General features: G+C 29.4%; 74 protein-coding genes, 2 pseudogenes and 1 riboswitch (1 of these 77 running past the window's edge). Of the genes and pseudogenes, 9 read left to right on the forward strand and 67 right to left on the reverse strand.

From position 1 onward, the window contains the following. Positions 1-617: 617 nt before the first annotated feature. From JOC70_RS17560 to JOC70_RS17595, 9 genes and pseudogenes are all read right to left on the reverse strand, one after another. A complete protein-coding gene (locus JOC70_RS17560) occupies positions 618-995 on the reverse strand; it encodes an HIT family protein (protein ID WP_204600173.1) in 378 nt (125 codons plus the stop codon). Positions 996-1,010: 15 nt separating this feature from the next. Beyond that, a complete protein-coding gene (locus JOC70_RS17565; protein ID WP_341534919.1) occupies positions 1,011-3,086 on the reverse strand; it encodes a DEAD/DEAH box helicase in 2,076 nt (691 codons plus the stop codon). Then, entirely contained in the window at positions 3,071-3,265 is a 195-nt protein-coding gene (locus JOC70_RS19290) for a hypothetical protein (RefSeq protein WP_243429181.1), read from the reverse strand. Before JOC70_RS19290 ends, JOC70_RS17565 begins: the two co-directional genes overlap by 16 nt. A gap of 397 nt (positions 3,266-3,662) precedes the next feature. Beyond that, on the reverse strand, positions 3,663-4,388 hold the full coding sequence (locus tag JOC70_RS17570) for an adenylate/guanylate cyclase domain-containing protein (RefSeq protein ID WP_204600174.1): 726 nt from the start codon (positions 4,386-4,388) through the stop codon (positions 3,663-3,665). 302 nt (positions 4,389-4,690) lie between these two features. Continuing rightward, entirely contained in the window at positions 4,691-5,002 is a 312-nt protein-coding gene (locus tag JOC70_RS17575) for a nucleotidyl cyclase domain-containing protein (RefSeq protein WP_204600175.1), read from the reverse strand. Between the two features lie 375 nt (positions 5,003-5,377). After that, positions 5,378-5,965, reverse strand: a complete 588-nt coding sequence (locus JOC70_RS17580; protein ID WP_204600176.1) for a hypothetical protein — start codon at positions 5,963-5,965, stop codon at positions 5,378-5,380. Between the two features lie 137 nt (positions 5,966-6,102). Further along, the gene (locus JOC70_RS17585; RefSeq protein WP_204600177.1) at positions 6,103-6,822 is read right to left on the reverse strand and encodes an adenylate/guanylate cyclase domain-containing protein; all 720 of its coding nucleotides are present in this window, start codon (positions 6,820-6,822) and stop codon (positions 6,103-6,105) included. Positions 6,823-7,059: 237 nt separating this feature from the next. Then, a pseudogene (locus JOC70_RS17590) lies at positions 7,060-7,215 on the reverse strand (HNH endonuclease domain-containing protein); the annotation flags it as partial. 211 nt (positions 7,216-7,426) lie between these two features. After that, positions 7,427-9,100 (reverse strand): DUF262 domain-containing protein, encoded by a 1,674-nt coding sequence (locus JOC70_RS17595; RefSeq protein ID WP_204600178.1) that lies wholly within the window; start codon positions 9,098-9,100, stop codon positions 7,427-7,429. A 346-nt stretch (positions 9,101-9,446) separates the two neighbouring features. Between JOC70_RS17595 and JOC70_RS17600 the strand changes: the two genes are divergently transcribed. Both JOC70_RS17600 and JOC70_RS17605 read left to right on the forward strand, forming a co-directional pair. After that, the gene (locus JOC70_RS17600) at positions 9,447-10,856 is read left to right on the forward strand and encodes a radical SAM/SPASM domain-containing protein (protein WP_204600179.1); all 1,410 of its coding nucleotides are present in this window, start codon (positions 9,447-9,449) and stop codon (positions 10,854-10,856) included. Between the two features lie 42 nt (positions 10,857-10,898). Beyond that, a complete protein-coding gene (locus JOC70_RS17605) occupies positions 10,899-11,174 on the forward strand; it encodes a hypothetical protein (RefSeq protein WP_204600180.1) in 276 nt (91 codons plus the stop codon). 397 nt (positions 11,175-11,571) lie between these two features. Here JOC70_RS17605 and JOC70_RS17610 read toward each other — a convergent pair whose 3' ends face one another. The 10 genes from JOC70_RS17610 to JOC70_RS17655 form a co-directional block, all read right to left on the reverse strand. Beyond that, on the reverse strand, positions 11,572-11,787 hold the full coding sequence (locus JOC70_RS17610) for a hypothetical protein (RefSeq protein WP_204600181.1): 216 nt from the start codon (positions 11,785-11,787) through the stop codon (positions 11,572-11,574). Further along, on the reverse strand, positions 11,768-12,160 hold the full coding sequence (locus JOC70_RS17615) for a transposase-like zinc-binding domain-containing protein (protein WP_204600182.1): 393 nt from the start codon (positions 12,158-12,160) through the stop codon (positions 11,768-11,770). Before JOC70_RS17615 ends, JOC70_RS17610 begins: the two co-directional genes overlap by 20 nt. Positions 12,161-12,214: 54 nt before the next feature. Further along, positions 12,215-13,258, reverse strand: coding sequence for a PDDEXK nuclease domain-containing protein (locus JOC70_RS17620; RefSeq protein ID WP_204600183.1), 1,044 nt, complete (start codon positions 13,256-13,258; stop codon positions 12,215-12,217). Positions 13,259-13,425: 167 nt separating this feature from the next. Further along, on the reverse strand, positions 13,426-14,079 hold the full coding sequence (locus tag JOC70_RS17625) for a uracil-DNA glycosylase (protein WP_204600184.1): 654 nt from the start codon (positions 14,077-14,079) through the stop codon (positions 13,426-13,428). Positions 14,080-14,141: 62 nt separating this feature from the next. Further along, positions 14,142-14,594 carry a hypothetical protein gene (locus tag JOC70_RS17630; RefSeq protein ID WP_243429182.1) on the reverse strand — a complete coding sequence of 151 codons (453 nt, stop codon included), beginning with the start codon at positions 14,592-14,594 and terminating at the stop codon, positions 14,142-14,144. Next, positions 14,581-15,021 (reverse strand): nucleotidyltransferase domain-containing protein, encoded by a 441-nt coding sequence (locus JOC70_RS17635; RefSeq protein ID WP_204600185.1) that lies wholly within the window; start codon positions 15,019-15,021, stop codon positions 14,581-14,583. The genes JOC70_RS17630 and JOC70_RS17635 overlap by 14 nt, the downstream gene beginning before the upstream one ends. A gap of 135 nt (positions 15,022-15,156) precedes the next feature. Beyond that, complete coding sequence (pgeF, locus tag JOC70_RS17640; protein WP_204600186.1) at positions 15,157-15,864, reverse strand: peptidoglycan editing factor PgeF; 708 nt, start codon at positions 15,862-15,864, stop codon at positions 15,157-15,159. A gap of 309 nt (positions 15,865-16,173) precedes the next feature. Beyond that, positions 16,174-16,611, reverse strand: a complete 438-nt coding sequence (hepT, locus tag JOC70_RS17645) for a type VII toxin-antitoxin system HepT family RNase toxin (protein ID WP_204600187.1) — start codon at positions 16,609-16,611, stop codon at positions 16,174-16,176. Position 16,612: 1 nt separating this feature from the next. Next, complete coding sequence (gene mntA / locus JOC70_RS17650) at positions 16,613-17,047, reverse strand: type VII toxin-antitoxin system MntA family adenylyltransferase antitoxin (RefSeq protein ID WP_204600188.1); 435 nt, start codon at positions 17,045-17,047, stop codon at positions 16,613-16,615. A 198-nt stretch (positions 17,048-17,245) separates the two neighbouring features. After that, positions 17,246-17,479, reverse strand: a complete 234-nt coding sequence (locus tag JOC70_RS17655; protein WP_204600189.1) for an SHOCT domain-containing protein — start codon at positions 17,477-17,479, stop codon at positions 17,246-17,248. 107 nt (positions 17,480-17,586) lie between these two features. Here JOC70_RS17655 and JOC70_RS17660 point away from each other — a divergent pair, with 107 nt between their 5' ends. Beyond that, positions 17,587-18,120, forward strand: a complete 534-nt coding sequence (locus JOC70_RS17660) for a MaoC family dehydratase (RefSeq protein WP_204600190.1) — start codon at positions 17,587-17,589, stop codon at positions 18,118-18,120. A 182-nt stretch (positions 18,121-18,302) separates the two neighbouring features. Here JOC70_RS17660 and JOC70_RS17665 read toward each other — a convergent pair whose 3' ends face one another. From JOC70_RS17665 to JOC70_RS17685, 5 genes are all read right to left on the reverse strand, one after another. After that, a complete protein-coding gene (locus tag JOC70_RS17665) occupies positions 18,303-18,626 on the reverse strand; it encodes a rhodanese-like domain-containing protein (RefSeq protein ID WP_204600191.1) in 324 nt (107 codons plus the stop codon). A 150-nt stretch (positions 18,627-18,776) separates the two neighbouring features. Continuing rightward, positions 18,777-19,340, reverse strand: a complete 564-nt coding sequence (locus JOC70_RS17670; protein ID WP_204600192.1) for a dihydrofolate reductase family protein — start codon at positions 19,338-19,340, stop codon at positions 18,777-18,779. Positions 19,341-19,633: 293 nt separating this feature from the next. Then, positions 19,634-19,984 (reverse strand): DUF2200 domain-containing protein, encoded by a 351-nt coding sequence (locus JOC70_RS17675; protein ID WP_204600193.1) that lies wholly within the window; start codon positions 19,982-19,984, stop codon positions 19,634-19,636. Between the two features lie 202 nt (positions 19,985-20,186). Then, positions 20,187-22,526: an ATP-binding protein gene (locus JOC70_RS17680; RefSeq protein WP_204600194.1), complete on the reverse strand. Its 2,340-nt coding sequence runs from the start codon at positions 22,524-22,526 to the stop codon at positions 20,187-20,189. Between the two features lie 19 nt (positions 22,527-22,545). Then, a complete protein-coding gene (locus JOC70_RS17685; RefSeq protein ID WP_204600195.1) occupies positions 22,546-23,865 on the reverse strand; it encodes a sensor histidine kinase in 1,320 nt (439 codons plus the stop codon). A 319-nt stretch (positions 23,866-24,184) separates the two neighbouring features. Between JOC70_RS17685 and JOC70_RS17690 the strand changes: the two genes are divergently transcribed. Beyond that, a complete protein-coding gene (locus JOC70_RS17690; protein ID WP_204600196.1) occupies positions 24,185-24,550 on the forward strand; it encodes an SdpI family protein in 366 nt (121 codons plus the stop codon). 73 nt (positions 24,551-24,623) lie between these two features. On the opposite strand, the gene JOC70_RS17695 is transcribed toward JOC70_RS17690, so the two are convergent. Next, complete coding sequence (locus JOC70_RS17695; RefSeq protein ID WP_204600197.1) at positions 24,624-25,106, reverse strand: hypothetical protein; 483 nt, start codon at positions 25,104-25,106, stop codon at positions 24,624-24,626. A gap of 4 nt (positions 25,107-25,110) precedes the next feature. Between JOC70_RS17695 and JOC70_RS17700 the strand changes: the two genes are divergently transcribed. Both JOC70_RS17700 and JOC70_RS17705 read left to right on the forward strand, forming a co-directional pair. Next, positions 25,111-25,374: a response regulator transcription factor gene (locus JOC70_RS17700; protein WP_341534920.1), complete on the forward strand. Its 264-nt coding sequence runs from the start codon at positions 25,111-25,113 to the stop codon at positions 25,372-25,374. Between the two features lie 17 nt (positions 25,375-25,391). After that, positions 25,392-25,604: a hypothetical protein gene (locus tag JOC70_RS17705; protein WP_204600198.1), complete on the forward strand. Its 213-nt coding sequence runs from the start codon at positions 25,392-25,394 to the stop codon at positions 25,602-25,604. A 422-nt stretch (positions 25,605-26,026) separates the two neighbouring features. Here JOC70_RS17705 and lepB read toward each other — a convergent pair whose 3' ends face one another. The 34 genes and pseudogenes from lepB to JOC70_RS17870 form a co-directional block, all read right to left on the reverse strand. Next, positions 26,027-26,638 (reverse strand): signal peptidase I, encoded by a 612-nt coding sequence (gene lepB / locus JOC70_RS17710; protein ID WP_204600199.1) that lies wholly within the window; start codon positions 26,636-26,638, stop codon positions 26,027-26,029. Between the two features lie 181 nt (positions 26,639-26,819). Further along, entirely contained in the window at positions 26,820-27,398 is a 579-nt protein-coding gene (locus tag JOC70_RS17715; protein WP_204600200.1) for a TetR/AcrR family transcriptional regulator, read from the reverse strand. Then, positions 27,385-28,275 (reverse strand): serine aminopeptidase domain-containing protein, encoded by an 891-nt coding sequence (locus tag JOC70_RS17720; RefSeq protein WP_204600201.1) that lies wholly within the window; start codon positions 28,273-28,275, stop codon positions 27,385-27,387. The genes JOC70_RS17715 and JOC70_RS17720 overlap by 14 nt, the downstream gene beginning before the upstream one ends. Positions 28,276-28,535: 260 nt before the next feature. Continuing rightward, a complete protein-coding gene (locus JOC70_RS17725; protein WP_204600202.1) occupies positions 28,536-29,174 on the reverse strand; it encodes a hypothetical protein in 639 nt (212 codons plus the stop codon). A gap of 233 nt (positions 29,175-29,407) precedes the next feature. Beyond that, positions 29,408-29,668 (reverse strand): class I SAM-dependent methyltransferase, encoded by a 261-nt coding sequence (locus JOC70_RS19295; RefSeq protein WP_341534921.1) that lies wholly within the window; start codon positions 29,666-29,668, stop codon positions 29,408-29,410. Between the two features lie 164 nt (positions 29,669-29,832). Beyond that, on the reverse strand, positions 29,833-30,357 hold the full coding sequence (locus JOC70_RS17735; protein WP_204600203.1) for a hypothetical protein: 525 nt from the start codon (positions 30,355-30,357) through the stop codon (positions 29,833-29,835). Between the two features lie 164 nt (positions 30,358-30,521). Continuing rightward, positions 30,522-30,821, reverse strand: a complete 300-nt coding sequence (locus JOC70_RS17740) for a TIGR04104 family putative zinc finger protein (RefSeq protein WP_204600204.1) — start codon at positions 30,819-30,821, stop codon at positions 30,522-30,524. A gap of 689 nt (positions 30,822-31,510) precedes the next feature. Further along, the gene (locus tag JOC70_RS17745) at positions 31,511-31,750 is read right to left on the reverse strand and encodes a hypothetical protein (RefSeq protein WP_204600205.1); all 240 of its coding nucleotides are present in this window, start codon (positions 31,748-31,750) and stop codon (positions 31,511-31,513) included. A 191-nt stretch (positions 31,751-31,941) separates the two neighbouring features. Continuing rightward, the gene (locus tag JOC70_RS17750; protein ID WP_204600206.1) at positions 31,942-32,262 is read right to left on the reverse strand and encodes a TfoX/Sxy family protein; all 321 of its coding nucleotides are present in this window, start codon (positions 32,260-32,262) and stop codon (positions 31,942-31,944) included. A gap of 27 nt (positions 32,263-32,289) precedes the next feature. Further along, positions 32,290-32,691, reverse strand: a complete 402-nt coding sequence (locus JOC70_RS17755; RefSeq protein ID WP_204600207.1) for a polyketide cyclase — start codon at positions 32,689-32,691, stop codon at positions 32,290-32,292. A 61-nt stretch (positions 32,692-32,752) separates the two neighbouring features. Continuing rightward, on the reverse strand, positions 32,753-33,004 hold the full coding sequence (locus JOC70_RS19650) for a nucleotidyltransferase domain-containing protein (protein ID WP_423880689.1): 252 nt from the start codon (positions 33,002-33,004) through the stop codon (positions 32,753-32,755). Between the two features lie 101 nt (positions 33,005-33,105). Further along, positions 33,106-33,726, reverse strand: a complete 621-nt coding sequence (locus JOC70_RS17765) for an HD domain-containing protein (RefSeq protein WP_204600208.1) — start codon at positions 33,724-33,726, stop codon at positions 33,106-33,108. Positions 33,727-33,822: 96 nt separating this feature from the next. Then, complete coding sequence (locus tag JOC70_RS17770; protein ID WP_204600209.1) at positions 33,823-34,278, reverse strand: NUDIX hydrolase; 456 nt, start codon at positions 34,276-34,278, stop codon at positions 33,823-33,825. Between the two features lie 84 nt (positions 34,279-34,362). Continuing rightward, a complete protein-coding gene (locus JOC70_RS17775; protein ID WP_204600210.1) occupies positions 34,363-34,659 on the reverse strand; it encodes a hypothetical protein in 297 nt (98 codons plus the stop codon). A 33-nt stretch (positions 34,660-34,692) separates the two neighbouring features. Beyond that, positions 34,693-35,004 carry a hypothetical protein gene (locus JOC70_RS17780; protein WP_204600211.1) on the reverse strand — a complete coding sequence of 104 codons (312 nt, stop codon included), beginning with the start codon at positions 35,002-35,004 and terminating at the stop codon, positions 34,693-34,695. 94 nt (positions 35,005-35,098) lie between these two features. Continuing rightward, positions 35,099-35,341 (reverse strand): hypothetical protein, encoded by a 243-nt coding sequence (locus JOC70_RS17785; protein ID WP_204600212.1) that lies wholly within the window; start codon positions 35,339-35,341, stop codon positions 35,099-35,101. Positions 35,342-35,506: 165 nt separating this feature from the next. Then, positions 35,507-35,653, reverse strand: a pseudogene (locus JOC70_RS19300) (CPBP family glutamic-type intramembrane protease); the annotation flags it as partial. Positions 35,654-35,712: 59 nt separating this feature from the next. Then, positions 35,713-36,648: a CPBP family glutamic-type intramembrane protease gene (locus JOC70_RS19575; protein ID WP_204600213.1), complete on the reverse strand. Its 936-nt coding sequence runs from the start codon at positions 36,646-36,648 to the stop codon at positions 35,713-35,715. A gap of 43 nt (positions 36,649-36,691) precedes the next feature. Beyond that, positions 36,692-37,126 carry a DUF2785 domain-containing protein gene (locus JOC70_RS17795; protein ID WP_423880688.1) on the reverse strand — a complete coding sequence of 145 codons (435 nt, stop codon included), beginning with the start codon at positions 37,124-37,126 and terminating at the stop codon, positions 36,692-36,694. A gap of 49 nt (positions 37,127-37,175) precedes the next feature. Next, the gene (locus JOC70_RS17800; protein WP_204600214.1) at positions 37,176-37,529 is read right to left on the reverse strand and encodes a DUF2785 domain-containing protein; all 354 of its coding nucleotides are present in this window, start codon (positions 37,527-37,529) and stop codon (positions 37,176-37,178) included. 135 nt (positions 37,530-37,664) lie between these two features. Then, a complete protein-coding gene (locus JOC70_RS17805; protein ID WP_204600215.1) occupies positions 37,665-38,006 on the reverse strand; it encodes a hypothetical protein in 342 nt (113 codons plus the stop codon). A gap of 119 nt (positions 38,007-38,125) precedes the next feature. Continuing rightward, positions 38,126-38,356 (reverse strand): PF20097 family protein, encoded by a 231-nt coding sequence (locus JOC70_RS17810; protein ID WP_204600216.1) that lies wholly within the window; start codon positions 38,354-38,356, stop codon positions 38,126-38,128. Positions 38,357-38,368: 12 nt separating this feature from the next. After that, positions 38,369-38,572, reverse strand: coding sequence for a hypothetical protein (locus JOC70_RS17815; RefSeq protein WP_204600217.1), 204 nt, complete (start codon positions 38,570-38,572; stop codon positions 38,369-38,371). A 180-nt stretch (positions 38,573-38,752) separates the two neighbouring features. After that, on the reverse strand, positions 38,753-38,953 hold the full coding sequence (locus JOC70_RS17820) for a hypothetical protein (protein WP_204600218.1): 201 nt from the start codon (positions 38,951-38,953) through the stop codon (positions 38,753-38,755). Positions 38,954-39,040: 87 nt separating this feature from the next. Continuing rightward, on the reverse strand, positions 39,041-39,952 hold the full coding sequence (locus tag JOC70_RS17825; protein WP_204600219.1) for a CPBP family intramembrane glutamic endopeptidase: 912 nt from the start codon (positions 39,950-39,952) through the stop codon (positions 39,041-39,043). Between the two features lie 245 nt (positions 39,953-40,197). Further along, the gene (locus tag JOC70_RS17830; RefSeq protein ID WP_204600220.1) at positions 40,198-40,440 is read right to left on the reverse strand and encodes a hypothetical protein; all 243 of its coding nucleotides are present in this window, start codon (positions 40,438-40,440) and stop codon (positions 40,198-40,200) included. Between the two features lie 79 nt (positions 40,441-40,519). After that, positions 40,520-40,990 (reverse strand): hypothetical protein, encoded by a 471-nt coding sequence (locus tag JOC70_RS17835; RefSeq protein ID WP_204600221.1) that lies wholly within the window; start codon positions 40,988-40,990, stop codon positions 40,520-40,522. 25 nt (positions 40,991-41,015) lie between these two features. Beyond that, positions 41,016-41,390 (reverse strand): nuclear transport factor 2 family protein, encoded by a 375-nt coding sequence (locus JOC70_RS17840; protein WP_204600222.1) that lies wholly within the window; start codon positions 41,388-41,390, stop codon positions 41,016-41,018. 845 nt (positions 41,391-42,235) lie between these two features. Next, the gene (locus tag JOC70_RS17845) at positions 42,236-42,907 is read right to left on the reverse strand and encodes a hypothetical protein (RefSeq protein ID WP_204600223.1); all 672 of its coding nucleotides are present in this window, start codon (positions 42,905-42,907) and stop codon (positions 42,236-42,238) included. Between the two features lie 159 nt (positions 42,908-43,066). Beyond that, on the reverse strand, positions 43,067-43,339 hold the full coding sequence (locus JOC70_RS17850; RefSeq protein ID WP_204600224.1) for a hypothetical protein: 273 nt from the start codon (positions 43,337-43,339) through the stop codon (positions 43,067-43,069). Continuing rightward, positions 43,339-43,818 (reverse strand): hypothetical protein, encoded by a 480-nt coding sequence (locus JOC70_RS17855; RefSeq protein ID WP_204600225.1) that lies wholly within the window; start codon positions 43,816-43,818, stop codon positions 43,339-43,341. Before JOC70_RS17855 ends, JOC70_RS17850 begins: the two co-directional genes overlap by 1 nt. A 254-nt stretch (positions 43,819-44,072) precedes the next feature. Continuing rightward, on the reverse strand, positions 44,073-44,552 hold the full coding sequence (locus JOC70_RS17860; protein WP_243429183.1) for a hypothetical protein: 480 nt from the start codon (positions 44,550-44,552) through the stop codon (positions 44,073-44,075). A 376-nt stretch (positions 44,553-44,928) separates the two neighbouring features. Next, entirely contained in the window at positions 44,929-45,270 is a 342-nt protein-coding gene (locus tag JOC70_RS17865; protein ID WP_204600226.1) for a hypothetical protein, read from the reverse strand. A gap of 934 nt (positions 45,271-46,204) precedes the next feature. After that, on the reverse strand, positions 46,205-46,939 hold the full coding sequence (locus tag JOC70_RS17870) for a hypothetical protein (RefSeq protein WP_204600227.1): 735 nt from the start codon (positions 46,937-46,939) through the stop codon (positions 46,205-46,207). Positions 46,940-47,285: 346 nt separating this feature from the next. On the opposite strand from JOC70_RS17870, the gene JOC70_RS17875 reads away from it, so the two are divergent. Both JOC70_RS17875 and JOC70_RS17880 read left to right on the forward strand, forming a co-directional pair. Next, positions 47,286-47,849, forward strand: a complete 564-nt coding sequence (locus tag JOC70_RS17875) for an accessory gene regulator ArgB-like protein (RefSeq protein ID WP_204600228.1) — start codon at positions 47,286-47,288, stop codon at positions 47,847-47,849. A gap of 4 nt (positions 47,850-47,853) precedes the next feature. Beyond that, the gene (locus JOC70_RS17880) at positions 47,854-47,985 is read left to right on the forward strand and encodes a cyclic lactone autoinducer peptide (RefSeq protein WP_204600229.1); all 132 of its coding nucleotides are present in this window, start codon (positions 47,854-47,856) and stop codon (positions 47,983-47,985) included. On the opposite strand, the gene JOC70_RS17885 is transcribed toward JOC70_RS17880, so the two are convergent. The 8 genes from JOC70_RS17885 to JOC70_RS17920 all read right to left on the reverse strand — a co-directional run bounded on the left by JOC70_RS17885 (position 47,977) and on the right by JOC70_RS17920 (position 56,840). Next, positions 47,977-49,224, reverse strand: a complete 1,248-nt coding sequence (locus JOC70_RS17885; RefSeq protein WP_204600230.1) for a sensor histidine kinase — start codon at positions 49,222-49,224, stop codon at positions 47,977-47,979. The genes JOC70_RS17880 and JOC70_RS17885 overlap by 9 nt on opposite strands. Positions 49,225-49,268: 44 nt before the next feature. After that, positions 49,269-50,006 (reverse strand): LytR/AlgR family response regulator transcription factor, encoded by a 738-nt coding sequence (locus tag JOC70_RS17890; protein WP_204600231.1) that lies wholly within the window; start codon positions 50,004-50,006, stop codon positions 49,269-49,271. Positions 50,007-50,274: 268 nt separating this feature from the next. Next, entirely contained in the window at positions 50,275-51,267 is a 993-nt protein-coding gene (add, locus tag JOC70_RS17895) for an adenosine deaminase (RefSeq protein WP_204600232.1), read from the reverse strand. 61 nt (positions 51,268-51,328) lie between these two features. Continuing rightward, positions 51,329-51,428: riboswitch (purine riboswitch) on the reverse strand. Positions 51,429-51,596: 168 nt separating this feature from the next. Beyond that, positions 51,597-52,121: a DUF5662 family protein gene (locus JOC70_RS17900; protein ID WP_204600253.1), complete on the reverse strand. Its 525-nt coding sequence runs from the start codon at positions 52,119-52,121 to the stop codon at positions 51,597-51,599. Between the two features lie 7 nt (positions 52,122-52,128). Then, positions 52,129-52,503, reverse strand: coding sequence for a PH domain-containing protein (locus JOC70_RS17905; RefSeq protein ID WP_204600233.1), 375 nt, complete (start codon positions 52,501-52,503; stop codon positions 52,129-52,131). Between the two features lie 182 nt (positions 52,504-52,685). Continuing rightward, positions 52,686-53,399: a PD-(D/E)XK nuclease family protein gene (locus JOC70_RS17910; RefSeq protein WP_204600234.1), complete on the reverse strand. Its 714-nt coding sequence runs from the start codon at positions 53,397-53,399 to the stop codon at positions 52,686-52,688. 29 nt (positions 53,400-53,428) lie between these two features. Then, a complete protein-coding gene (locus JOC70_RS19580; protein ID WP_204600235.1) occupies positions 53,429-56,086 on the reverse strand; it encodes a UvrD-helicase domain-containing protein in 2,658 nt (885 codons plus the stop codon). 115 nt (positions 56,087-56,201) lie between these two features. Next, the gene (locus JOC70_RS17920) at positions 56,202-56,840 is read right to left on the reverse strand and encodes a DUF975 family protein (RefSeq protein WP_204600236.1); all 639 of its coding nucleotides are present in this window, start codon (positions 56,838-56,840) and stop codon (positions 56,202-56,204) included. Positions 56,841-57,187: 347 nt separating this feature from the next. On the opposite strand from JOC70_RS17920, the gene JOC70_RS17925 reads away from it, so the two are divergent. Then, positions 57,188-57,671, forward strand: the 5' portion of a protein-coding gene (locus JOC70_RS17925; RefSeq protein ID WP_243429184.1) for a cupin domain-containing protein. It continues 104 nt past the right edge of the window; only the first 484 of its 588 coding nucleotides appear in the window; the start codon lies at positions 57,188-57,190; the stop codon falls past the right edge of the window.

A 57,671-nucleotide genomic window follows, 5' to 3' on the forward strand; every position in this document is an offset into this window, starting at 1 on the left:
TGTTTTCACTCTTTTAATTTGTTTTCACTCTTTTAATTTGTTTTCACTCTTTTAATTTGTTTTCACTCTTTTAATTTGTTTTCACTCTTTTAATTTGATTTCACTCTTTTAATCTATTTTCATTCTTTTAACACTAACTTCATAAAAAAGATACTCTCAATCAAATATTCACGCTCTTAAGGTTTATTATAATATCTAAATTAATTTTTGTCTATATCTCCCAAAAAACCAAGGACATCTAATCTTTAAATTAGATGCAACCTTATATTAATTTTATTCTCAACGTAAATATATTAGAACTTAGTATTTTCAATGCTTCCATTTACGATATAGCCTTACACCACTGTCTCTATATACCAAGAAAAGGAACTAATATTATGTTCCCCTACATAACGATTTATATCTTGTACTGTATAGGGTAGCATATTTTAATTATCCATAAATCTATTATTTTTAGTATTTTACTTGAGCTAAAACAATATGCACGTCTCCACGTGCGAAATAAACAGAAACATCTTACTACAACCCTTTAATAAATATATCCATGCTATTCCATAACAATAATCTCTGTACATCATACAAAACCTTAGCCAACTCTAATTATACTTTTTTTCACTTTATCCATCATACTCCACCACTGCTCTCTTAAGTCTCCTAATCCCCCCTCTAGGATTCTCCACATCTCCCCTATACCTTGGTATTATATGCACATGAAGATGCATTACCGTTTGGCCTGCGTGGTATCCGTCGTTTACTCCTATGTTATAGCCTTGAGGCTCATATTGAATATCTAGCATTTCTTTTACTTCATGTAAAAGGCTGTAAATTGCTTTTATTTCTTCTTCTGAGGATTCAAAGAAGCTTTGAAAATGTCTTTTAGGTATTACTAAAGTGTGCCCTTCATTTACTGGAAACTTATCCATTATTGCAAAGGCATATTTATTTTCCGCTATTATAAGTTCTTTATCATAATTACAAAATAAACAATTTGTCATATTAATGTCCCTCTCTTATGCTTCTAGCTTCTTAAAGTATTCTTCCAGCTTTTTATCACATATTTCCTCAATATGTTTTTTATCTTCATTAGTGAGTTTCTTCCATATATTTGAGTTAAATTCTACATATTCCACATCCTTTGATTTTTTCATAGAATTCATTTGCTCGTATTTATCAAAGGGATTTGAAAATATGTTCTTTTCTATTTCTTTTCTTGTGTAGCTATCCTTACAGTAAGGACTTTTGGGCTTTTCTACTATAAGCCCTTTATTTTTTCTATCTTCATAGAAATCTATAAAGTAATCCACTATATCTTCTATAAGAACTTTTCCTTTATCATTTGCATATTCAAGCATTGCCTTTAAGAGTACTGGCTTGTAGGAATATGCCATGGTCATTTTGCTTACAAAGTCTATAAATTTATCCTTCATGTTTGCAGCAGTTATAAGTTCCCATTCAAATTCATTAGCGTATTTTTCAATGCTTTCTTCCTTAAAATAGTTAAAGGTTTTGTTTATCATAGGCACTTGAAAATCTGGAGTTATTAATCCCTTTTTTATTCTATCTGCAATGGCTCCTTCCTGCACATATACTCTTCTTACAAATTCCCTTTCAGAAATTAAGTCCTTAACTTCATTTTGCCAATTAAATAAGCCTATATATTCATAGTCATAGGCACTTACAGGAAAGTCCAAATATGCTGCTGGCTTTTCTCCTCTTCTTATAAGGTCATCTTCCATAAGCATGTCCTTTTTACTTCCAAGTACCAATGATCCTGGAACATATTTATCCATATTAAACAATCTATGAACTGAAAGAGGCATATTGAAAAGTCCTGCATTATCTATAAAGTCAAATACCATTAAACATTCCTTTCCTTCAGATTTTCTAGTTCCTCTGCCCAACTGCTGAAGATAAATGGTTTTTGACATAGTTGGCCTTGCCATAAAAAGCGCTTCAGTTCTTGGACTGTCCCATCCTTCATTTAAAAGATCACAGGCACAAAGTACATTTAAATCTCCATACTCATATTCTTTAAGTATATTTTCTCTATCCCTTTTCATAAGGTAGCCAGATACCGCTTCCGCTCTTACCCCTTTAGTCCTAAATATTCCCGCTACTTCCTCTGCATGTTTTACCGATGCACAAAACACCACAGTCTTCTTATTTTTAACGTATTCTAAATAAGTATCTACAATTAAATTATTTCTATCTGGCACATAAAGCTTGCTTTCTAAATCACTTGAATTATACTTAATTCCATTTATTCTAACACTTTGCAAATCCACATTAGTTTTAACTCTAATACATCTTATAGGCACAAGTTCTCCAATCTCCACAGCTGTTTTTAAATCAAGCTTATGAGCTACATTTTTAAACAGCTCTAATATACTTTCACCATCAGATCTCTCAGGAGTTGCAGTTAGCCCTAATGTAAATTCAGGTTTAAAATAACTTAGCAGCTTTCTATAGGTTTCCGCTGCTCCATGGTGAGCTTCATCAATTATTATATATTTAAAATCCTCAGGACTAAAATCCTTTAAATTTGCATTCATACTTTGAATTGTGGCACATAATATAAAGGATTCCTTTTCCTTTCTATCACCCTTAAACACTCCACAGCTTTTGTCTTTCCACAAACTTTTAAATGTATTTTCAGCTTGATTTATAAGTTCATCAGTGTGAGCTATAAAAAGAGTTCTTTTATTAAAAATCTTAGCATCCTCCACTGCAGTAACAGTCTTTCCCGTACCCGTTGCATGATAAAGTAAGGCTATGGATTCTCCATTTTCCCTCATAGCCTTTAAATTATCTAAAGCTTGTTTTTGATGTTCTTTAAGTTCTAAAATCTTCCCCTTTTGCTTAGGAAGAAAGTCTTCTATTTCTTTAAAAGTAGGAAATTCTCCTAAAAAGGTTACAAGCTGATCTTTAACTCTCTCCTTATGATCTTTTAGTTGCTTATACGTCCATCTATAAACCTTCCAGTTTTCATGGATTAAACTATTTTGCTTAAGCAAATCATCATAATACTTTTCATTGGAAACCTTGTTTGGATTATGATAAGTTTCCCCATCTATCTCCACTGCCACCTTTTCTCCATCACAGAGCAGTGCAAATCTATAAATCTATTTTTACCGTATATATCTACAAAGGGATGCTGAATTACTATGCTGTTTGCCTTTTCCGGCCCAAAGGTTTCACAAAACACCTCTATAAATAAATCCTCAGCAACGCTCCCAAGCTTAATATAATCCTCTTTAATTGTCATATGTATCACCCATTTCTCAAGGTTATTTCTATAATTATTTTAATAGTTTTGGATATAATCAGCAATCAATGAGAAATTAAAAGGGACGGTTAACAACTATTCATGTGAGTTTGATGAAAGTTGAGAAACGTCCCTAGTTGGAGTATTATATAATACTCCGTTGATAAAGTTTGTTCCGTTATATAATTATTTCATTTTATATTTTAATTAATGCATTTAGTTTTCTTCAATAGTATGGATATAGGAAAGTTTGTAATATGATAGAAACTTAACTAAAACTTAGTTTAAATCTTTTGTTCCAGCTTTATGTTAATTATGTTACAACTATCCGTATTAAACTATCGATGGCTTTTCAAATAAATAAAATGAGCTATCTGCTTATATATAAATTAACTTTTTATGTACAATTATTTTTATACCATTCATCCATATCACGATCGGCAATATCCCCATGGTAACATTGTCTTGTCGAATTCCAATTTAGTAGAGATTTATTATTGTCATTAAGGTTATTAAAGATAACATCTGACACCATTATCTTTTTATCAAAGTTACTTTTATTTCCATAGCTACAAAACTTTGAAGCTTTATTTACAACACTCCCCATCCACACAACATCATTAATACTACTACCACTGTATCCAGCTTTAATCATAAGTGCTCTACCATAATCCATCCCCATACCAATAGTAATCTGTTCAATACTTTTTTTTCTAAATTTATAATTCATAATATCCACCAAAGATGATATTTGAGCAGCAATTGAGAATACACTATCTATATCAACTTTTTTAGGAGTCTTAAAAACACCCCAAACACAGTCTCCTTCTATATTAACTTCTGTACAGTTAATATTTCCATTCATTATAGCTATAACTTCCGAAATATAGGAGCGATAAAGTTTAGCCAATTTAGGTCTATTATGCTTATCAAGCAACTTACTTGAGCCTCTAATATCAACATATAAAACAGTACAATATACATAGAAACCATTAGTAAAAGTTAATTTATCTCTACAGGGAATTTCATCAAATTCTTCAAATGAATTTTCACTCTCATTTATTATTGTATCAATTCTTTCAAAGCTTTTCACATAATCATATACCTTATAACTACTTTTCATAATAATTTCACCTTACCTTAGATTACTTTCGGACATATATATATCTAGAATAATCAAATTTAAAATTTTTCTTCAATAAATCTGGTAATTTCTTATATACATACTACTAATCTATATTTTACTGTAATCTTTTGATGATTTTGCTGCATTGCTTGTACAATCTGTAATAACTTTTGTATCAAACGTATTATTAGTTCCTGTTTTTGCAATTATAACACTTACTATATCTATTCTATAACAAGATCTATCCCTTATATAGGATTTGCCATTGTTTGAAAAGCATTAAGTACAACTTGTACAAATCAGACAGCTAAAGATTCAGGACTTAATTTTTCATCTGCTGAGTTCCACATTATATTATCGTTGCACTTAAATAATACCATAACTGCATCGCCAAGTATGGTAATTGTTTCTCCATTATATTTTTCAATAATGTATATCATCATGGAAATAATTGCATGTAAAGTTAGAAAAGGTTTTTTCATACCTACTTGTTTTGCTCTCTTGATTGACATTATCATATCTGCAAACATATCCATTAATGATTTGTTTATATTATGCGCTTCCTGTGCTTCATTACATCTCTTGTTTACACTTGTTTCAACCTCACTCATATTTGCTACTGCAATCTTAAATAATCCTTTCTTTATTTATTTTCTCCTTTACCAGTAATAATTAAATATAATTGTTCCATGTGTTAATATAAAGTAATAAAAAAAGATGCATTAACAATAATACTCTGTGCTGTACTATTCCTGCAAACAATTAAACTTTTTTGTCTAAATAAATATTAGTTTTCAATAAACATTACTGAACACAGGTTATATTTACATTGCGAAAATACTTCCTTATAGAAATAGACAATTATAAGCCCATGCTTTGGTAAACAATAGGAAAAGATCTAAGCGTCTCTTTTCTTAATTGTTTACATTTACAAAAATTTATTTTGTTAATATCCCCTATATATATGCATGGATTACATATATAAACTAGAATTTATATACTGAAAAAAAATACATTATATAAGATATTAATATTGTAAAGCTATATAAGGAAATTCCTAAAAATTTCATACTTTTGTTTGAATTTAAAATTTTTATATTTCTTATCCCGCTCACTTTCATTAACTCTAAAGTAATAATTTTTAAAAATTCTTCTTCAGTTATGCTGTTTATATCATTTTGGTAACTCCTTAATGATATAGTAATTTTGCCATCATTACCATTAACAAGATACCATAATTCCTTACAACCCTCTCCTTCCAAGCTTACATAATTCATTGGATTATGCTTTGCATGCAATGTCCTAAAACCATAGTATACAGAAATTGCTGCTGCCACTACTGTAATACATGTTATGACACCTATAATAACTGACTGAAAAGGAACACCACTATACAACTTATAGATTTGGTAGATTTTATCACTCAACGATGATAAAATTGTAAAATATATTCCGATTACAACAAATATAGCTGCAACCTTTGTATCAATAAACCTAAGGGTATTGGTAGCATCATCTAAAGCTTTATAAATAAACTCCTTCTTCTCATCAAAACTCAATTTATTATCATCCATTTATCTTCTCCTTTATATTTCATATTCTACCTTCATTATAACCTGTCTACTAAATAAGTGAACAGCTTCTCCATCTTATCACCTTAACTAATAATTAGCTAACCCATTCTCACGGTTTTATTCACTTCTGAAGACCATCAGATATTCTGAACATACCAATTATCAGCTCTATGAGTAAATTGATTTTTTAGATTTTCACAAACTTTATTATATGTATCACTTGATATAGTTATCTGTTTTATACCATTTGATTTTTTAGCTGCATTATTAATACATGTTCCAATTGCTTTTGTATCAAAGGTATTGTCTGTTCCTGTCTTCGTAACTATTACTGAACCAGTATCAATGCCAACACCAAAAGAAACAGGTGGGATATCATCATTGGCTAAGATTGGATTAACAACCTTATCAAATGCTCTCAGCATTTCTTGTCCACATCTAACAGCTAGTTCTTCAGGCTTTAGATAATTTGTTGTATTTTCTCCCCAGTATATAGAATTATTATTTTTAAATAATGCCATAACTCCATCACCTGGGAGATCAATAACATAACCCTTGTAACTTTCTACAATATAAATCATAGCTGGCATAATTGCATGTATAGTTAAGAATGTTTTTGCTGGACCGATTTCTACCGCTCTTTCTGTAGAAGATCTCATATCTGCAAAAAAAGCTACATATTTCTCTTTATTATAAGTTCCAAATTTCATTTTTTCTGCATCATAATTCGGAATATTATTAGAAAGTGCGGCATATTCTTTTAAAATAGCCCCCTTTTCTAATACACAATTAGCTCGAGCTATCGAATATTTTTCTTCTACTTTCTGTTTTACTTGATTCATATTTATAATACTCATAATAAACTCTCCTTACATAAAATAAAACTTGTGTGTTACAGTTTCCATTTCAATTATAATAAACAAACCTAAATATACCTTTAACAAAAAAACGTAAACTTAACCCTTTGATTCTACACTTCTCTAATAACGGATATTTTTCAATTCAAAAGATAGTATATATATTATATTATTTTTATCCAAATTGATAATGTTCTTTATAAATTTTCTTACAAAAATATCAAGTTTAAAATAACCCTTTTGAGCAAGGTATGTTACTGCCTTATACTGCATATCACAAAAGTCATCGATATATGTTTCATATTTAAGTATCTTATCATTTTTAGAACTATTTATATTCTTAAAAGTAGGTACAAGGTTCCACATTTCATCGTACAGCACAAAACTCCATGGCTCTCATAATTTTCTTCTATCACCTCTCTATTACTCTTAAGATTAAATTTCTAAGATAGCTTTTATACTTCCTGTTCTATTTTACCACAAATTATGGTTAAATGTGTCAATATTATGCAATTTATGCAGTGAATTTACAAAAAATGAAGCATGGCCTCTAAAAGCCATGCTTCATTGAAATATCACTTGCCACTTGTCATGTGGGTGGCACCTAATTTTCTATTAAAGTATTCACTAATTCCTTTTGTCTCTTTTCTAAAATATCAGGTGTCCATGCATCATTTTGTTGTAAAAATATTTTATTGGCATGGAAAACATCCACCCTTTGTTTTAAATACTTAGTCTTTTTATCTATAAAATCTAAGTTACTAAGCTTACTGTTTTTGATTTGGCTTATTAGGACTAAATTAGCAATTCTATGAGTCCACTTTTCTCTTTCTTCCTTAGAAAAATCTTTTATCCATTGGCTGTTATCACTTGGATTTTGAGGAAGTACATGTTCTACACTAATCCTTTTGTATCCAGATAAGTGGACAGTATTATCTCCCATTAAATATTCCAGCTTTAATAATAAATATTTAGCAAACCTAGTTTTGTATACCTCTCCTTTAATGTTATATCTAAAAAGATTTGTATCTATAGCAAATAAATCATCATTTTGTAAAAATTCATCTAAGTGATCCTCATCTGTTTGCTCAATAGCTTTTGTAATTCTATTCATAGCTTCAAGCCTTTTAGTAGAATTATATTTGCATATCCAATCCCCTGCAAATTTATATTCTAGCTTTCTTAAAAACTCTATAAGCTTTTTATCCTTGAATTTGCTATAGTAAAAAAGCAGTGAAGGTATCCAATCTTCTGATGGAAGACCTAGTTTCATTATGGTTATAAGATTTTTATATTCATTACTTAAATTAGCATCCTGCAGCTCTATAATATCATCATATATACCATCATACTGCATAATAAGGGCTAGAGTTTCCTTTCCCTTCTCTAATTTTCCACTATTGTATATGTTAGCTTCATATTCATCTAAAAGATTTGCCCTTGCTTTCCTTTTAACTAAAATAGCTCTTATGAATTCAAGAAATCTTTCAAAGTACTGTCCATATTTGCTCTCTAGTTCTTCCCAAGTCTTAGAATATTTCTTTATCTCTTTTTCTTCTTTCAAAGCCCCTATATTTATGGATTTTAATATATCTGAAGCTGTTAATGGTACACCTCTATCATTTAGTATTGTGAAGAGTCTAAAGGCATCTTCTGTGTTATCTGTTGAAACATATATGAATACTGCATTGTTTAATAAAAATCCTGCAAAGCCTTCTAAATCATCTTTACAATTTAAAAATTCTCTTATAACCATTACTGCATTAGACATATTTGATATAGATATATTATCTGTATTTTTTAATTCCTCTAGTTTATCGCTATTTAATGTACCTTGGTCTTTTACTATATAATCTGATATAAATTCTTCTACTTCATCCCTTATATAGTATACGATTCTTTGTCTTGAAGGAACTTTCTTCAATTTGTTTTCCTTTTGATATATCATAGCTTGAAGAGTATCTTTATATTCTTTATCATCTAATAAATCCCTTAAAACAGCTATTATCATAAAAAAGGTTGTAAGTCTCTGTTGTCCATCTAAAACTTCATATTCAGCGTATTCATTATTTTTTGTTCTCTTTAATACAAGTGAGCCTAAGAAATACTCTGTATCTGGTTTATTTGAATAAGCAAAGTATAAATCATCTAAAAGTTCACTTACATTATCGCTTTGCCAAACATAAGGTCTTTGATATTCCGGTACCACAAACCAAAAATCCTCTGAAAATATCTTTTGAAGTAATTCCTTATCTGCATCTATTTTTCCGTTAGCCATTGTCTTTCCTCCACGTTAGTTAATGTATTTTTTGCAGCTTCTATGCTAAATCCCCTGTATTGATAGTATGTCTGTAATAATTATATACTGGGGAGTAAAATTTTAAAACATATTATATTACTATTTAAAAGCTTATAAGTAATAACTCATATGGCTGCCACTATTTATGAACCTTATTTCTAAATAAAATAAAAATTGGATAAATTGAATTATTTTCTATATTTTTGGTTATTATATATTTTAATTAATAATTAAGTATAGAGTTTATAAATCTTAGCCATGAAGCAGAGTTCATAAATTTATTGCATTTGCTGTGGTTTATAAACCTTAAGTTTGGAGTGATTATGTGTATATTAGTCAAGAAAATACATTGGAAAATTATAGTAATATAATTGATAAACAAAATTTAAAACCTTCACTGTACAATTCTTTTGTATTAAGTGAAGATAAAGAAGACTTGATAGGATATAATTTTCTTTATAAAAGTATTATAAAGATTCCTATTGAGATTTTCTCAGATCATGAAGAACTTCTAATGTATTTAACAAAGAAATCTGGATATGAAAAAGTAAATTTATCATTAATTCCTCAGGAGTGGTTAGACTCTCTTTATTCAACAAAATTCATCATAGATTCAAATATTGATGAATTAAGCCTTATAAAGTATCATTACTTTAAAAATCTTTTTGATAGCCAGACCCTAAACCTTACTATATTACCTACATTATGGTGTAATTTAACATGCCCTTATTGTTTTGAATATAAAAAACCAATATCTATGTCACATAAAACTCAAGAAATGTTATTAGATTGGATGAGAATAAACTTTAGCCAAAAAAAACATATACATATATCATGGTTTGGGGGAGAACCTTTACTGGAAAAGGACACTATTATAAAACTTACTAAAGATATTAAGAGATTTTGTAATGAAATTAATGCAACATATTCATCTTCAATAACTACAAATGGATTTTATTTTGATAAAGAGTTTCAAAAACTTCTTCCTGAACTTTCTATAAATAATGTTCAAATAACCCTTGATGGGGATAAGGCAGCTCACGATAGTCTTAAAAAACAAATTTCGGAAGAAGGTAGTTTTGATGTAATATATAAAAACATAATTGATTATTGTGAACAAGATTTAGAATGTAAGCTTTCTTTAAGATTTAACTGCACTGACAGTAATTATAATAGCGTAAAAAATTTAATTGATAATTTTCCTGAAAGCGTTAAGAATAAAGTTTCTGTATTTTTTAGATGGGTATGGTCAAATGAAGCCAGTGGATTTAAAGAGTTTTCGAGTAAGCTGAATGAAAAAGAGCCTTTTAAAGAACTATTTAATATTTATAATTATAGCAATTTAATTGGTTTAAAAACAGAAAATCCTAGCAATGATTCTTTTGGTGTATATTGTGAAGTTGATTTTTTAGATCAATACAATATTGATCCATTAGGCAACATATACCTATGCAGCCATACTTTTAAGGACTCTGAGGCTATCGGATCTATTTATGGAGGGTATGATTTTATTAATTCAAAGTATATAGGTGATTATGCAAGATGGTACTCTATTAATCCTTTTGAAGATTGCGAATGTTTAAAATGCAAACTCTTACCTACATGTTTTGGCGGATGTCGTAAATCAAGATTTGAAGGAAATAGGAATTGCCTTGAAGAAAAACGATCTATTTCCTTATTTACTAAAAATGTTATTGCAGAAATACTTAATCAACAAATATATGCGCATAATTAATGATATTTTAAATAAATACACTAAAAAACTGGAGGTAATATCATGAATGAAGATAAATTAAATACAAACTGTGAAGAAAATATAAAAGAGTTACTTATCGATGTGTTGGATGCGGGCACTACTCCTAATGATATTAGAGTTAGTATTATGGGTCCTGATGGAAGGTGTGGCTGCAAAGGTGATTGTAACTGTAAATCAAAGTGTATGTCATGTGATATGCTCAGAGATAATGTATTAGATACATGCGATATTGCTATGGAAGATATTATACAGGTAGTTAGAAAAGCTCTTAAAGAAAAAGGTATAAACCCTAAATAAATTAAATGGATTTAATCAAGTATGTTATTAGATATAATGCATTATCTTAAACTTTAATTTTTATTGAATAAAAATAAGCATGGACTATAACTCCATGCTTTATATTATTTAAATATTTCCTTAAATTTTATCTACGATTATTTACCATAACGAAATTATCGTTACTTACACATCCATTTTTATTATAAGATTTATTTTAATCACTTCATTTCTACTGAATATTTATTCTCTTTTTTAAACTTTAAAACCAAATTCAGCACTACTAAGGAAAGTAATTCTGTTGAAATAAGAGTCATAAATAATCTATAATGCTCAGCTTTGTATTTTATAAAAAGAAAACTTAAACAATAAATAGTGAAACCAATGATTGAACTTATTACTACTTTCCTTTTTCCTATTACATAGTTGACTTATCCTCTATTCTATCTTTAAAAAGCCTTTCTACATCTGTATAACGCATTCTTCCATTACAGACTAACTCTGATATAACATTTCCCACTCTATCTGTAGCACACATTACTGAAACTTGATTTTTAGAGATACCTCTCTTTTTCTTTTCCTCTTGGCTTGAAGGTCGGCTCTTAGGACCTCTCCTATATGGTTTGCGTGGCATAGCTAATTTCAACTATTTCAGCACATTTTCTAATTGAATAACCTGCAATCATACACTTGATGTAGGATAACCATGCAGTAAAGTCTTTTTTGCTATTATAATATGGAGAGTAAGTAAAATCTGTAAGTGTCTTATGGCAGTCTTTGCAGATGTACCTTTGCTTATTATTATATTTACCATTTCTCAAAACTCTATCTTTTTTACAATAAGGACATACTCTGCCTAAAGAAAATCTATTTTCTTTTATCTCATCTTGAATTTCAGTTGTCATTGAGCCTAAAATCAACTCTTTTTCAAGATAGTTATAAACTTTTTCTTGTTCAGATTTATTTAAAGTTGAAAGAAATTTTATTATAGAATTCGCACCAGACATAGCATAATTTTAAAATCAATAGTGCAACAACTTGTTGTACTATTGAAGCAAATCCTATTCTATTTTATTAACTTCAAACTTTTCCTTAGCTCTTTCAATAGCTGCATGTAATTTACCTTGTAGCAATTCCTTTGGTGGCAATTGAGTCATGTATTCAGCAACATGCATACCACTTGCACCTAATTCTAATAGTTCTACTTCCTCTGAATTCTTTTCTGCACAAAGTATTATAGCTATTGGTTCTTCTTCACCTTCAGCCATTTCATTCTTTTTTAGCCATCTTAAATATAATTCCACTTGCCCCTTATGTTCTGGTAAGAACCTGCCCAATTTAAGTTCAATTACTACAAGTCTTTTTAATTTTCTATGGTAGAATAATAAATCAATATAATAATCTGTATCTCCAATAGTTATTCTTACTTGTCTTCCTAAAAATGCAAAATCTCTTCCCATCTCAAGAATAAATTTCTCAAGTTCTGCTAAAATTGCATTTTCTAAATCTTTTTCACTATATGTATCTTGTAATCCTAAAAAGTCTAAAACATATGGATCTCTAAAAAATAAATCGGTACTCATTTTATTATTTTCACTTAATGCTTTTAAATCATTAACTATAGTTTCTTCAGGTTTTTTTGAAATAGCGGTTCTTTCATATAGCATGGAATTAATTCTTTCATTTAAAGTTCGTATGCTCCATCTTTCATTTATACACATGGTAATATAAAATTCTCTTTTTAATTTATCATTTATTGTTATTAATTTTAATAAGTGTGACCAAGATAATTTTGCAGACAGTGTCTGCAAAATCTGAAAATCATTTATTATTTCATATAAATTAACCATATTAAACAGATTTCTTTGACTATAGCCTTTACCATAATTAGTTGTTAATTCTTTACTTAAACTTTTAATAATGGACTTTCCATATTCCGCTCTTTCATCATTTAATATTTGAGTCTTGATTATCTTACCAATACTCCAATATAATATTACCATTTCAGAGTTTATAGCTAAAGCTACTTTGTTTTTACTGTTATTTATAACTGTAGATATTTCTTTATAAATAAAATCTATATTATTTTTAAGTACATCACTCATTTAAACACATCCTTACATAATAAATTATAACATAAGACAACTATTTTTAACTTGTTCTTTGAACATTGTATAACAACACTAGAACAATATTTATGATTTATTTAAAAACTAGCTAAATATAAAATAAAAATAGGCATGACCTCTAAAAGCCATGCTTTATCAATGTATCACTTGCCACTTGCCATGTGGGTGGCACTAATCATTCTTATGCCTTCAACAAATTCATTCTTCCCACCTTGTGCAGGATGTCTCACTTTCTCACAGCTAATGCCTAATTTATTAAGGCTTTCCTCTGCTTTATTTCCCATGGCAACTACCTTCTCAATATTAAACATTTCAATCATTTTAAGCAGTGGCTTTTCACCTATTAACAGTTCCTTTTTTAGAGGTGTTCTATTACTTTCCCCATTGTCCTTTTTATGTGGGTGAAAGGGAAATGCATTCCAAGACAGCACCATCATGTCATATTCTACAAGAGTGTTCCATATTATTGTAGCCGTTGCCTCTTTAAGAAGCTTGTCCTTTTCCAAAGCCAACCTATATCCATTTTCTCTGCCAAATATCTCTAGGCCATTTATATTATTCATAAGCAAATGCTCGCTAGTAAAAGGTACACCAGTAAGACGGCATCCTCTATATCCTGGTGCTTCTCCCACAAGTATTATTTTAGGCTTTAATTTATACATTTGCTCTAAATAAATCATCAAATTCTCTCTTCTTATAGAATTCTCCTCATGCTCATAGGAGTATTGATTACATACATTGGGCATAGCCTCTATTAATGCTAGTTTTTCTACAAATGTTTCTATATTTTTTATCATTTAATCAATCCCCTTTTATATCTCTAAATCATATATATGAGATGCTTTTATTGTCTCCTATACTATGCTTTAAACGTATAATTTAACTTTACTATCTCGTTAGATGCTTCTAAAAATATATCTAGATATATTATTTCTGAATGACAAAACTTAATTATATCCTGTTCAGCAACCTCTCTTTTATAGTAATCATGAGTGAATCTATTTCTAAGAACTACACACTTAACCATAAAATTAGAAAGAAAATCATCCATTAACCCGTACATTGCAGCAGATTTAATTAAATCAACTCCGCTTAATCTAGTATTATATCTATCATTGATTACTAAGTAAGTTTCACAAATATCTATGATGTATTCTGTAAAGTCTGAGAAATATCCGGTCATGCCTCTTGCTACTATTTCATTTGGAGATTCACAATACAGCTCAACAGCTTTCCTAATTTTAATTAGGAAGTCATATGCACTATTAAATTTATCATTTAATCTTTCTTTTTTATATTTATAATACACCATACTTTGATTCCCAATCCCTTCTAATTAGATTGATTAGTCTTTCATTAACTCTATTAAACTTACTAATATATAATAAAAAGTCGTAATGAAGCTCCATGTCAAAAATAACTTTATCTGTAAAATCTATATAAATATCTGCAAATACTGTATCGAAGTTATTTAAAGCTATAAAGGTGAAGTGAATATTGTCATGTTCAAAATATTCTTTTAGAAGTGGATAATAATAGTCTTCTAATTTACATTCCAAGTCAAAATCCAAATGCTTAACTAAAACTAAGATATCAATGTCACTTCTTTCCTTATTCCAAAAACTTGTATTATAACTCCCAAATAACGTTAAAGAAATTACATTTTCATCATATCTAGATAAAGTACTGTCTGATAGCAACTTTCTAATCACTTCACTATTTTGAACATAATCACTCATAATATTACCTCCATATAAAAATCTTACAAATCTAAAATAAATATTACATATACAGTTATTTTAACAGTTCAGATCATGATTAACAACTCACTTGCCACTTGTCATGTGGGTGGCACCTGGGTGGCACCACGCTTACTACTTTAAAAAGATAAATGAAAACAATCTAGATTCTTTATCATTCCTTCTATATGAATAGGTTTCATATTCCTTGTTACAAAAGGTACAAATATTCACATCATGAATATTATCTTCTAAGACTCCTTTATATTTTAATTGGTGCATAATGCACTTCTTCAAATTAAGCCTTCTTCCATCATGAAAATCTATATCTTTATACATGCTATTATTCTTAAAGAGCTCTATTAGTTCTTCACTTACCTCATAACAGCACCCGCCAATATGGGGTCCAATACACACAACTAAGTCCTCGGTTTTTGTCCCATAGTTTTCAATTAGCTTATCTATAGTTTTAGAAGCAATACCCATTTCAGTTCCCTTCCATCCACTGTGTACTGCTGCAATTACATTATTGGTTTTATCATACATCAAAATTGGAACACAATCTGCAGTAAAAATTCCTACTGCAATATTCTTTTCTTTTGTAATTATTGCATCTCCTTCATGAGTTTTACCATCATAAACATATATATAATCACTATGGGTTTGATTAAGATATCCAACTTCTTTTAATTCAAACCACTGTTTTAAATTTTCTAAGTTATTAATACCCTCTTTAGAATTTTTACTTAAATTAAGATTGTTCTTTGCTGTGGAAAAAACAAACTCTGCATTTGAATTTGAATAGCTAATAAACTCATATTTGTCTTTATTTAAGATCTTCATTGTAACCTCCATAAAATATTCTCATTATGTTTCATTAATTCCTTCATGTAATTATATCAAAATAAAGAGTTAATGAAAAACAAATAAAGAAACAGATGCGTAAATGAAATTAACTTTTAAAGTTGGTTTAATCAATATAATTACTTGGTTTTATTTTTAAAAAAGTACATAAAAAATAGACTTAGTGCTTATAACTAAGTCCGTTATGTGTCACAAAACTCATGCCTATTTTCTTATTTATCCATTCTATATAGAAGTTCTTTTTATTCCATAGATCAACTTGCCACTTGCCACGTGGGTGGCACTTTATTATCTATAGTTTTCTTCAATCCACTGATTTATATAATTTACAAACTTAGCAAAGTCGTCTAAATGATTATGTAATATATCTATAATTATTTTTTCATCAACTCTCATATAATCATGGACAAGAATATTTCTAAAGGATATCATATTAGCTATTTCCTTAGAAAATTTTTGTGGTAAAATCTTATTCTCCCCTAAAGCTAAAATGACTTCCCTATATGTGTCTGGTTTTTCTATATCTAGCACTGAAATAATTATATTAGATATATCAAGCACACATTCAATAGATATCTGTATACCCCTTTCTATTCCCCAGTATCTTAACATATCTTCTTTTAAATTATCTTCATTTATATAAACAGCAGTTGATTTTAATAGCAGCACATTCTTTTGCAATTCCTTTATTTTTAAATTAATTGTCTCCAATAAACTTCTTGTCATACTATATATCCCCCGATTCTTTTTTTGCCCAATCTTTTATGTATTTTATCTGAGTTCTTCTAAAAGGCTCCATATCCATATATTCTTTAAGAACTCTAACCTCAAAATTCACCTTAATATCTTCATTTTCCATATAAACAAGCTTTCCATACTTAATAACTTGATGCTTTAATACGGAATTAGCATTATTTAATATAACTAAATCTATATCATTTCTTTTAAAAATATCAATAAATTCACCTATTAATGTTAGCTTATCTAAGGGATTATAATTATCCTCCAAAAGCACAGCTATGTCTAAATCGCTGCTCTTGTCATTTGTTCCCTTTGCATAAGAGCCAAATATATAAATTAATTTTATTCCATAACTATCTATTAGTGTCTCTAGATTATTTTTAAGTATATCCTTAACTTCACATAAATCTTTTTGAATCATAGTTTTACCTACCTTGAAATTAGTACTTTGTAAGTATTATAACATTATTTTTAGCCGTTATATCATAAATTTTACAAAAATAAGCATGAGCTATAAAAACTCATGCCTTATCAAAGTATCACTTGCCACTTGCCACGTGGGTGGCACTAAGCGTATTCGCACTAAGCGTATTCACTAGGTACATTAATATAAATTTTCTTAATTCCCTTTCATACTCTTATGTATTAAATCTTTCTTTATTTGATTAAATTCTTCTTCTGTTATTACACCTTCATCAAGTAAACTCTTAAACTTTATGATTTCATCTGCTAGATTTAATTTTTCTTCATTTGAGCTTTGGTCACTTGTTGCTGCTATTTTCTTTATTATAGGATAATATATGGTCTTAGTTAATGCCTTTTGTGGTAATTTTTTTAGCGCTTGTTTGGCCATGCTAAATGTTAAGTATTGGATTTATAATTGATATTCTGTATAATTACATAAGAACACAATTATAATTTTTGTGAGATATTATAACAGTGATATAGGAGAATAACAAAATGATAGATTTATTTAGAGCATTTACTACAAAGGAAGACTTTTTTTATGATGGTGCATTTATTGCTAAAATAAAATATCAACGGTTTCAACCCAAATCAGATAAGGAAACTTATAAAAATGAAATTGTAAAAAATAATAGGAGACTTTGTGTAATCAACTGTAGTGGATATGCTAATAATAAAGTTGCAGAAACACTAACAGTTTATTTAATGATGAATGTAACAGTTAAAGAACCTGTTGAACCAGAAATCGTTGAAGATACTGGTACTTTATGGCGTAATTTTTCAAAAGAAGAAATTGCAGATTTTAGTCATCTAACAGGAGATACAAATTACATTCATCTTACAGAAAATCCAGTTGTACAAGGAATGTTTATTCTAAAAGAACTTTGTGACACAACTCAAACTAATGAGATAGAAGTAAAATATATTCATCCTGTTTATGGATGTAACCCAGTTTATATAAAGCATGAAGGAAATATTATAAAAGGATTTAGTAATGGAATATTGTGCTTCCAAGCAATTCTGTCTTAAAATCTTTTTATAAAAGTGTAAATTAAGGGAAGGTTTAAATTACTTCCCTTAAAAAATATTATATTATCAACACTATTCTTTAACATAGCCTACAAATAAAATCCAAATTTAAATAAGCATGAGCTATAAAAACTCATGCCTTATCAAAGTATCACTTGCCACTTGCCACGTGGGTGGCACTCTTATTCCTTTTCTAATTTCCCTTTATAGTCAATGGTTCCACCAGATACATTTATCACCTTAAAGCCCTTTAGAATAAGCTCATTACAGGTAAAGCTGCTCTTTCTCCCGGACCTGCAAATTATATGGTACTCTTTATCCTTATTTAAATGCTCATCTGGCTCTCTTAGTATTTCATACATTGGAATGTTCTTAGCCCTTGGCAAATGCCCCTCTTCATATTCGTCAGATTCCCTTATATCTATTAAGCTTATTTTCCCTAGTGACTCTTCTAAATCATTAACATCTACTGATTTTACTCTATCTTCTCTAAAAAATGAAGGCATGTTATCATCTCCCTAATAGTTAATTACTCAATTTATCTTAAGTATGTCCTTTTCGTTCAATTAATATAATTTAAATAAAAAATAAGCATGAGCTATAAACCCCATGCCTTATCAAAGTATCACTTGCCACTTGCCACGTGGGTGGCACTACTATACAGCATGATAGCAGAGCTGAACAACTCCCGAAGAAAATGTCTTAGTGTTAACAAGCTTGAGACCTACTCTCTCTTTTATATCAATGAACAAAGGTTTGCCCTCTCCTAATATGACAGGATGAATAGATAATCTATATTCATCAATAAGCCCTAGATTTAAAAAAGTTGTTATAAGACTTGATCCCCCATAAAGCCAAATTCCTTTACCTGGCCCATTCTTTATTTTCTTTACTTCCTCTACTATATTGCTACTTATTAAATTAGCCCCTGGATACTCCTTGGTAGACGTTTTTGAAAACACATATTTCTTCTTACTATGAACTAACTTCCAAACCTCTTTTTCAGCATCTGATATTTCATCTCCAGGAATGTATTGTCCCCATAAATCATAGCTTTTACGCCCATATAAAATTGTATCAATATTATTTAGGAAATCAACAAACTTCATATCTTGATCCATAATACACCAATCTACTTCACCCTTTGGTCCCTCGATAAATCCATCTAATGTCACCGCTAAATCTAAAATTATTCTTCTAGTACTTCCAGTATCGAGCATAACATTTATCCTCCTCTAAAAAACGTTTTTTATTTTATCATCATTCCATATAAAATTTCCTGCTGCTAAAGTCTTATGATGAAATTAACTATAAAAAGTTATATTACTTATTATATTATAGGCTATAATACGGCTTACCATACTGTTGTATCGGCGGTTTTAGCCCCATAGTTTTATTATATCAGATTATTGGAGTGGTTTTTCTGAAGCATCTAGATTATGACGATTCAACAAAAAAACACCGATTCTTTTATAGTTTACATATGGAATCAGTGTTTCTTCGTTTTTAATTATTATTTTCGCAAAATCTTATCCATGGCTTTTCCCTTTGCTAACTCATCAATCAGCTTATCCAAATAGCGAATTTCCTGCATAGTTGGTTCTTCAATGTCTTCCACTCGGACACCGCAGACCACACCTTTGATCAAAGCTCGCAAAGGATTCAGCTTAGGAGCTTCCGCAAAGAAGTTCTCAAAATCTGTCTGTTTTTCCAGTTGAGCTTCTAACTCTTCCTGGCTGTATCCTGTCAACCAACGGATAATTTCATCCACTTCTGTTTTCCTGCGTCCTTTTTTCTCCGCCTTCGTAACATAAAGGGGATAGACACTTGCTACACTCATTGTATAGATATTATGTTTGGTCATGATATATCCTCTCTTATGTGATTTTCTTCATTATATCACGAAAAATAGTCGGGTCAAACTATACACTAGTTGATATACCTAGCATACGGCAAAAACTGCTATCATTTATTATACAGTTCTGCGTAACGGGTATAACCTGGACTTCTACCTATTTTAAGATAGCGTTTCTTACGAGTAAACCGTTATATTGTTTTTAAACTTGTCAATTTGTTTTACCTTCTGTGTAATTTTCCAATGCCGTCCAAATTTTATCATATTCCAATTGTTCGGCATATTTTTTGAGCATACTTCCAAGGGTGTGATTTTCTACCATAATTTTATCAATTATTTTTTCCACCTTGTTGACATTCAACCTGGAAATTGCATCATACAACTCATTACGAAGTGCAGAAGGCAACGACTTAATCAGTTTCTCAAAATTGTTGTCAAAATCAATACACTCTTCATCGGATAATACTTCATAAACGTATTTGATCCCTAAATGCCTGGCCATAGCTGCAAAAATGTCCTGTTCACGGTAAGGCTTCCGTACAAAATCGGTACAACCAGCTTTTATTATAGGTTGTATTTCTTCTTCCAACACACTTGCTGAAAGTATGACAATTGCCACATTTGCTCCATCTTTCATAGTACGAATCTTTTTAGTTGCTTCAAGACCGTCCATTATGGGCATTCGAAGGTCCATCCAAATAAAATTAGGTTGCCACTGTGAAAAAAACTCTATGGCTTCCAAACCGTTCTGGGCCTCAAGCACTTCAAAGCCAATTCTCCTAAGAAGGCGAATTAGTAAGCGGCGGCTATCAGCATCGTCTTCAACAACCATTATGCGTGGTCTTTTTTTCCCCTCTTCTAAGCCAATTACTCGATGAATCTCAGTGATTTCCGTAACACCGGCAGCCTTCCCTTCTTCGGATACTATTTCCACACGAAAAATACTGCCTTTGCCAAACTGACTCCTTACAGTGATATCTCCGCCCATCATTCGGGCATACTCTCGGCTTATAGCCAATCCCAAACCAGTTCCTCCCTGTATTTTCCTACCGCTTCCTGTTTGCTCAAAATATTGAAACAGCTTGTTCTGCTCGCTTTCTTCGATTCCCATGCCTGTATCTTCAACTTCTATGGTCAAATGTAGTTTATCTTGTGTTCGAATTCCCGCTACCTGAACTCTAATGCTCCCTTCTGATGTGAATTTTACTGCATTTCCCAAAAGATTGATTAATATCTGGCGAAATTTATTCTCATCAGCTGTGATATAACGCGGAATTTTATCAATTCCATTCAAAGTAAATTTCAAACCCTTAGCATTTGTTTTGATTCGAAACATTTTCTCCAAGTCACGGAAAAGAGCATGAACATCAAAGGTGACAGTTTCTAAACTAATACGGCGGGCTTCAATTTTAGATATTTCCAAAACGTCATTAATCAACGCCAAAAGATGTTCTCCGCTGCGATTTATAATATCTAAATATTCCCGATGCTCAGCTTGCAAATCAGAATCTCTTTGCATCAATTGTGAATAACCTAAAATTGCATTCATCGGTGTACGAAGTTCATGACTCATATTGGCAAGAAAGGTGCTTTTAGCCTGATTGGCCGCTTCAGCAGCTTCTTTGGCCTGTTGCAATTGCTCTAGAACAAGTTTTTTCTCGGTAATATCTTCAAAAATAATAATACCACCTAAGAAAGTTTTACTTACATCTACCCTTCGAGACAATTTAATGCTAAAATATTGAATTCCCTGCTTGGTTTCCACCTTTCTCTCTAAACTAATGGAAGGTTCATTACTGGCAATAAAAGCCTTAAGATCGTCTGCTAACCAGGAAAAGAAAGAGGTAATTGTTTTACCAATAATTGAGTTGTCATTTTCACCGAAAAAATCCGAAGGCTTCGCCGTTGAATAGTAATATTGATCACCATGACTATCAGTAGCATTTATCATAACAGCGGCGGCAAAATTAAAATTAACGATTTTGTCTACATCGTCGATAATAAATATCGGGTTAGGGACACTTTCAAAGATTGTTAAGAATCTGTTTTTTTCTACTATTATTTTTCGGTTCTGAATTTGCAGTTCTCCTATCTGCCTACTTTGCCCAGTTCCGGCCCATTCTGCGCAAAGTGCAATCATAAAACGGTCAAACATTCGGTTAATAATATGAAGGCATTCATCTTCATACTCTTTTGGGAATTTCGCATATCTGACCAGGTCGAGCCAAGCTTCTCTGTAATAGACCATTAGTCCATGAAAAATTTGCAGACTGACGCCTCTTTCTCGGTGTCTTTTAGCGGTGCCCACGATGAAACGACATAAAGGATCTTCCTTAAAATTATGATCAGGTCCAAATTCAAAATCGGGATATATAGTATCAATACCTTCCAAGATGGCACCGGAAAGTCCATTGACACAAATGCGCCATGCCCTTTCAAGTGCAGCGCTGCCCTCCGCATAATTGCGTTCAATAGCGTAATGAAACAGTCTTTTCAACAACCAGTCTTCGTGGCTGGCAATCAGTTGTTTTAATGGTAACATATCATTCATCCTGCTCCTCACCTCTTCTTCATTTATATATATCTGAGAATTCTATATTAATTTTTTCAACATTATTTCTTTCTGTTGAATTACTCATTGGATGTAAACCCTCGGTTTTTTCCACTAATTCACATGGAAGATATATAATAATCTCAGTGCCATGCCCAATTTGACTATTTGCATATATTGTTCCACCATGCAGTTCTACCAAAGCATTGACAATAGAAAGTCCTATTCCACTTCCTTCATGATCCCTTGTAAGAGACCTGTCAACTTGCACAAAACGTTCAAATATTAAATTTAGCTTTTCTTCAGGAATACCTCTTCCTGTGTCCTTTACCTTAATGCAAATATTTTGGATGCCATTTTCTATACTAACCATGATTTCACCACCGGGCTCAGTAAACTTTACTGCATTTGATAACAAATTCAAAATAATTCTCTCTATTTTATCAGGATCGCAAGCTATAATTTTTTCCTCTATATCTGTATCAAATATAATTGATAACCCCTTGCTTTCTATATAATCAGCAACAGACAGTGTTATGTTTTCTATGAGATTTATTATATTATTATTTGTTTTATATATTTCAAAATAACCTACATCAATCTTTGTTATATCAATTAAATTATTGGTCAATCTTAAAAGCCGGTAACAATTTTGCTTCATTGTATTTATGTATTTATGGCAATTTGAAGATATATTACGAGCTAAACATCCCTTTAAATTGGATTCATATAACTGAAGTGAAGAAAAAACAACATTAATTGGAGTCCTTAATTCATGGGAAATGTTTGCAAAAAACTCCGTTCTAACTCTATCATGCTCCATAAGAACATCTAGTCTTCTTTTTTCTTCATGAGCCTTTAGTAGTTCTTCCTCCGCTCTTTTACGCTGGGCAATTTCCTCTTCAAGCTGAACATTACGCGCCTGTAATTGCTGTTGCAGACGGGACACTGACAAGTGTGTCTCCACCCTGATCAATACTTCTTCTTTTTGAAAAGGTTTGGTAATATAGTCCACACCACCTGCTTTAAAACCTATGACCTTGTTGGCCGCATCGTCAAGAGCACTAATAAATATCACTGGAATATCACGGCTGTGCTCGTTCAGCTTCAACTGACGGCATACCTCATAACCATCCATCTCCGGCATTATTACATCCAGTATAATCAAATCCGGCTTCTCAATGAGCACTGATTTAAGGGCCCTTACGCCGCTAGAGACCGGGCGCACTTGATAGCCATGCTCAGAAAGCAGATCTGACAATAGCTTCAGATTAACTAGCGTATCGTCAACAATCATAATTTGTGTCGAATCACTTATTTGTCTACCACAATTTATCATGCTTCATCCTCCTTCAACATTCCTTTTCCCAATTTTCATTTCGTTAACCATTAGCACAATTAAATTCTCGCTTCTTTTGTAGTTTCAATATTCGAGAAAACATTGCAAATTCCTTCAATAAACTTCAAATCTAAAGATTATAATATACCACAAGCAAAATTTCTTAAAGTTGTCCACTACATAAGCTGATGATGAATATTTGACTGTGGAACTTTATTGAAGTAAATATTATAATTTATATATAGCAGGGCTGTAATGTAATAAAAACTTATAGATTATATGGGTGAATATCATTTGCATTATATGGGGAGGGAATAACATGCTAAATATTTCTCTAATTATTACAGCAATAATGTCTCTAACTATGATAGGATTTGGGTTCTTATTAAGCAAAAAACCACCTAAAGAAATAAACTGTATAATTGGTTACCGCTCACCAATGTCAACAAAAAATAAAGACACTTGGGAGTTTGCACATAAGTATTCAGGAAAAGTATGGATTAGAAGTGGTGTTATCAATGCAGTAGTATCAGTTGTTTTGGTACTTACCTTACAAAACTTAAGTAACTATAGCCAGCTTATGGTTGCATTGATTTACATTCAGCTTATAGTACTACTTTTAGTAATACCGCTAACAGAAATAGCATTAAGAAAAACATTTGATAATAATGGAATTAAAAAATAAGCATGAGTTATAAAACTCATGCTTTATCAAAGTATCAACTTGCCACTTGCCATGTGGGTGGCACCATTAACTATTAACCTTTTGCGTTTTCGTCGTAATTAAAGTCAGGAAGTTGTTTTAAATTTACTCCATTTGTGTCAAATAGATTTTCAGGAGAAGTTACATATTTAAACTCATATACATTAGTATCTATTAAGTCCATGACTCCATTAGCTTCTTCATATTTTTCTATTTTAGCTGGAAGTCCTGTAGCAGCATCAATATAAGCAACCTCTTTTATAGTTACTTTAGGCTGAGCCAAAAGTTCTGCTTTAGATAATTTGCCAGCATTTTTAGTTGGTATAGATTTATAAGTTCTATAAACCTTATTAAGTGTTTTTCCATCTTCAGACTTAATAGTTCCATCAGCAGTCCATTCTGAGGATGCATATGTTGCTCTCAAAGCTGTAAAAGAATTGTACTTATTAAATAAGGAATTATTATAGTCAGCTCCCTTTTGGTTAACAGCTTCAAATTCACCGCTTGTTACTTTACCATTTTCATCTCTTTGAAGCATAACTATAGTTGCTTCAAATGGAGAAAAGGGGTTAGAACTAGTACAGGATTTTAAACCTGATTTGCTGATACTAGATTTAATGCTGCCAGACATAAGCGGCTTTGAAATATGTAAAAAGGTTTCAAAGGAATATACTATACCTATTGTTATGATCACTGCAAAGTCAGACACAATTGATAAAATCCTTGGAATAGAACTAGGAGCAGATGATTATATTACAAAACCTTTTGATATAAGGGAAGTAATTGTTAGAATAAAAGCCATTTAAGGATAATGAAAATAAATTTGCAAAATAAAGAGACTTCAGAAGATATTATAGAAGGAACTGTATATAATCTTATACCTCTAAATGATGGGAATTTCATATTTACTGGCAGCATCCAAGGAACTGATGAAATTTTTATATATAACGTTAAAGGCAAAAGCTATAAGAATTTAAAGCAAGGAAATATATACAACATGGAAGTAACAGAGGATAATAAAAAAAATTGCCTATGATATTTCTAATAATAATGGGGTTTCTGAGCTGCACGCAGCACTTTTTAATAAGGATAAAATAGAGGCAGATACTACTGTTTACAGCAACGCTAGGTATGGAAATAGTTTAAAATGGAGCAAGGATGGGAAGCGACTTTTATATTTTACTGGATATAATGGAGGAAGTACGATATATAGGTTTTTATTTAAGGATTGAATGTAAAAGACTGTTATATAAATAGGACTTACTATTAAAAGTAAGTCCTTGATGGGCCTAAAAAAATCTTACGAAATAAAACGACTGAAAAAGCATCCTTATTTTGTACTATAAATCCCGAGAGTATCCCTAGTAAAGCTGCTTTTATATACAAATCTTTTCGTATATTTTTTTAGCATAATCGAGACTTATGATTTGAATACTATTCTGGATTTATCTTTATATTTTACTTTAACTTTCCAGACTTATTGAATGGGTAAACTCTATAAACTGCTTTTCCCTCAACTTGTTTAAAATCTATGAGCCCAAACTTCCTGCTGTCTTTACTTACAGGCCTGTTATCACCCAATACAAATAGTTTATTATGTCCAACTTTAACAGGAAGCTTAAACTCTCCACTTAAAGTTTCTCCTTTAATATACGCTTCTTCAAGTTTATTGCCATTTAAATAAACATATCCATTTTTAATATCAATTTCATCACCTTCAACACCAATTACTCTTTTTACTAGCCTACTATGTTCTTGGATGACATCCTTATCATTTTCAAATATTGATGCAATATTATCTATATTTCTTAAAGCATCATCAACTACAGTTCCTTTTTCTTCATCTTCAAGGAATATAATAATATCTCCTCTTTTAGGTTCTGAAAAATTATAACTTAATTTATCAACTATTAATTGTTGATTTGTAAACAGCGTATTTTCCATAGAACTTTGTTCTACGTGAACTCTAGCAAAAACCTTACTATTGATTAAAGTTGAAATAAAAAATGTTCCTAAAATTATAAAAGTCCAGCTTCTAATTTCTTTTATAACCTTTTTCTTATCCTTCATGTTTATCCCTCCATTAAATTATAATACAGTCTAAATCCTTTATATGCCTCTTTCTTTTTTTATCAAAGCTTTGTAAGTTGTGAAAAAGACTATTCTTCTTCACTTTTATACTTATTATTTTACCACACAATTTGTATATAAAGTTAATCTTGCGTAATATTTACAGTTAATTAATGTTTTACTACTCAACTATTTTCTCAATTACACCCTCCATGAGAATGTCTATAGCCGCCTCACCTTCCTCATCTAAAATAAAGGACGCCGCACTTATAAAAACAGCTTGAAACACTTTAACTACCAATGATGTGTGAACATTGAATTTTACCCCAGCCTCAGTTAGCTTTTCAACTACTAAGGAATCGTTTAAGTTATTATTTTGTATAGTCTGTGATGGTAATCGACGTGATATATACTCCCATAACTCACCGTTAATAGATGAAATAATTGGGTCAGTAAAAAATTTATCCATAATAAAGTACATCACAAGCTTTGTAAGTTTCCTTGGCTCTAATTCTTTGTTTTCATATATAAAAGAATCAAGTTGCTTGAAAATCTCTCGCTGCTTTTTTAGATTTATTTCCATAAAAAGATGTTCCTTACTTTCAAAGAAGTTATAAAATGATCCATGAGAAATACTGGCAGCTGTAGTAAGGTCATTTATAGTAACTTTTCGTAGACCATGGTCAGAAAAGAGTCTTTGTCCCTCTTTAAATAGTCGTTCTCTTATGATATCTCGTTCCTGTTCATTAAATTTTGGCATCCACTATCACCTCATTTGTATTATCTAAAAACCATTTTGCCACCTGCTCACATATTTCATCTGCACGAAAATAGTAGCTATTGTGAATATCGTCAATAACGTATAATCTTTTACTACACGCTAGCTTATCATAATAACGTTTAAAATAATCAGGAGAAAAGTAGCGGTCTGATAAAGTTTGAAATACTAGCACTGGGCATTTTGGCTCACCTTTAATATAACTATTCTTTCCTATTAAAATTTCCATAAATGCTGCTAACCAATTAATATTTGCTTTAAACATCTGTGGATTCTCTAGAAGTGCCATCTTATAAAGCCTATCGTCCTGTTCCTTGTTTTTTCCATAATACTTTGGCGGAGTCATATTAAAATAAAGACTAGGAGATATTTTCTTAAGAAACTTCAGCATTATATAGCCCATTTTTCCAAGGCATAATGGAATGCCTATTGGTGATAAATCCTCATATATGCCAACACCATACTGAGCAAAAGCATCTAATCTATTGCTGTATGATGCATAATATTGTCCCATAATTCCACCTATACCTGTACCGCCAAAAAAGAACAACTTACCATTGAAGTTTTCTTTTATATAATCTACACAACTATCCAAATCAGATATCACCCCTAAGGCAGTAAATTCATTAATACTGCCCTCACTGTTACCAATACCGGATAAATCCACCGCAAAGATATTGAAACCATACTTTGACAGCGGCTCGTATGCTTTTTTTGCCAATCCTGCCACCGAGGCTACTGGCGTCTGAATATATAATATATTTGGTGCATCAATTGATATGAAATAGTGACGACAAAATAGTTGCCGCCCTTTCTTATTAAGAATTGATATTTCATTCCACATATGTTTGCCTTTCATTAAAATCCCCCTTGTAATTATATGACTAATTTTATTTTATAGTCATATAATAAGCTGAAATTTTTAAGCTGTCAAGAATTTCTTGGTATTCACATGAAACTTAATAGTAAAAAATAAAGCACCTATCTAGCGAAGTAAAATACTCCCTGTCAAGTAGACAGAGAGCATTTTTATTTCTGATAAATATTTTTAAGTGGTGCGTTATGAAAAAGAATAAATCCTAATAAAATAAAAAGCGATAAATAATTATGAAGTTTTTATTATTTAAATTGTTGAGAATTCATAATAACTTTTGCTATTGGTTTCCAATCATTCATTTGTTCTTTTGTACAATTAAATGTTGAAAGTAATAATCTTCCATCCAAATCAGTGAACCATATTAAATTATAAACCTCTGTATCAACTGCAGGGGTTAGTACTTCTAGAACGCCCACATCTTTTCCATTAATCTTTTCTACACTTGAGTTATACCATTGTGCAGATGGATACATATTTTCAAAACTTTTTTTCAAAGTATTCATATATGCTGAGATTTCACTGTTTTTTGCTTGGTTTTGTGTATGATTTAGTGCAATATTAATCGATCCATTTTCATTAGTATAAATTATTGTTGGTCTTCTTTCTGAAGGATACTTCGTCTTAGCCATTTCTTCTGACATAATACTGAAAGACTTTGGAATTAGCATATCAGCTTTATTTGATAAAACACTCATCTTTTCTAGCTTTATTTTCTCCTTACCTGCTTCAAATTCTGTTTTAGGACCTTCTGTTTTAGCAGCTTCTGTTTTAGTACTTTCTGTTTTAGTAGCGTCTGTTTTAATACTTTTTCCACAACCATTAAATAGAATTGAAGTACCTATAATAATTAGGACAAAGTATAAAGTCATGATTTTTTTCATTAAATTTTCCTCCTTTTAATACCTCATAATTTAATTATTGAATAATATGAATAGCATAATTAAATTAACATATATAAATAAAAATGTTAATACATTTGGCACGAAACGTACAAATCTGAACATAAACGGAACAAAATTAGTGACTTTGGGTGTGGTATGTGCGATTCATAATTTGCAAATAAATAAAGCTAACCTAAATTTGATTAGCTTTTGCCTACTATTAATCACATATATCAAGAATAACATTTAATAATTTTTTCTCTTTCACTTGCATACTCAAAAACATTGTGGCACAGTATCACATCAAATGATTCATCTTCAAAATTCTTAACTGCATTTATATCTCCTTTTATTTGAGTATACTCATTTTCTGTAAATCTATCCTGAAGCGTCTTTTCATCTGGCTCAATTGCTATAACCTCATTGTCTATAGCAAAATGGTCAGCTGTTATACCATTTCCACTTCCAAAATCTAAGACTCTTTTATTATGTATAAATTTTAGTTGGTCTCATATCATTTTCTTTTGTAATAATTCCCAAGGAACAATAGCCTTAACAATCATTTTTAACACCTCTTATTATTAAACTATATAAATAATTTTTTCTTCATCTTTATTTACTTTTGCGCTACAAAATAAGAAAATTGTTCCTAAATTTATTATAATGGAGACTCTATAATAAACTCATTAGGGATTAAGTGTTCATCAATATCATAAAATTTAATTTCATCACTATTTTCTGAACTTATTACTGTAAAAGGTTTAGTATTTTCAATTAGTATTTCTTTTGTATGTATCCCATTATCTATTTCTATCCTTGATACGTGCATCTTGTTTAAAGATAAAAATATATATCCTTGACCATTACTAGTAACTTTTAAAATTTCGTCTGAAATTCCTGGCAAACCTCCACCTAAACGAAAGAAATATCCTAATGATAATCCAGGTCTATTTTGATATATAGAGAATGTATACTTACTTAAATCCTCTGAATAAAAAAGTAAAGCTCCAAAATCATCATTAATATCTTTCGCTGTAATCCATTCTTCTGGAATCCTATGTGCTTTACGAGCATCCTCTTCTGTATTATCTTTTGATACTCCTATATTTCCTTGACTTATTAGCACTATAATCACCAAAAAAAATATACTTAATATCGTAATAATATATTTTTTAAATTTCATATACTCCCCCATGATATTTATTAGATATAGACTTCTCTGAAAACAAGTCTGCCTATATCTTTACCAACCTTAAGTTTATAAAGTCTTATGTTATTTCATCTTAGATTAATCTTGGTATGTGAAATTATAACATTATGTCATAATGCAGATACAAAATCTAACGCTTAATCAATCCATCTATTTTTTATATAGTATCTTACATAAAATGGTGATATACATAATACTGTAAAAAACCAGGCAAAATAAGCAATAATAAAAAATACGTCGAATAAATCAAAAAGAGTTTTTTTAAATACTAAAGGAAGTATAATTAAAGCAGAATTTATTAAACGATAAATAAAATATATATGATGCTTAGTTCTACAATTATTACATTCTATAGTTCCATATCCTTCAGAAATTGATTTCATAATAGTTTTCCATTTGAATTCATTAGAGCAATTCTTACATCTCTGAATAGGCAAATTAAATACCCTCCTCTTAAATTATTTCATGAATTAACACGATATTACTTAAATCTTCATTTAAAAGTTTATGAAGTCTTATGTATGTTATTTCCTCTTAAATTAATCTTAGTATGTAAAATAAGAAGAATCTGTCTTATACTTTATCGTTTTATTATCAATAAATCCATTTATTTTCCATATGTGCTATAATATTCACATAATCAATTTCAAATGTGAAAGGAACATAATATCATGATTGATAAGTTTCTACGTAACTTGCAGGAAGATATATTTGATGAAAAAGGATACTACTTTTTATACATTATTGTATCTTGCATATCCTTTGTGATTACTATTGAACAATATAAATTATTATGCGAAGTAATTAGGCTTATATTAAGTGCAACAGCTCTACTGCTTTTAACGTTAATTTATCTTAGATGTAAGGATTCTAGAAGTGAGAAACAAGGGAAGTCCATTTTTCACTATATTCTTTTCTTTATTGTATTAACTTTAGCTTGTATATATAATATTAAAAAGTTGAATTAAAAATTAAGACTTTGCTAATGAATAGTGGTGATTAAGTGAACTCATTTTATATTAATGTACTTTTTGGCTATTTTAGAAAATTTAATATCACTAATAAATTTTATTAACTAATAATTTAAACCTTAGTCGTCATATTCTACTGTTTTATAATATTTCTACTACCTATCTTCCTTTTTAGCTTTGTTATATCCATTAATAATTAACACTGAAGATATTAATGATAGGAAATATGAAATATCACTGTCACTTGGTAAAAGTCTACTTACAATAACAAACAATAGAATTGATAATCCAAAAACCTGTAACAAAAATCTATTTTCTTTTTTCTTAAATAGATCACTTTCAGTAAAAAATGATATGCCATCCGTTATATTTTTTCTATCATCACTTTCTCTCAAGATCATGCTCCCCCCATGATATTTATTAGATACAGACTTCTCTACGAACAAGTCTGCCTATGTCTTTATTCACTTTAATCATATATGAGCTTAGATTATAATACTCTTGCGCCACAAAATACTATAATTGCGCCATAGTTTCCCTTTAATATTTCATCAGTCCTTAATGTTTTTTATCTGGACTTTAGAAATTACTTTTTCTTTTTTACTTTTGGAGTAGGAAGTTCTTCATACATCTCTGTAATTAGTCGATATAAGAACTCTTTGTTATCAACATCATCAACTAAAAGCATTGGTTTTGCACCATCATAAGGCAATTCCTCGGTTGTCTCTAGCATCAACTGTCTGCTGGCTTTGGTTATCTTAACCAAAAAACGGTCATCATATATTCCTCCAAAAATCTTTCCTTGAAAATATAAAATATATTCTCCCATCATTTTTCTATAAGAAATATTGTCCAGTATATCTAACTGTCCAATAATAAAATCTAAATATTCTTGACTAGATGCCATATCTTATCTCCTCCACAAATTTAAAATTTATTCTCCCAGTTCTTTTTTTAAATCTGCTATATAAAGTGATTGCTGTTTTTTTAGATACAAACCTACAAATAAATTCATTATAGGATTATTTACTGATACTTCTTCTATAAATTCAATCTGCGTACTATTGTTAGTAATAGGACTAAAAACTCCAATCCAATGACCATTCATGTTTTTATTACTCATATCGAATTCATATCGCTCATAAGGCTTTTTTAAAGTAATATTAAATTTAGTAGGGAAATTATCTTTTGTATATTCTGTAAAAGAGTTTCCATCTATTGAAACATCAATTTTACTTAAATCGCTCCGCCACTCATATTTATTGTTATTTGTAACTATTTCCCATACTTTTTTAATATCTGTTTTAAATGTCGCTGTAATGGTTGATTTCTTCATAGCATACATTCTCCCTCATAAATTTACTGTTTATAATAATCAACTTAAAATTACTATTTAGTTACTTGTACTCATTCGGAACAGGAATATCAAATTTCTCGCACAATAGTTTTACATCATGCACATCATTTTCATCATGCTCATAGCCCAAGTGAAATAATACTTGATTTTCAGCATTAATACATCTTACCACTTTATCACCTATTTTCCCAATCCCACTAAACACATCTGGGGGATATGCTTCTCTCTCAAAAACAATGTACTCTTGTTCGTTGAATTTAAATATATGAAGATCAATTATCCTACCTTTAATATCTTTTCAAACCGTGTGAGATATGGTTGTATATGCTAATATATAAGTATTATAGATTACTGTTGTAAGGCTTAATTATAATATTCACAATTAAATCTGTATTATCTTTTGTCATAATAAAAAATATTCTCAATTATATTTGGTAAAACTTTGTAAATTGAGCAATTCATTTTTCTTTCAAAATATTCTTTTATTTCAAAAAGCTTATTCCATCTCATAACAGTATATTCATTCGCACTATACCTACGTGTTACATCAACTAACCGTTGTTCAATCAAGCAAAATCCTGTTGGTAGCGCTAAAGCATCGCATAATTGAATCAATAAATCATAATCATCATAGATTACCGAATCAATATACTTTTTTATAAAATTATAGTCCTCTTTAGTTATATCTAACTTACCAATTACAGACCTTATATCTTTTATACTATATGAATGGGTAATACATATTTTAGCTACATCATCCCAACCTTGATTACTACAATATTTAAATCCTTCAATTGTATGTCTTTCTTGTACTACACCAACCCTTCGACCTATATCATGTAACAATCCTAAAATATAAGCCTTATTACTATCCATATCATCACAAAATCCAGAAATATTTTTACAAGCCAGAGCTACATACTCTGAATGTTTTACCCATTTTCCTTTATTTAGTCTTTCTGCTTCTCTTAAAGCATTTATTGCAATATCTTTATTAGGATACTTTTTATTCATAACTAATACCTTCTTACTTTTTATAATTGATAAATCTTTTTTACAGTTGTGACGCATAATTTCTACTGCTACGACACTTTAAAAGAAGATTACGAATTAAACACACTTATTATTCTTGATATATTTTTCTATAACTTCAATATCTGGAGGGCTAATCTCAATTGGTAAGTTATCAATTTCAAAGAATTTTAAAGAACTGCTTTCTTCATTATCTATATGTAATTCACCACTATATACATTTGTGGTAACAACATTATATACTTCATCACCATGAGGGTATATATAATGTTGTCTTTCACCAGAAAAAACGCCAAATAATTTTAAATCCTTTAAACTTATTGACAAACCTGTTTCTTCTTTCACTTCCCTAATAGCAGTTTCTTCAACTTTCTCACCTATTTCTATTGAGCCACCAGGTAAACCCCATTTTTTATTATCAGTTCTTAACTGCATTAGGATTTTATTTTTATCACTAATAATTACACACGTTCCACACTGAATTAGTGGTCTTTTACCAACAAATTTCCTCAACTCAAGTATATAATTACTCATAGTTTCCTCCCATTATTTATTTCTAATGTATAATTTAGTTCATCATATTATACTGCTGCCACACTTTATAAGAATATAACAGATTTACCTTATCAATAGTTTATTTCTAAAATAGCCACCTATTGAAATGGTTAATAACATTATCGAATTAAATATCGGGGAGTATTTAAACCCTTTAACTAATATTACACTTCCTGTAAGTATTGCTAATACACCTGTTAATATACCTGTAATCTTACTTCTTTTAATATATTCTTCTGTATCTTTAGCTCTATGAGAACGGATAGTCATTTTTTTATAAATATTTTCTGGAAGTAGTTCTAAAATAATAGCTATACCTCCTAATACTAAATAAACATATGCAAAAGATGTAGAATTCATAATATACCTCCTAATTTATAACAATACACTCTTCTATTTAATATTAATGTACTTTTTTGCTATTTTAGAAAAAATAATATCTATAAGAAAATAGAGAGATGGTAAAGCAACAGCAGATGGACTATTATAAATTATGCATAAAACTCCTGAGAACATAATCCAAATACATTCCAATGTATTTCTAATAATCATTATTTTATTAAACGTTGTTTTATCAATAACTTCGTAGTTTTCTTCATTTAATCCACGTACTAAAGAAGGCATATTATATCTATTATTAAATGTGTAAATCCCTACATAAATTGCACCAATAATATAAACTACCCCAATTATAATTCTTAGCATAAAACTTTCGCCCCTCTATTTTAATCGCACTAATAAATTTTATTAACTAATAATTTAGGCTTTAGTCGTCATATTCTACTGTTGTATAATATTTCTACTGCCTATCTTCCTTTTTAGCTTTGTTATATCCATTAATAATTAACACTGAAGATATTACTGATAGGAAATATGAAATATCGCTGTCACTTGGTAAAAGTCTACTTACAATAACAAACAATAGAATTGATAATCCAAAAACCTGTAACAAAAATCTATTTTCTTTTTTCTTAAATAGATCACTTTCAGTAAAAAATGATATGCCATCCGTTATATTTTTTCTATCATCACTTTCTCTCAAGATCAACTCCCCCATGATATTTATTAGATATACACTTCTCTACAAACAAGTCTGCCTATGTCTTTATTCACTTTAATCATATATAAGCTCTGATTATAATACTCTTGCGCCACAAAATAAGAAAAGGCGTCGTTGGACTATAAACAGGTTTAGTGGCAAATGCTATATGCCCCATATAACTCCCAAAAGAATTATGCTCTTTCGTTTACCCAGCCACTGCTGAAGAGCAGTTTGAAGGAAATACCTGCAGCCATATTCCTCTCCTAAAAGTAAAATAAACTGGGATAGAAACGAAAAGGGTGAAACAAATAGGATCTTCATAAATATTTTTATGTCCTAATTAACATGCATATAATTGTATATATTAAAATTTAAATATTCACCAAAAGCACTCCTATACCATTAAATATTATCCAAATCTCTCTAATAATTAATATTACTATTGTTGGCGAATAAAAAAAGGTTTTATATTTACTTTTTTCATTTTTTATTAAAAATTTTATATATATGAATTTACTCCTAATATGCAATCTATCAAACACATTTAGAGATTTGCATATAACATAAGTTGTAAGGATTATAATAATTAAAATCCCTAGACGAATAAATATAAATTGAATGTTACTCATAGCTGGAAATAAGAATAGTGTTATATAACCAATGATTGCAAGTATCACATTCACATAAAAATGCATAAAAATAGGATATATTAAATTTCCTGTTATAACATAAACAGATCCCAGCATTATTCCAACTACAAATGTATCAATAAAGCGAATACCATGCATAAATCCAAATAAAACTGCTGATACTATTATTGCAAAAACATTACCATGATTTTTTAGTCTTTGTAAAATAATTCCTCTATATAACATTTCTTCAAACATAGCTGCCATACATCCAGCCAATAAGGTATCCATTCTAAAGGAATTTATTTCTTCAACACGATTAGCTGATACTGTAGATAATATATTGCCAATGCCAGAAAAATAATTAAATGAAATACTAAAAAAAGTCGATATAGATATCAGTAATAAAGATAGAGATAAACTAGCCTTAATTCCTGTTAATTTTTTTTCATGTTGATAAAACGCTTCTCTAGCTCTTATCTTAAATATGAAATAAATGAATATAAAAAGAAAACTGTAACTTATTAAGTAACTTATAGTTGTAGATAAGTATTTTGAAATTATATGAATCGCAATATTAGCTTTATAAACTAAAATCTCAATTGCATACTTTAATAAAATAATTCCACCTACTGTGGTTGATATCCTTTCTAAATTTACGGTTGTTTCTAATTTCACTTTAATTTCACTCCAATAGTTTAAGATTTTAATTAATTCCTCTTCATAAAATACTTCCATATAGAGTAGTAATTAAATCCTGAATTTTATCAACTATGATAAAATCTTGAATACAACCCTTCAAAGTAAAATATAAACTCTTTAAAAAATTTGTAATATTAATTTTTTGATGATACCATTCGATTGACGAGTTACTCGTAGAGTTGTACTTTTTAAAACTTTCCAACCATAACACTATATCATATTCATCAATTTCGTTTCTCATGAAAATACTTCTCACGGCAACGCTTATCCGGTCAGGTTCTCCATCAATGTATACGTACTTTCCCTGGCATATTTTTAACTGCAATATCATAAGTAGCTTTTGCAAATCTTCTTTACAGAGAACAGTACATTGTGCCAATTCATCAATTACGTCAGCTCCATGTGCTGCTGAATGAGCCCACCCCTTATTGTCTATGTACCCTCTTAAATCCATTTCTTTAGTATAGTACTCGATTATGAGGTTTTTCGTTTCGAAAATTACATTATGAGGTAAAAAATTTTTTTTGATTGTGGGAATATAATATCAAAGCTATAATAAGTGCAGAAAAGGTACGAGTGAAAACTGTATCATCATTTTCAGCACCAACACACTTCATCAAATGCTGGCTATCTATACAAATTGCCAAAAAAGTTTGAATCTGTTGAGTAGTAAACCGATTTTGATTAATCCATTTTGCAAAAACATCATAAATTAAATCATCACGCAGGGTTGCATCCGTTGTTCCAATGTGTTTAAGCATATCCAATGCGTAAGAATAATATAAATTCTCACAGTTAATCACATAATTATCTCTTTTAATTTGTGTTAATTTAAGTTTTAATGTCTCCGCTGTCATTCTTTCCACCCTATTTGTGGTTAGATAACTCTGTTTCTATTCTAAAGATATAGATTCATAAAGTTATATAAATAATCTCCACTACAACTTCTGAATTAAATAATGTTCTTTTTATAATAAAAATGCCTATAAACACTAATCAACATTAAAATAATTATTAAGTCTGTTCATTTTACTGGAATACTGTTCATCAGAAAAATAACCCATCTCTTTCACTTCTCTTAGTACCCTTGCATATTTTTCATACTGCTCATAATCCTTCTTTTTAACGCCCTTATTTTGATAAAGTTCTATTACTTCTTGGAGTTCAGAATTGCTTAGTACCTCTATATCCCGTAATTTAACTAATCCAAAATCCTTGCTTTCTGGAATGATTTTATCTTGTTTATTTAACAATGGATTAATTGCTAACCTAACAGCTATGAATATTATAACCAAAAGCATAATAGAGCAAAGTAAAATTACACTTATATCCATTTTTTATCCCCCTATGAGATTATAAATGCTTAATCATATCGGCAATGTTTTACTGTTATGATACAAATAAAAAAACTATACAATATGTCATCTTGAATTTTTATCAATATAAATAAATATTATTTTTTTCTTGTATCCCTTTTTCCTTTTGTATCGATTATAATCTTCTCGCATTTTTCGCAATAAAATACATCTTCAACACTTTCACCCATGCCTGCAAGAATTATACCCCTTGAAAACCATTGTAATAACGATCCTCTGTCTTTGTCCTTTGGCACCCATTTAATTGCGTATCTATCTCTATGAATAACTCCGTTATCCATTTCTTCATTACAATAAGGGCAACGCATTATATCACATCCTCACATTTTATCAATTTTAGAATAACCTTCATATATAAGAAATCCTGAAAAAATCAACTCAATTAGTATTATAATCTTTACCAGGGGATGAACGTGCTCAAATGCATAAGTTGAGCCAACACCTGGCAATGATTGAGCAAATGATATTGCAACTATCAATTGAGTAAACGTTATAAATAGTAAATAACTTCCCAATTTAAACATTTTATATTCCCCCTACTTCTTTTTATTTAGTTTACCATATATTAACTATCGTGTATTAAGAATTGTTTTTAATATAAATTTTCAAGGCTTTAATAGCTAAATATAGAGTATATAGACCAGCCCCTGCAAACACTATCCATAGAATAAATGGTACAATCGTAAAAATCCAAGGGATAAAACTCATAATTTACGCTCCTCTCTTTTATTTATGGCATTCAATGCCATAATAAGAGAAATAATATTTAACGAGATAACTATGGACAATAGTGCCACTTCTGCACTTCCATAAGAAGGCAATATATTAAAGTATATATAACGTAAGAGACAACCTAAAGGAAATGCGAAAAAACTTAATAAAATACTAGGTAATAATTTTTTCATTCCCATCCCTCCTATATTAATATTAGGCTTATTCTATCCTTGTGCCGCAAGATAAGAAATTTGAGTACTATCATAAATCCCATGGTACTATTTAGATTCCGAATTATAATTCATATCTAAAACTTTATCACTCTTAATTTTAGAATTAATATTGAAATTGAATTTTCTACCTTCGTCCATTTTTATATTATTAAAAAATTTATATGCAATTAATAGCAATAATACTCCGCATACTAGCTCAACTATGTTAAATTTAAGGCTGCCAACATCTAAAAACGGAAGATATATTGATATTATCACCAGGAAGTTATTTGCAAAATGTAAAAACATGCTAAGTAATAATGAATTGGTTTTGATATATATAAATCCCAATATTATTCCTAAGAAAAATCCATTTACTCCTTGATGAATATTTAAATGCACTATTGCAAATAACAGTGCGGAAATACCTATGGCCTTTAAACTTCCATACCTCTTATATAGTTGTTCTAATATTATTCCTCTATAAATTATTTCCTCAAAAACTGGGGCAGCCACAATAACTGAAATAATAAATAATGGGATAGCATAGCTAATATTTTCATTAACAGCATTTTCTAAAGCACCTTCCAGCCATGGACTCATTGGAATGTTTGACATTAATAATCCTAAGCTATTTTCATAAAATGCCCTATACCCTATTGCTGCTAAAATTATATATATACATTCCTTTAATTTAGGCTTGTATTGAATTTTCAATTTAAAGTTTTCTTTCAAATTAATTTCCTTAATTATTTTTCTAATAACCCAAATATATGATAGTATGCTAACTAATCCTCTGATATATAAAATAATGACATTAACATTTTTATCTTCAGAATATATAGATAATACACCCGAAAAAAATATTAGTACTATATTAAAAGCAATTTCAAATAGTACTAGTAATATATTGATTTTAAAAAATAATTTTATACTTTCTTTTATAGATATTCCTTCTTGCTGAGTTAATATTTCCATAGCTTCTACCTTTCTTTGTATAGTAACATCATCAACTAAAAATAGTTAATAAATCTAATAAAATATATATTTGATGGTGACCTATCAATATTTTAAATGATAGTTCCCAAACCTTTGCCAATAAATATAATTTTTCTACTGCTTGCCTTCTTTTTTAGCCTTGTTATATCCATTAATAATTAACACTGAAGATATTAATGATAGGAAATATTACTGTACCCACTTAGTAAAAGTCTACTATTAGATTATTTGTTTCTCAAATTTATATTACTTATAATTAGAATACATGAAAATATTATTACCAATATAACTCCACCGAAAGAAATAACTCCAAATAATCTATAAATCATATGTGTAAATGCATTTGCACCTGAAGCGCCTCCAAACATTGTATATGTTGCACTAAAAAAATATGGACTCTGTAGTAATGTAAGCATAAAACTTCCTAAAATACAGTATAATAATTTTACGTTTTTTGTGTTATTCATTTAAATTTCCCCCCACTATTTTGCAATATCCTAATTTTAATCTACAAAATGTAAAAGTTATTCACTAATCTTATAACTGCTATATACCATAATGAAGTATAAGGTATTTATTAGATATAACCTTCTCTGAAAACAATTGCAATTTTCTGAAACTCTCAACAAGCTTATCTCTAGATATTTCAATTATTTCATAGCTTCCTTCTGGCATATACGTATCATTTCCTGTAAAACAGTAATTTCCAGTAAGTTTTAGAGTAGATGGCCCAATTGAAAATATGTCAGCCCATGACTTTGCTAAACTTACAATAACTTCCGCTCCTTCTTTATCAAACAATGTAATTCCATAATTATTTAATCCAAATCCCTTTTGGTAATTCATTGCTGGATTAATTGATGGTATCCAATTTAAAGTATCCTGTATATATTCAATTATATCATCATGAATTAATACAACATTATTTAAACCTCTATTTAAAAAATGATATCCGTCATACCCCATTTCTTCATACTCATCGTATGTTACTAAAAAAAATTCATGCTCAAGTCCCATAAAAATCTCCTTTTTTGTTTTCCGGCTAAATTTTAGATGTTAGAGTTCCTTGATGGAAAAGCATCTTCCATTTTCCATCACAATATTTCCATATAGAACTACGAAGTGAATATTTTTTATTTTCATTTGATTCATTATGCTTTATTATTTTGTACGTTGCTAATATACAATCATATGATAATCGTTTTATTTTAAAATCCACAACTTCCCAAATTAATTCATTATTATCATTTTCTTCTTGAAATACATCACCACTTTTGTAATGATATTCACTTCCTGAACTTCTAAACTCAATAAAATCATCTGCTAATATTTCACTTATTTTTTGTGGGGATTTTCTTGTTTCTGACTTCAACAAATCACTTTCAAGTTGTAATATAAGTTTTTCAATTGATTTCATCTTTGTACCTCCAACTTCTTGCTCTTCCAACATATTTTGAAAACATTTTGTATCTAATTTGATAAATCATAATATCTGCACTTTCCTCTTTATAGCAATTTACTATTATTGCATCCTTAAAAAATCTTACGAAATAAAATAACTAAAAAAAGCCTCCTTATTTTCTACTATAAATCCCAACAATGTCCCTAGTAAAGCTGCTTTTATATACAAATCTTTTTCGTATATTTTTTTAGTATAATCGGGACTTATGATATATATAGCATCATCTGTAAACGACACGATAAAAAGTATTGCACAAGCACTTTTAGATATTAGGCACAATGCTAAAGCAAGTAATGTTATGATGATAAAGTAAATTTTTTTAATATGTACTTTAAAAAAAGAGTTTTCTCTAATAACTTCCACCTTCATTTCATAATAATTCACTGTTATAATACAAATAAAAAAACTATACAATATGTCATGTCATCTTGAATTTTAATCAATATAAATATTTAACGCTTGTATTACTTTAAATAACACAATAATACCTGACATATAAAGCATTATAGCAATACCTAAAGAACTAAAGGCTCCTGTAATGCCTACATATTACATGAATATTGTGCAATTAAACATATCTTGTCTCTTATCTTGAGAAAAAGTATTCTCAATTACATTGGGTAAAACTTTGTAAATTGAACAATTCATTTTTCTTTCAAAATATTCTTTTATTTCAAAGAGCTTATTCCACATTAATATACTGCTAAGACGCTTTGTTAGAATAATGTGCATAGGTGTTAATTTACTTAGCTCTATTAAAAAAATTGTAAATATAGTGTATATAGTTATTGTTTTGCTAATCACTCAAAATAATCTTCTGAAAGTTCTTTTTCTTGCATCTTTCTTGTTTCTTTTATCATATTCTGATATTCTAACTTCTTAAAAGTATCAGCAGAAATTTCAATTGTATAGCCACCATTTTTATCGAAGTAAATGAGTTGTATTCCTGTAAAATTATAATTTTTACCCATAAGATTTATGAACTCCTGTGCAATAGTTGCAGGCATCTTTTGACTCTCTTCCTCTGATATACTTTCCACATTATAAATACCCAAAAGATAAAGTCTTTGAGATTTTATTGAATAATCGTCTGCATTGAGTTCTGTCCAAACACTAATTCCAGAAGGAAATTTCAGATTTTCTGAAAACTCTTCCTTTATTCTGGTATATTGTTCTTTTGCTGCTGAATTCACCTGTTTAGCAGCTTCTTCATCATAAATTGTATCATCTTGTAGTCTATAGCTAAGGTTTCCGCTAATGGACTGATATTTATTATTATACCAATCATACTCCGTTTCAACCTTCTGATCACTTTCCTTTACTACACTGGAGTATTCACTTAACTTTTTTTCGGCAATCATATTTCCTATAATAGGTACATATCCAATTCTATTGAATAAACATATTACAAATACAATAATTATTACTGCTATACATAATTTAGCTACATGCACTCTTTTTTTTATCTTCATTTACTTACACCCTTTTATTAAATATAAACTAATTCATAATTTAATACTATTATGACTTTAATTGGAGTAAACCTAAATATATTACAAACTAATTTGATCTTTTCAACTATAATACCTATATTTTGCACAATAGTCCTCAGTCTATTTTTAATAGAATTACTACTTGTCTAAATTACTATTCACTAACTCATTATATCTTTTTTCATTTTTGGACCAGCTTATAATTGCTGTAATTATTCCACCTATAAAACCTGCTACAAAATATTCAAAATACATATAGAAATCAAATGAATTTTTATGGATTATTAATTTGTTAATTATAGCACCTATACACATACCTATACCCATGGCTATTCCATTAGTTAATACATATCTGCCATCACCCTTTTGTTTAGTTTTCTCCCACTTACGAATGAATTTTTTATTATTCATTAATCAATTTCTCCAATATAGAGTATTTTTTTTACAATTTGGCTTTTTAGACTTACAGTTTCCTCTGTTAAAACTTTTATGTCTGTAATAAATGGTTTGAGTGTTAGTATATCTGATTTTCCTAACCCTTTTGTATCAATAATTATTTCTCCATTAATTTTTATTGATTCATTAGGCCTTAAATTTTGATTTACATCAACAACTATTTCTTTACTCAATACCTTATTTTTTATTTCCTCATTAACTAATGGTTGTACAGATTTTATAAAAATATTTTTTTCCTCTTCATTAGTTAAATTAAGAGAATAAGAATATTTTATCTTATCCAAATCATTTTCATTAACACCACCTAATGCTGAACTCCAGTTATAAATTTTCAATCCACTTTTTGACTGGACTTCAATCTTTGTGTTATTACATCCTGAAAAAAATACAAGAATAAACAAGCTAAAAATAATCATTATTAATTTCTTTGACATATTGATTCCCCTCAAATAAAATATTTTCTCACAACAACTACTCACTCCGTGTGAATACTATTGCTGACATGATTAAATTAACATATATAAACAAAAATGTTAATCCAATTGGCACGAAACGTAAAAATTTGAGCATAAACGGAACAATTTAATAAGTTCGGGGCTAGTGTATGGTTCATAATTTACCTATAAATAAAAGCTAACCTAAATTTAGATTAGCTTTTATTTACCGCATTTTATATTATTTTAGTTTATCACTTCATTTCTATTGAATATTTATACTCTTTTTTAAATGTTAAAACCAAATTCAGCACTACTAGAGAAAGTAATTCTGTTGAAATAAGATCCATAAATAATCTATAATGTTCAGCCTTGTATTTTATCAAAATAAAACTTAAACAATAAATAACAAAGGCAATAATTATAGATATTATTACATTCTTTTTCCCAATTACATTCATATACTTCTTGTTAGATATTATATAGAAAAAGTCTAATAAAAAGGTTAATGAAAATATTAATTTTACAACAGAAGTTATACCAATTATAACTGACTCGTTATTTATACGAGGTCTATCTAAGTACCAAAAATAATATTCCTTGGTCACATTTGTAAGAGAAAAGTTAGTTGGTAAAACTATAATATCTTTATAACAAATTAACATAGTTATAAAGAAAACATTAAATAGTATTATAAAAATTAAAGAAATCATTAACGCTTTATATTTTTTCATAATACCAATCCCCTTATTAAAATCGTGTAATGGTAACATTGGTAGCAGAAGATGGAACATTAATGTAATAACGATCACTCCATCCAGTAAGCAATGATGCCTTTGTTCCCCACTCTCTGCTGTAAGTGTTTATTATTTGTGCACATCCACCAGCATTGTCAACCTGTTTAATTGCTTCACGATCCTTAAATCCTTGTATGTTTAAAATAGAAGAACTAATAATTCCTATTTCATTAGGAACATACCCTAATACAGTAAGAAGTGCATCTTTAAGAGTAAAAGAAGAACTAACTTTAAGTAAATAGCTATATGAGTCATCCCTGTCAAAGCAAGTGATTGCTACCTCTGTAGGTTGATAACCGCTTACAGGAGATAACTATGTTACCAGTCCGCCATTTGGAGCATAGTAAGATAATGAGCTTGTTGCCATTAACGTGCTTGTCCCATTTGATGTATTGACTTCTTCTCCATATTCAGCCCTTATTTGTCTTTCTATTTGAGGATAAATTATATCTTCATACACTTTCATAAGAATTAAAGCATCTTGTTGTTCCAATTGCCTATATATTTCTTTTCTTGTTATATTAATTTCATTTTTGATATCATTTTCCATTCGTTCTGTTTTGGATAACTTAATATCTGGGCTTGCAGCAAATACATTGCCAAATCCCCCAAAAGCCATCATAAGTGTTAACATCAAACAAAATATTTTTTTCATAACATTCACTCCTCTAATTTAAATTCATCTTTTGAGTTACTAGAATACAGATAGAAAAAAACAATACTTACAATTAACTCAATATACAATATCTATATGCCATCCAAATTATCGCAAGCTATTGTTTTGAAGCTTTAGCTTCATATTCATAAATACACCTCCTTTCATATTTAGATTGTAGATTGTCTACAATTCAAAAGCATTCATTTTACTAATCTAAAAAGATTAACTTTTAATCTTTTCATTTAAATGCTCATTGCAATAATCTAAATGATATTATTAAATTAACATATATAAACAAAAATGTTAATGCATTTGGCACGAAACGTAAAAATCTGGACATAAACGGAACAAATTAATAAGTTTGGGGTCCTGTGTATAGTCCATAATTTGCACATAAATAAAAGCTAACCTAGATTTAGATTAGCTTTTATTTACCAACATTTTATATTATTTTAGTTAATACAATATTTTCTTTAAAAGTTTGAAGTCGCTTTCTACTTTTTTAATTATTAGAGTTTTATTACTTTTATTTAGCATGACTATGTTATACTTATATTATTTTTTTATATGCAGCCACATGTTTTACACTGTATAAGATGAGAAAAGTATACAAGATGTTTCTATTTATTCTTACTTTCTTAAAATGAAAAGTAAGTAATCCATAGCATTTCCAAAGATATAACTTAGAAATATGAAAGTTATCACTATTATACAGTCCCCTATAATAATCTCCTTTTTAGTTTCATTTGCATCTCTTTTTTTATGAAATAAAATAGAAGCACCTAAAAATAAGGAACATAAAAATAAAATAAAAAATATATTATTAGAATCAGTTGCTAGGTTAAAAAATACTGATGTAAATATCCAATACAAAAATCCTATAAGCAATTGTTTTAATATAAATAATATATTAATACTCATAATGTATTATTTATCTGCAACGACACGCAAACATATATATTGCATTTCCTTCAGTTGTATCGTAAGGATTATTATAATGATATACATCAACACCATTACCTTTATTAGCTTCAAGGAAATTTGTAAGACCCATCAAACATAATGCAGTTGCTACACCTACTAGGATTTTTGCTGGCATAGGTTTTAAAAGATTATCTGTAACTAACTTTTTTAAAGCACTTGATAATTTAGATACACCGCTTCCCTCAACTTTACCAAACGCCGCTGCTATTAGGTTAACTTCATAATTACTGAATGACCAGGCAAGTTCCCAATCAGGGCTGTTCTTATAATAACTACAATCACTTATTCCACGTAAACTTGTCCTAAACATACTATTTTGTGTATAAGCATTCTGTAATATATTTTTATTAAAATTTATATCCAATGTTTTTGGATTAACTGTAAAATAATTTTTTTGCATTAAGTCATTTAATTCCAAAGTAATATCTTTAAACATTTGAATATTTTCGTCTGAAAATCCTTCTGAATTTAAATTCTCATTATAAATAAATTTGCCATTTTTGAAAATAAATATGTCATCATTGTTTGATGAACTAAGCTGTTTGCTATAGGTAATGGCTTGTCCATTGTTAACTAATACATTTGCAGAGTTATATTTAGCATAAACACTTGTAACCCCTAAATTAGAAACAATTAATGCTCCACATAATACTGATGACATAACTTTTAACTTTTTATTCATTTGTAATTCCCCTTTTCTACATTTTATTATTTTTTAACATGCGGCCACATGCTTTAAACTATATAAAAAGTACTTATTTTCTTGCTTTTATAATTCAATTGATATTTATAAGTTAGTTAATTTCTTTTTTAGCTTTTAAAGTTAAATTTAGCAATATTAATGACATAATTAAATTAGCATATATAAGCAAAAATGTTAATCCATTTGGCACGAAACGTAAAAATTTGGACATAAACGGAATAAAAATTCTTTTCATGCTCATTTTTTTACGTTTCGTGCCATTTCTATTGATATTTATTAGCATTTATGTTATTTTTCAAATAATGAATTAATAGGTGATCGAAAAATGATAAACGAATTAGCATATAAAATGACTTCTTATATTAAGAAAAATAGTGATATTAAAAACACTGATGATTTAGAAAAAATAAATTACTCATTGCAAGCTATCTTTAATGAATTATTTAAAACAGCTATATTACTACTTTTGTTTTTGATACTTGGAAGAGTAAACTATTTTTTACTTTCAGTTATGATTTTATTTTCTATTAGAATTTTTTCAGGTGGTTATCACTGTAATACTACAATTAAATGTTTATTATGGTCCACATTACTTTTTTTAGTTACTTGCTTGATTGGGCCTATTTTACCTAAAATCAATATTTCAATTTATTATATAGCTGGATTATTAAGCATTTTTATAGTTGCATTAAAATCACCTTATCCAAATAAAAAAAGACCTATTAAAAACAAAAGAAGAAAGTGTAATTTAAAAATTATCTCCACCTTCTTCACAATATTTTGGTTATATATTCTATTATTTTATATAAAGGATATAAGTTATTTAAACTGCGGCTTTATTACAATAGTATTGCAAGTAATACAGCTAATACAAATAAGAAAGGAGTAAATCAATGAAAAGCAAGAAGCATTTAATGGTACAAGTCTTAGGATTATTTTTAATATCTTTATCAAAAATTATAGCTACTACAGCTTCTATGGGTTACATAGGTGAGCCTGATATACCTGAGAGTTTATTAGATTAATACTTTAAAAATTGTATAATCATCTTCAAAAAATAGTTGAATTTCACCTCCAATAAGTTCAACTATTTTTTTTACATTATGCAGTCCATATCCTCGATTTTTATCTTCTTTAGTTGAAAATCCTCTTTTAAATATTTTAGAAATATTTTCAGGCTTTATTGTTATTCCTTTATTTCTGACTTCTATAATATTTTTTCCATCTTCATTTGTTATCCTTAATATAACTTCTCTATTACTGTTATCAACAGCTTCAAAGGCATTATCTAAAAGATTATTTAACACTTCTGAAAGCTCATAATCATTGATATTTAATTCCTTCAAATTGTTGTCCACAAAATATGAAAAATCAATATTAATATTTTCAGCTTTACATAATTTATTGTATATTACTGCACCTAATATAGGATTATTAATATATAAAATATCCTCCATACTTTTAGTGGAATAATTTAATGACTTTATATAATATTTTACACAAGCCTTTATCTCTTTTTCATCAGCTAACTCCACTAATCCATTTATAGTATTTAGGTGATTTTTAAAATCATGCTGCTTACTTTTAACTTCCTCTATAATGTTGTTTATAATAGGATTATATGTATTTTGTATAAGCATAGTCTTTTTTTCTTCATTCATCTTTATTATGTAATAGTATAGAATTAAATTTAAAACAAATAAAACAGCTTGTATCGAAATAATTACCGCTATATTATCTAAGATAATATTCTTATCATAACTCCAAATTATTTTAAAAGCTATTATATATACAGTAAGATTAACTATAAAATAATAAACAATTCTAGAATCTATTCTTGCAATATTAATTTTAGCTGGAACTAGACAATATATAACTATCACAATAATGAGCACAATAAAATTAGCACATAAATTAAATAAAAATGGATTTAAATATTTGTTTAAATTTAAAATATTTAAGGTAAACATAGAAATTAATTGTAATATCATTATAGCTGTTAAAAACAAACAAAATTCTAAGAATACTGCAGTAAATTTTTTGCGATAAAAATATGAAACTAAAGAAATATAGGCTAAAAAACTAAAGATCATATTATAATAAATTTTCATATCACTTGTTACAGCCACTACAAATGAAGTTATTAATATTATGATTATATCTTTTAAAAAAGTTTTTTCTTCTTTTAATCTAAATTTTTTCCACAGTATCATAAAAGCGCTTAACTCAACGACTGTAGTAATAAACTCTTTAGCTATGCTCATTTATTCTATCCCGCCTTTTAACTTTAATTCAAACCTAATAATGCCTATTGAATTGAATAAAATCTTTCCTCAACTATATTTTTAAACATATACCCCAAAAGAGCTGTTTTATTATAATTATCAAAATAAATATTGCTCAATCTGCTTGATATACTTTCAATTCGATTTATATAATTAATGTTCACTGCAAAAGACTTATGACACTGCATAATATCGTCAGAGTTAATTAACTCTAATGCTTTTTTTAAAGTTAATCTTTTTATTTCATACTTTCCTTGCGTAGTATGTACAACGCATGTCCTAAGACTCATCTCAATAAAGATAATTTCATCTATATATACTCTTATACTAATTCCTTTCTTAATTTCAAAAACTGCATATTTTCTTTCATTTATAGGTATATTATTTATATATGTACTTGATAGGAGTTTTTTCGTTAATTTAATTACTTCATCCTTTTCATAAGGCTTTATAATATAATCATAACAGTGAATTTCCTTAAAAGCCTTAAGCATATATTGAACGTGAGTAGTTAAGAAAACAATCCAACTAAACTCGTATTTAGCTATCTCTCTAAGTTCTAATGCAAGATCCAATCCTGAAGAATTTTTTAAAGAAATATCTATAAAAAACAATTCTATAGTATCATTATTTAAAATTTCTAAGGCCTCATCTTTATCTTGCGCTTCATAAATCTTTAAATCGCAATCTATTTCTTGCAGCATCTTCTTAAGATTTCGTCGCTGGTTAATATCGTCTTCGACTAAAAGAATAGATTTCATTGGTAAGTTATCCTCCTATAGTAAATTATAAAAAAAGCTATAAGGTTAATTGAATTTTTTTCATGATTTTTACCCTAACTTTCTAGCTTTTAAATATTTCGCCGATATTTTATACTCACCATTCGATTTTACCACAAAATATGGTTATATGTGTCAATATTATGCAATTTATGCAGTGAATTTACATAGGCTAATAAAAAAATAAGCATGGGCTATAAAACCCATGCTCTCTCAAGGTATCAACTTGCCACTTGCCATGTGGGTGGCACTATATCAATTTCTTCAATCTTTCTTTTGTTTCTAAATCAGCGAAACTTGCTTCAACACTGTTATAGTAAATTTGTTTGTAATCTTCATAACTAATATTAAATTCTTTAGATACTATCTCAAATTCCTTAGTCATATTTGTATCTGATACAGTTCTGTTATCCGTGCTTAATGTTACTTTTATTCCATCCTTATAAAAATCATATATTGGATGCTCTCTAAAGCTATTAACTGCCTTTGTTTGCACATTACTTGCTAAGCATATCTCAAGGGCAATATTTTTTTCTTTAACAATCTTATATGCTTCAGGGCAATCTTTTATAAATACTCCATGCCCAATTCTTTCTGCACCTAAAAGCTCAACTGCTTCTAATACATTTTTACCTATTCCAGTTTCCCCTGCATGTATTGTTACTCTATATCCATATTTTCTAGCTAAGGCTATTGGTTCCACAAACTTTCTGCAGAATCCCTCTTCTTCTCCCCCGGCTAAATCTATTGCAACAACTCCTTTTCCTAGAAACTCCTTACCTTTTTCAACTACTTCAAAAGCTTTATCTGCAGACATATGTCTCATGCAGCATAGTATTACATTTCCTTTTATATCATATTTCTGTTCTGCATCCCTAATCCCATCTATAACACTTTGTATTACTTCCTCTATTTCTAATCCCTTTAACGTATGAAGCACAGGAGCAAATCTTACCTCCATATATTTCACATTTTCCATTGCAGCATCTTCAAAAAGTTCAAAAGTAATTCTCCTTAAGCTTTCCTTTGACTGCATTACTAAATTTGGAATTACAAATGCTTTTAAGTAATCATTAAGCGAGGTGCATTTTAGTGGCGCAGTAATCTGCCCTTTAATTTCACCCCTATCAAAGGAAGGAATATCAATCCCCTCTTTCCGTGCTATATCAATTATTGTTTCTGGTCTAAGGCTTCCATCTAAATGACAGTGAAGTTCAATTTTAGGCAAATTCTCAAAACTCATGGTATCCTCCTAATTCTATATTTATAAAAAAACTCCTAATCACAAAGAAAATATATGTTAAAAAAATATATATTTTCTTCGTAATTAGGAATTATAGGTTCCTAGTAGAGACCCCCAAACCATATTATTGGGGTTATACGAAACTTTAGTTTTATTTAAAATATTAAGTTTATGAAATTGTACTAAATTTCACTTTTGATGTCAAGGAAAAAAACATAATCACCTTTTTTTACATTCATAAGTTTGTTATAATGTCATAGACTAACCCATAAATCAATAATTACTGTAACATGGCAACTTGCAACTTGCCACTTGCCATGTGGGTGGCACTATAAAATCTTATTTTTAATAAAAGCTAATGTCGCCTCTTCCCCTTCATCCGCAAGTTTATTTAGAAGAAGTTCTAATAATTCCCTAGATTCCTTATGTATGATACAATAATCCTTCCCTCTATTATAATACTCAAGGGCTGCCCTATCTGTATACTGTTGTTTTTGATAATTCTTTGAAGCACTCATCCTGTCTATAAACATTTCCACTACATAGCTCACTGGAATCTTCATTCCAACTAATCCATCAGTAATTTTCATTCCATAGTCAAGCCAATACTCAAAATGATGTTTATTTCTTCCCTTATGATGAAGCCATGCTCTAGAATATCCTTCTTTCATCTTTTGTATCCCATTAGGGCTCATATTTCCTCTAAAGTATTTTACTCCTGCAGAAAATTCTATCCAGGAGTATTTTGATAAATCATGAAGAATGCCTTGCTTATACAGCCCGACTTTAAAACAATATTTAGTTACTAGCATTTTGTGGGCTGTAATTGTCTTAAAATGATTAGTTCCATTTATAATTGACTTAGCTAACATGCTCTGCTAACTCTGCTTGAACTTCATATATGTCTACTGTTTTATTAAACTTTTTCTCAATTGGCTGTGCCATTCCTGATACCCATATCTTTAGCTCTGCATCTAAATCAAAGTGCCCTGCTGTTTCCACACTAAAATGATTGATTTTGCTATATGGTATTGAATGGTATTCCACCTTCTTGCCAGTAGCACCTTGTACATCGATGAATATTAATCTTCTGTTTGTAAAGATAATCATATCTCTTATAAGTTTATAAGCTTTATCAACGCTTTCATTTTCAGCTAATAAATGTCCATATTCTTTCTCTACATCTGCTGCATCACACTTAGATGCATTTCCCATCATTCCGCTAAATAATCCCATTCTAATTCCTCCATATTTCCTTTTCATTTACTATACAACTTAACTTAAATCTCACCTTAATTATACCATTTATGAACTATATTTATAACACTTAAGTTTTTAACATTTAAAATGGAGAAGTTTTAGATTTAAAAGTGATGCCTCCATAAAAAAGAGGCTGCAATACTCTACAAATGCCTTCTTCACTTGCCACTTGCCACGTGGGTGGCACTTTTCTCATATGCCCTGCATGAATATCTTGCATCGCAATGTCTACATACGGCTGTTCCAAAAGCTGCCTTTTGTCCTTGCTTTATCTCCTTTAATTTTCCTAAGGGTGGTGCTTTAAATTGTCTCTCCTCAATTTTATCAACGGTTTCACCAAAGCTTTGTATTTGCTTTTCCCCTTCTGTATCATCAAAATCTAAATTTACTACTGGATTCCAGCTGTCTATTAATACCTTTACTAAACCCTCATCACCTTTATTTATTGCCTCTCTAAGCTCTGTAGGTGGTGCAGTTGCTATTATGGCCATATTGTCTATTTGAGTACCCTTTAGCTTCTTCCACATATAAGCATACAAGTTTAATTGACCTCTGTATAGTTCTCTATTGTTTTCAACCTCATCATAGCTATGGGATTTTATATGATACATAGTTATTTTATCTTCTTTTTCCCCAATACTTACATTGCCTTCTATGGTGTATTTTTTACCCTTTGGTGTTACTTGCTCTGGAAGTGTGAGCTTAATCTCTGATTCTGTTATGTCCTTAGCTACTTCCCCTAGTTTTTCATAATATAACTTAACCTGCTGCCATGCAAACTCTTTCATATTTGAATTTATAGAACGCCCTGTTTCAAATTTTAACTCTTCAAAATTATCTTCAAACAATTCCCTTAGCTTGTCCATATTCATGCTATAAGTTCCCCCCTATTTTATAGTCCCTAGCCGCTATTGACTAAAGAAAATTCATTCTCAATTTCCTTCAATGTTACCTCTCTAGTTTCTTTAGTTTCTTCTCCCTCATGACTTAATTCCATATAATGCTTATGAATATCTTCTAAAGTTTTATTTAACAAATTTCCAAAGAAAGTTGTGGTATTTCTTGCAGGAGCAAAATTGTATTTTTTATAAATCATGTATTTTCGCGGGCACTCGTTATAGGCCAAATAATCAGAGGTGTAGGAATAAACTTCTACAACTTCATCCTTTTTCTTTTTAGCTTTAGGTATTGAATTCACATTTAAGCTTTCTATTAATGGTAATTCCATGCTTAAAATATCCTCTTTAAAATATGGATGCATGTTTTGGCCCCTGCCCCTAAAGTTTGGTATTACAAGTAAGTTTTCTGCTCTAGATAATGCAACATAATATGATCTCATTTTATCAAAGGAAGATATCTTATCTAATGGTTCATACTCCCCGTGTAAATAAGGCCTTACTATGGTTTCCAATCTGTTTTTAGTATTTTTTACTGGCGGCACTGCTCCTAAAATAACCACTGGAAATTCTAATCCCTTTGATTGATGTATAGTTAAAAATGATACCCTTCCCTTTGGTATGGGTTCATCCTTAATTTCATAATCTCCTTCTTCTCTTTTATATAGTGATCCTAGGTAAGACATTATAAACACTTTTATAAAGGCTTCTTCCTGTAAAGCTTGTCCTGTAATCAATCCAAAATTATTATTTTGAGTAAAGAATTGAATATATTTAGTTATATTAGATAAATTATAAATAGGACCTTCATCAATTCCCTCTTCAGCATTATCAAAAATCTTTTTAAATCTATAAAAGCCGCATAACTTATAAAATAAATCCATTAAGTTCCAATCCAAAGAATTTATCCTATTAACTAGCCATCTATAGGTTAATTTACTTCCTTCATTAAGCTTTTTATCAATAATTTTCTCCAATGATTTTTTATTTATTTCCCTTTTTCCCGCTTCTGATAATTTACCTATTACCCCTCTCTTAAACTCAGCAAAACTTTTCTTGCTTACTAAATCATCAAAGGAAATATTCAGTTTGCTCATATGGTTACATATCTCAACATAATCCCTCTTCAAATCATCCAGCTCAATAATTGTTTCATCAATAAAGTTTCTAAGCTTATAATCTTCACCAATCATATCTTCTGCTGAAAAGTAACATTTTTGTATCCAATCGTTAAATTCCTTCTGCTTTCCTTTGTTAAATTCCTCATCCACCTCAGGTATGCCAAATAAATAAATCATTAATCCAAACATATGAATTGGTTCTGGATTATCTAAAAATCTCCCTGCACGAGGTGCATAAACTTTTATCCCCGCCTGTTCAAAGACCGCCTTAAATTTTGATGCATTTTCATTTCCTTTTAAATAAGTGAATAACACTGCCACATCTGATGGGTCTGAAACTATTTTTTTATCTATCATCTCTTTTACTTTTCTAACTATTTCCTTATATACCCCAAGAGGCGTATCCCCTACAGTAGTTACAACAGCAGCTCCATCATCACTGCTGTAGGCCTTTATATTCTTGTCCACATTTCTATAATATCGCCCCTTAATAAATTCATTTTCCCAGTTTTCTTTTTCTATAAAACTTGTATAATACTCAACTATCTTCTTTCTAGACCTATAATTAATATTTAATTTCATCTTCTTAGGCTCAACACCAATGTATGTTTTACATTTAGTATGGAATTGAACAAAGTTTTCAACGGTAGCTCCTCTAAATCTATAAAGGGATTGATCATCATCCCCAACAACACAAATATTTTTAAACCCTCTTGCCAGCTTAAAGAATATTTTTTCCTGAATATTATTGGTATCTTGATATTCATCTATGATAACGTGTTTAAATATACTTCCGCTATTGCTACTTACACATAGAACCTCATACCCATACTGCTGAAGCAGAGATAAATCTATAGTTTTCCTCGGTTGTATATATAGGCTTTCAAGATAAAACTTATATAACTTTCCCAGCATTGAAAGGGTTTTATGGGATTCTTTATTATTTATAATTTCATCTGCATCTATACATTCTTCTGAAAACCTATTAAACACAGACATTAAACAATTCACTATTTCATTTTTTGAAGTAGATTTAAGGTTCATATACTCTCTTATATCTTCCTTATATGTTTCTGGCAATCCTAATGTTGTTATAGCTTCACCTAAAAATTTGTTGCTGCTGATATAAAAGTATTGATCTATTTCCTGCATTATAGTAGGTAATTTTTTCTTTAAAGCATTTTTAAACCTTTTATCTAAAATAAATCTTTGACATAGAGAATGTACTGTTCCTACATACATATCAGAAATATCGTAATGCTTTCCTGTTTCAGCTGCAGCTAATGCCAGTAGTGAAGTCAATCCAGCTTTAAGCTGCTTGGCAGCCTTTTCTGTAAATGTACTTAAAAATATTTCTTCTGGCTTAATATCATGAAATACAATTAAATTTACACATCTCCACAGCAACACTCTAGTTTTACCTGAACCAGGGCCTGCAACTATATATAATGGCCCCTCAATATTTTCTATAGCCTCTTCTTGGGCTTTATTAGGTTTAAACCCACTCTTTATAAATAAATCATTAATATTTATAGTCTTCACCCTCTTATTAAAACCATTTATGTATTATTTTACCATATATATTTATTAAGGGGCCACACCTTTGGAAAAAATTTCAAAGAAGAAGCACCTGCAATTTTACAGATGCTTTTTATACCTATTCAGTTAAAACCTTTATTTCTCCTATTTCAAGTTCTGGTTTCATAGACTCTTTTAGATTTTCATAAAAATTCGCAATAGAAGTGTTAATGTACGGTATTAACCATAATAAACCAATGCCTGCTGTAAGTACGCATAGTAAAGCCCAACCTATAAAACTAAGATACATACAAAATAACTTCCACTTAAAACCTTTCATCATTTCTTTACTTCTATCTAATGCAGCCATTGCACCAATCTCAGGATTATCACTTAATATATAAAAAGCCATTGAATATCTATAGATAGCAATTATTCCAGGTATTATAAAAAGTAATGTCCAAAGAAATATAAATAAAGACATTAATAGTTGTAATAAAAATCCAGAACCAAAGTTTTTGAATCCATCAAACATGTTTTCAATTTTTAAAACTTCATCCCTAACTATTTTTAAAAAACATGAGCCAAGACCAAGTACTAGTGGCCCTAATAATAAGAAGTTTAGTATTGCTCCTATATAAGGAATTGCCAATAATGAAGTTATAATGGAGAATATAAAGCATAATAATACCGCTGTGCCCCATCTACCTCTGAGCTGATTTTTTGCATCCATTCTTAAGTTAGCATTGTCTTTAATTAGTTCATTGTTTATTTTCATAGTTTCCCCCTTAAAAAATAATTTTGCCAAATTAGCTCATAATTTAACAACAGACTTATTAAGTATACATTAAATAATGAAACTTGTTAACAATTTATTTACTTTATTCGTCTACGCGTTCTACTATAGCGTTTCTAATTGCTGATAAAAATAAGTTTCCCTTCATATACCCCTCTATTCACAATCACCTTATATCTTATTTATTTTGGGGCATGATTATTCCTGACAAAACAATGGGTGACTATCTCTCACCTGTCACTTGGCTGATTACACCATAAAAAAAGCACATTTTCTAAACATAGTGCATATAATATAAATGTTTAAAGCTTATGAAAGGAATTTTAAATATGTGTGACTTTTGTAAAATGTGTGCTTGTCCTTATTACATGAATGCAGTAAGGTATAACCCCTATAATATGAGAAATGGTAATCAAATGAACCAATGCCCTTACTGCAATAGCCAACCAATCTACAATCCAGGCTTTTCTAATGAACCAGAGGATGATGATTTGCTTAAGTTAAAGGATTATGGACCAAAACCCTTTGTAGTCAATATTGAAGAGGCCACTAAACAAAATGATAACTTCCGTACCGCTTTATGGACAGGAACTCATCTACAACTTACATTAATGAGCATAGATGTTGGAGGAGAAATAGGTCTAGAAATGCATCCTAACCTTGATCAATTCATACGTATTGAAGAAGGTCAAGGAATTGTTAAAATGGGTAGTAGAAAGGATAATTTGAATTTTCAAGCAAGAGTCTATGATGATTTTGCCTTCATCATACCTGCTGGCACATGGCACAATCTAATCAATACAGGAAATAAGC

The sequence above is a fragment of the Clostridium pascui genome (assembly GCF_016908015.1).
In the GTDB taxonomy this organism is placed as follows: Bacteria; Bacillota; Clostridia; order Clostridiales; family Clostridiaceae; genus Clostridium_AK; species Clostridium_AK pascui.

Bases quoted from the DNA above. Each gene is read 5' to 3' on its own strand.
- JOC70_RS17560 (WP_204600173.1), bottom strand. From the start codon at position 995: ATGACAAATTGTTTATTTTGTAATTATGATAAAGAACTTATAATAGCG.
- JOC70_RS19290 (WP_243429181.1), bottom strand. From the start codon at position 3,265: ATGACAATTAAAGAGGATTATATTAAGCTTGGGAGCGTTGCTGAGGAT.
- JOC70_RS17570 (WP_204600174.1), bottom strand. From the start codon at position 4,388: ATGAAAAGTAGTTATAAGGTATATGATTATGTGAAAAGCTTTGAAAGA.
- JOC70_RS17575 (WP_204600175.1), bottom strand. From the start codon at position 5,002: ATGAGTGAGGTTGAAACAAGTGTAAACAAGAGATGTAATGAAGCACAG.
- JOC70_RS17580 (WP_204600176.1), bottom strand. From the start codon at position 5,965: ATGGATGATAATAAATTGAGTTTTGATGAGAAGAAGGAGTTTATTTAT.
- JOC70_RS17585 (WP_204600177.1), bottom strand. From the start codon at position 6,822: ATGAGTATTATAAATATGAATCAAGTAAAACAGAAAGTAGAAGAAAAA.
- JOC70_RS17595 (WP_204600178.1), bottom strand. From the start codon at position 9,100: ATGGCTAACGGAAAAATAGATGCAGATAAGGAATTACTTCAAAAGATA.
- JOC70_RS17605 (WP_204600180.1), top strand. From the start codon at position 10,899: ATGAATGAAGATAAATTAAATACAAACTGTGAAGAAAATATAAAAGAG.
- JOC70_RS17610 (WP_204600181.1), bottom strand. From the start codon at position 11,787: ATGCCACGCAAACCATATAGGAGAGGTCCTAAGAGCCGACCTTCAAGC.
- JOC70_RS17615 (WP_204600182.1), bottom strand. From the start codon at position 12,160: ATGTCTGGTGCGAATTCTATAATAAAATTTCTTTCAACTTTAAATAAA.
- JOC70_RS17620 (WP_204600183.1), bottom strand. From the start codon at position 13,258: ATGAGTGATGTACTTAAAAATAATATAGATTTTATTTATAAAGAAATA.
- JOC70_RS17625 (WP_204600184.1), bottom strand. From the start codon at position 14,079: ATGATAAAAAATATAGAAACATTTGTAGAAAAACTAGCATTAATAGAG.
- JOC70_RS17630 (WP_243429182.1), bottom strand. From the start codon at position 14,594: ATGGTGTATTATAAATATAAAAAAGAAAGATTAAATGATAAATTTAAT.
- JOC70_RS17635 (WP_204600185.1), bottom strand. From the start codon at position 15,021: ATGAGTGATTATGTTCAAAATAGTGAAGTGATTAGAAAGTTGCTATCA.
- pgeF (WP_204600186.1), bottom strand. From the start codon at position 15,864: ATGAAGATCTTAAATAAAGACAAATATGAGTTTATTAGCTATTCAAAT.
- hepT (WP_204600187.1), bottom strand. From the start codon at position 16,611: ATGACAAGAAGTTTATTGGAGACAATTAATTTAAAAATAAAGGAATTG.
- mntA (WP_204600188.1), bottom strand. From the start codon at position 17,047: ATGATTCAAAAAGATTTATGTGAAGTTAAGGATATACTTAAAAATAAT.
- JOC70_RS17655 (WP_204600189.1), bottom strand. From the start codon at position 17,479: ATGGCCAAACAAGCGCTAAAAAAATTACCACAAAAGGCATTAACTAAG.
- JOC70_RS17660 (WP_204600190.1), top strand. From the start codon at position 17,587: ATGATAGATTTATTTAGAGCATTTACTACAAAGGAAGACTTTTTTTAT.
- JOC70_RS17665 (WP_204600191.1), bottom strand. From the start codon at position 18,626: ATGCCTTCATTTTTTAGAGAAGATAGAGTAAAATCAGTAGATGTTAAT.
- JOC70_RS17670 (WP_204600192.1), bottom strand. From the start codon at position 19,340: ATGCTCGATACTGGAAGTACTAGAAGAATAATTTTAGATTTAGCGGTG.
- JOC70_RS17675 (WP_204600193.1), bottom strand. From the start codon at position 19,984: ATGACCAAACATAATATCTATACAATGAGTGTAGCAAGTGTCTATCCC.
- JOC70_RS17680 (WP_204600194.1), bottom strand. From the start codon at position 22,526: ATGAATGATATGTTACCATTAAAACAACTGATTGCCAGCCACGAAGAC.
- JOC70_RS17685 (WP_204600195.1), bottom strand. From the start codon at position 23,865: ATGATAAATTGTGGTAGACAAATAAGTGATTCGACACAAATTATGATT.
- JOC70_RS17690 (WP_204600196.1), top strand. From the start codon at position 24,185: ATGCTAAATATTTCTCTAATTATTACAGCAATAATGTCTCTAACTATG.
- JOC70_RS17695 (WP_204600197.1), bottom strand. From the start codon at position 25,106: ATGCTTCAAAGAGATGAAAATGGTAAAGTAACAAGCGGTGAATTTGAA.
- lepB (WP_204600199.1), bottom strand. From the start codon at position 26,638: ATGAAGGATAAGAAAAAGGTTATAAAAGAAATTAGAAGCTGGACTTTT.
- JOC70_RS17715 (WP_204600200.1), bottom strand. From the start codon at position 27,398: ATGCCAAAATTTAATGAACAGGAACGAGATATCATAAGAGAACGACTA.
- JOC70_RS17720 (WP_204600201.1), bottom strand. From the start codon at position 28,275: ATGAAAGGCAAACATATGTGGAATGAAATATCAATTCTTAATAAGAAA.
- JOC70_RS17725 (WP_204600202.1), bottom strand. From the start codon at position 29,174: ATGAAAAAAATCATGACTTTATACTTTGTCCTAATTATTATAGGTACT.
- JOC70_RS17735 (WP_204600203.1), bottom strand. From the start codon at position 30,357: ATGAAATTTAAAAAATATATTATTACGATATTAAGTATATTTTTTTTG.
- JOC70_RS17750 (WP_204600206.1), bottom strand. From the start codon at position 32,262: ATGGCATCTAGTCAAGAATATTTAGATTTTATTATTGGACAGTTAGAT.
- JOC70_RS17755 (WP_204600207.1), bottom strand. From the start codon at position 32,691: ATGAAGAAATCAACCATTACAGCGACATTTAAAACAGATATTAAAAAA.
- JOC70_RS17765 (WP_204600208.1), bottom strand. From the start codon at position 33,726: ATGAATAAAAAGTATCCTAATAAAGATATTGCAATAAATGCTTTAAGA.
- JOC70_RS17770 (WP_204600209.1), bottom strand. From the start codon at position 34,278: ATGAGTAATTATATACTTGAGTTGAGGAAATTTGTTGGTAAAAGACCA.
- JOC70_RS17775 (WP_204600210.1), bottom strand. From the start codon at position 34,659: ATGAATTCTACATCTTTTGCATATGTTTATTTAGTATTAGGAGGTATA.
- JOC70_RS17780 (WP_204600211.1), bottom strand. From the start codon at position 35,004: ATGCTAAGAATTATAATTGGGGTAGTTTATATTATTGGTGCAATTTAT.
- JOC70_RS17795 (WP_423880688.1), bottom strand. From the start codon at position 37,126: ATGGATTTAAGAGGGTACATAGACAATAAGGGGTGGGCTCATTCAGCA.
- JOC70_RS17800 (WP_204600214.1), bottom strand. From the start codon at position 37,529: ATGACAGCGGAGACATTAAAACTTAAATTAACACAAATTAAAAGAGAT.
- JOC70_RS17805 (WP_204600215.1), bottom strand. From the start codon at position 38,006: ATGGATATAAGTGTAATTTTACTTTGCTCTATTATGCTTTTGGTTATA.
- JOC70_RS17810 (WP_204600216.1), bottom strand. From the start codon at position 38,356: ATGCGTTGCCCTTATTGTAATGAAGAAATGGATAACGGAGTTATTCAT.
- JOC70_RS17815 (WP_204600217.1), bottom strand. From the start codon at position 38,572: ATGTTTAAATTGGGAAGTTATTTACTATTTATAACGTTTACTCAATTG.
- JOC70_RS17820 (WP_204600218.1), bottom strand. From the start codon at position 38,953: ATGAAAAAATTATTACCTAGTATTTTATTAAGTTTTTTCGCATTTCCT.
- JOC70_RS17825 (WP_204600219.1), bottom strand. From the start codon at position 39,952: ATGGAAATATTAACTCAGCAAGAAGGAATATCTATAAAAGAAAGTATA.
- JOC70_RS17830 (WP_204600220.1), bottom strand. From the start codon at position 40,440: ATGAATAACACAAAAAACGTAAAATTATTATACTGTATTTTAGGAAGT.
- JOC70_RS17835 (WP_204600221.1), bottom strand. From the start codon at position 40,990: ATGGGACTTGAGCATGAATTTTTTTTAGTAACATACGATGAGTATGAA.
- JOC70_RS17840 (WP_204600222.1), bottom strand. From the start codon at position 41,390: ATGAAATCAATTGAAAAACTTATATTACAACTTGAAAGTGATTTGTTG.
- JOC70_RS17845 (WP_204600223.1), bottom strand. From the start codon at position 42,907: ATGAAGATAAAAAAAAGAGTGCATGTAGCTAAATTATGTATAGCAGTA.
- JOC70_RS17850 (WP_204600224.1), bottom strand. From the start codon at position 43,339: ATGAATAATAAAAAATTCATTCGTAAGTGGGAGAAAACTAAACAAAAG.
- JOC70_RS17855 (WP_204600225.1), bottom strand. From the start codon at position 43,818: ATGTCAAAGAAATTAATAATGATTATTTTTAGCTTGTTTATTCTTGTA.
- JOC70_RS17860 (WP_243429183.1), bottom strand. From the start codon at position 44,552: ATGAAAAAATATAAAGCGTTAATGATTTCTTTAATTTTTATAATACTA.
- JOC70_RS17865 (WP_204600226.1), bottom strand. From the start codon at position 45,270: ATGAAAAAAATATTTTGTTTGATGTTAACACTTATGATGGCTTTTGGG.
- JOC70_RS17870 (WP_204600227.1), bottom strand. From the start codon at position 46,939: ATGAATAAAAAGTTAAAAGTTATGTCATCAGTATTATGTGGAGCATTA.
- JOC70_RS17875 (WP_204600228.1), top strand. From the start codon at position 47,286: ATGATAAACGAATTAGCATATAAAATGACTTCTTATATTAAGAAAAAT.
- JOC70_RS17880 (WP_204600229.1), top strand. From the start codon at position 47,854: ATGAAAAGCAAGAAGCATTTAATGGTACAAGTCTTAGGATTATTTTTA.
- JOC70_RS17885 (WP_204600230.1), bottom strand. From the start codon at position 49,224: ATGAGCATAGCTAAAGAGTTTATTACTACAGTCGTTGAGTTAAGCGCT.
- JOC70_RS17890 (WP_204600231.1), bottom strand. From the start codon at position 50,006: ATGAAATCTATTCTTTTAGTCGAAGACGATATTAACCAGCGACGAAAT.
- add (WP_204600232.1), bottom strand. From the start codon at position 51,267: ATGAGTTTTGAGAATTTGCCTAAAATTGAACTTCACTGTCATTTAGAT.
- JOC70_RS17905 (WP_204600233.1), bottom strand. From the start codon at position 52,503: ATGGGATTATTTAGCGGAATGATGGGAAATGCATCTAAGTGTGATGCA.
- JOC70_RS17910 (WP_204600234.1), bottom strand. From the start codon at position 53,399: ATGAATATGGACAAGCTAAGGGAATTGTTTGAAGATAATTTTGAAGAG.
- JOC70_RS17920 (WP_204600236.1), bottom strand. From the start codon at position 56,840: ATGAAAATAAACAATGAACTAATTAAAGACAATGCTAACTTAAGAATG.